Annotated in this window: 47 protein-coding genes and 1 pseudogene (2 of these 48 only partly in view); 29 read left to right on the top strand and 19 right to left on the bottom strand. The window is 62.3% G+C overall.

What is annotated here, in order from left to right; all coding sequences use genetic code 11:
* Positions 1-47, top strand: partial view of a class I SAM-dependent RNA methyltransferase gene (locus BSP239C_RS04450; RefSeq protein WP_226841493.1) — the 3' end only. The gene continues 1,267 nt to the left of window position 1, outside the view; only the last 47 of its 1,314 coding nucleotides appear in the window; its start codon lies beyond the left edge, outside the window; the stop codon is at positions 45-47.
* A gap of 77 nt (positions 48-124) precedes the next feature.
* On the opposite strand, the gene BSP239C_RS04445 is transcribed toward BSP239C_RS04450, so the two are convergent.
* Positions 125-316 carry a hypothetical protein gene (locus BSP239C_RS04445; protein WP_101570413.1) on the bottom strand — a complete coding sequence of 64 codons (192 nt, stop codon included), beginning with the start codon at positions 314-316 and terminating at the stop codon, positions 125-127.
* 275 nt (positions 317-591) lie between these two features.
* Between BSP239C_RS04445 and acnA the strand changes: the two genes are divergently transcribed.
* Both acnA and dxs read left to right on the top strand, forming a co-directional pair.
* Positions 592-3,276, top strand: coding sequence for an aconitate hydratase AcnA (gene acnA, locus BSP239C_RS04440; RefSeq protein WP_101570412.1), 2,685 nt, complete (start codon positions 592-594; stop codon positions 3,274-3,276).
* A gap of 613 nt (positions 3,277-3,889) precedes the next feature.
* On the top strand, positions 3,890-5,830 hold the full coding sequence (dxs, locus tag BSP239C_RS04435; protein WP_101570411.1) for a 1-deoxy-D-xylulose-5-phosphate synthase: 1,941 nt from the start codon (positions 3,890-3,892) through the stop codon (positions 5,828-5,830).
* A 29-nt stretch (positions 5,831-5,859) separates the two neighbouring features.
* On the opposite strand, the gene BSP239C_RS04430 is transcribed toward dxs, so the two are convergent.
* Positions 5,860-7,035, bottom strand: coding sequence for an HRDC domain-containing protein (locus BSP239C_RS04430; RefSeq protein WP_180958920.1), 1,176 nt, complete (start codon positions 7,033-7,035; stop codon positions 5,860-5,862).
* The gene (locus BSP239C_RS04425; RefSeq protein ID WP_101570410.1) at positions 7,032-7,646 is read right to left on the bottom strand and encodes a DUF3000 domain-containing protein; all 615 of its coding nucleotides are present in this window, start codon (positions 7,644-7,646) and stop codon (positions 7,032-7,034) included. Before BSP239C_RS04425 ends, BSP239C_RS04430 begins: the two co-directional genes overlap by 4 nt.
* 150 nt (positions 7,647-7,796) lie before the next feature.
* On the opposite strand from BSP239C_RS04425, the gene hemE reads away from it, so the two are divergent.
* The 4 genes from hemE (at position 7,797) to BSP239C_RS04405 (ending at position 11,980) form a co-directional block, all read left to right on the top strand.
* A complete protein-coding gene (gene hemE / locus BSP239C_RS04420) occupies positions 7,797-8,843 on the top strand; it encodes a uroporphyrinogen decarboxylase (RefSeq protein ID WP_101570409.1) in 1,047 nt (348 codons plus the stop codon).
* 4 nt (positions 8,844-8,847) lie between these two features.
* Entirely contained in the window at positions 8,848-10,251 is a 1,404-nt protein-coding gene (gene hemG / locus BSP239C_RS04415; RefSeq protein ID WP_101570408.1) for a protoporphyrinogen oxidase, read from the top strand.
* Between the two features lie 88 nt (positions 10,252-10,339).
* Positions 10,340-11,050 carry a hydrogen peroxide-dependent heme synthase gene (gene hemQ, locus BSP239C_RS04410; RefSeq protein WP_101570407.1) on the top strand — a complete coding sequence of 237 codons (711 nt, stop codon included), beginning with the start codon at positions 10,340-10,342 and terminating at the stop codon, positions 11,048-11,050.
* 159 nt (positions 11,051-11,209) lie between these two features.
* Positions 11,210-11,980 (top strand): class I SAM-dependent methyltransferase, encoded by a 771-nt coding sequence (locus BSP239C_RS04405; protein ID WP_101570406.1) that lies wholly within the window; start codon positions 11,210-11,212, stop codon positions 11,978-11,980.
* Between the two features lie 15 nt (positions 11,981-11,995).
* Here BSP239C_RS04405 and BSP239C_RS04400 read toward each other — a convergent pair whose 3' ends face one another.
* Positions 11,996-12,208 carry a hypothetical protein gene (locus BSP239C_RS04400; RefSeq protein WP_226830486.1) on the bottom strand — a complete coding sequence of 71 codons (213 nt, stop codon included), beginning with the start codon at positions 12,206-12,208 and terminating at the stop codon, positions 11,996-11,998.
* Positions 12,209-12,358: 150 nt separating this feature from the next.
* Here BSP239C_RS04400 and BSP239C_RS04395 point away from each other — a divergent pair, with 150 nt between their 5' ends.
* Complete coding sequence (locus BSP239C_RS04395) at positions 12,359-12,856, top strand: MarR family winged helix-turn-helix transcriptional regulator (RefSeq protein WP_101570404.1); 498 nt, start codon at positions 12,359-12,361, stop codon at positions 12,854-12,856.
* On the opposite strand, the gene BSP239C_RS04390 is transcribed toward BSP239C_RS04395, so the two are convergent.
* Positions 12,836-13,354, bottom strand: coding sequence for a GNAT family N-acetyltransferase (locus tag BSP239C_RS04390; RefSeq protein ID WP_101570403.1), 519 nt, complete (start codon positions 13,352-13,354; stop codon positions 12,836-12,838). The genes BSP239C_RS04395 and BSP239C_RS04390 overlap by 21 nt on opposite strands.
* On the bottom strand, positions 13,351-13,776 hold the full coding sequence (msrB, locus tag BSP239C_RS04385; RefSeq protein WP_101570402.1) for a peptide-methionine (R)-S-oxide reductase MsrB: 426 nt from the start codon (positions 13,774-13,776) through the stop codon (positions 13,351-13,353). The genes BSP239C_RS04390 and msrB overlap by 4 nt, the downstream gene beginning before the upstream one ends.
* 137 nt (positions 13,777-13,913) lie before the next feature.
* On the opposite strand from msrB, the gene BSP239C_RS04380 reads away from it, so the two are divergent.
* On the top strand, positions 13,914-15,113 hold the full coding sequence (locus BSP239C_RS04380) for an alpha/beta hydrolase (protein ID WP_101570401.1): 1,200 nt from the start codon (positions 13,914-13,916) through the stop codon (positions 15,111-15,113).
* A 14-nt stretch (positions 15,114-15,127) separates the two neighbouring features.
* On the opposite strand, the gene BSP239C_RS04375 is transcribed toward BSP239C_RS04380, so the two are convergent.
* Together BSP239C_RS04375 and BSP239C_RS04370 are read right to left on the bottom strand one after the other, a co-directional pair.
* Positions 15,128-17,818, bottom strand: coding sequence for a penicillin acylase family protein (locus BSP239C_RS04375; protein WP_101570400.1), 2,691 nt, complete (start codon positions 17,816-17,818; stop codon positions 15,128-15,130).
* A gap of 26 nt (positions 17,819-17,844) precedes the next feature.
* Positions 17,845-18,558: pseudogene (locus tag BSP239C_RS04370) on the bottom strand (DUF817 family protein).
* Positions 18,559-18,623: 65 nt separating this feature from the next.
* Between BSP239C_RS04370 and BSP239C_RS04365 the strand changes: the two are divergent.
* Positions 18,624-19,271 carry a hypothetical protein gene (locus BSP239C_RS04365; protein WP_101570399.1) on the top strand — a complete coding sequence of 216 codons (648 nt, stop codon included), beginning with the start codon at positions 18,624-18,626 and terminating at the stop codon, positions 19,269-19,271.
* Positions 19,272-19,305: 34 nt separating this feature from the next.
* Here BSP239C_RS04365 and BSP239C_RS04360 read toward each other — a convergent pair whose 3' ends face one another.
* Together BSP239C_RS04360 and BSP239C_RS04355 are read right to left on the bottom strand one after the other, a co-directional pair.
* A complete protein-coding gene (locus BSP239C_RS04360; RefSeq protein WP_101570398.1) occupies positions 19,306-19,854 on the bottom strand; it encodes a hypothetical protein in 549 nt (182 codons plus the stop codon).
* A 10-nt stretch (positions 19,855-19,864) separates the two neighbouring features.
* Positions 19,865-20,680: a L,D-transpeptidase family protein gene (locus BSP239C_RS04355; RefSeq protein WP_101570397.1), complete on the bottom strand. Its 816-nt coding sequence runs from the start codon at positions 20,678-20,680 to the stop codon at positions 19,865-19,867.
* A 60-nt stretch (positions 20,681-20,740) separates the two neighbouring features.
* Here BSP239C_RS04355 and BSP239C_RS04350 point away from each other — a divergent pair, with 60 nt between their 5' ends.
* The 4 genes from BSP239C_RS04350 to BSP239C_RS04335 all read left to right on the top strand — a co-directional run bounded on the left by BSP239C_RS04350 (position 20,741) and on the right by BSP239C_RS04335 (position 25,564).
* Complete coding sequence (locus BSP239C_RS04350; protein WP_101570396.1) at positions 20,741-22,003, top strand: DUF6636 domain-containing protein; 1,263 nt, start codon at positions 20,741-20,743, stop codon at positions 22,001-22,003.
* Between the two features lie 181 nt (positions 22,004-22,184).
* On the top strand, positions 22,185-23,951 hold the full coding sequence (gene leuA / locus BSP239C_RS04345; protein WP_101570395.1) for a 2-isopropylmalate synthase: 1,767 nt from the start codon (positions 22,185-22,187) through the stop codon (positions 23,949-23,951).
* 111 nt (positions 23,952-24,062) lie between these two features.
* Positions 24,063-24,791 (top strand): DNA repair protein RecO, encoded by a 729-nt coding sequence (gene recO / locus BSP239C_RS04340; protein WP_101570394.1) that lies wholly within the window; start codon positions 24,063-24,065, stop codon positions 24,789-24,791.
* The gene (locus BSP239C_RS04335; protein WP_101570393.1) at positions 24,788-25,564 is read left to right on the top strand and encodes an isoprenyl transferase; all 777 of its coding nucleotides are present in this window, start codon (positions 24,788-24,790) and stop codon (positions 25,562-25,564) included. The genes recO and BSP239C_RS04335 overlap by 4 nt, the downstream gene beginning before the upstream one ends.
* Positions 25,565-25,748: 184 nt before the next feature.
* Here the strand turns inward: BSP239C_RS04335 and BSP239C_RS04330 are convergent, their stop codons facing one another.
* The gene (locus tag BSP239C_RS04330) at positions 25,749-27,569 is read right to left on the bottom strand and encodes a DEAD/DEAH box helicase (RefSeq protein ID WP_101570392.1); all 1,821 of its coding nucleotides are present in this window, start codon (positions 27,567-27,569) and stop codon (positions 25,749-25,751) included.
* Positions 27,570-27,906: 337 nt separating this feature from the next.
* On the opposite strand from BSP239C_RS04330, the gene BSP239C_RS04325 reads away from it, so the two are divergent.
* Positions 27,907-29,289, top strand: a complete 1,383-nt coding sequence (locus BSP239C_RS04325) for a glycine--tRNA ligase (protein ID WP_101570391.1) — start codon at positions 27,907-27,909, stop codon at positions 29,287-29,289.
* 185 nt (positions 29,290-29,474) lie between these two features.
* Positions 29,475-30,737 carry a YibE/F family protein gene (locus BSP239C_RS04320; RefSeq protein ID WP_101570390.1) on the top strand — a complete coding sequence of 421 codons (1,263 nt, stop codon included), beginning with the start codon at positions 29,475-29,477 and terminating at the stop codon, positions 30,735-30,737.
* Between the two features lie 243 nt (positions 30,738-30,980).
* Here the strand turns inward: BSP239C_RS04320 and BSP239C_RS04315 are convergent, their stop codons facing one another.
* Both BSP239C_RS04315 and BSP239C_RS04310 read right to left on the bottom strand, forming a co-directional pair.
* Positions 30,981-32,372, bottom strand: a complete 1,392-nt coding sequence (locus BSP239C_RS04315) for an aspartate aminotransferase family protein (protein ID WP_101570389.1) — start codon at positions 32,370-32,372, stop codon at positions 30,981-30,983.
* Complete coding sequence (locus BSP239C_RS04310; RefSeq protein ID WP_101570388.1) at positions 32,369-32,854, bottom strand: Lrp/AsnC family transcriptional regulator; 486 nt, start codon at positions 32,852-32,854, stop codon at positions 32,369-32,371. Before BSP239C_RS04310 ends, BSP239C_RS04315 begins: the two co-directional genes overlap by 4 nt.
* A gap of 225 nt (positions 32,855-33,079) precedes the next feature.
* Between BSP239C_RS04310 and BSP239C_RS04305 the strand changes: the two genes are divergently transcribed.
* Positions 33,080-34,408 (top strand): M24 family metallopeptidase, encoded by a 1,329-nt coding sequence (locus BSP239C_RS04305; protein ID WP_180958917.1) that lies wholly within the window; start codon positions 33,080-33,082, stop codon positions 34,406-34,408.
* Between the two features lie 53 nt (positions 34,409-34,461).
* On the opposite strand, the gene BSP239C_RS04300 is transcribed toward BSP239C_RS04305, so the two are convergent.
* Complete coding sequence (locus tag BSP239C_RS04300) at positions 34,462-35,850, bottom strand: L-lactate permease (protein WP_101570387.1); 1,389 nt, start codon at positions 35,848-35,850, stop codon at positions 34,462-34,464.
* A 78-nt stretch (positions 35,851-35,928) separates the two neighbouring features.
* Here BSP239C_RS04300 and BSP239C_RS04295 point away from each other — a divergent pair, with 78 nt between their 5' ends.
* The 9 genes from BSP239C_RS04295 to BSP239C_RS04255 all read left to right on the top strand — a co-directional run bounded on the left by BSP239C_RS04295 (position 35,929) and on the right by BSP239C_RS04255 (position 46,989).
* Positions 35,929-36,477: an XRE family transcriptional regulator gene (locus BSP239C_RS04295; protein ID WP_101570386.1), complete on the top strand. Its 549-nt coding sequence runs from the start codon at positions 35,929-35,931 to the stop codon at positions 36,475-36,477.
* A 200-nt stretch (positions 36,478-36,677) separates the two neighbouring features.
* Entirely contained in the window at positions 36,678-38,348 is a 1,671-nt protein-coding gene (locus BSP239C_RS04290) for an ATP-binding cassette domain-containing protein (RefSeq protein ID WP_101570385.1), read from the top strand.
* A 57-nt stretch (positions 38,349-38,405) separates the two neighbouring features.
* Positions 38,406-39,596: a tRNA dihydrouridine synthase DusB gene (dusB, locus tag BSP239C_RS04285; RefSeq protein WP_101570384.1), complete on the top strand. Its 1,191-nt coding sequence runs from the start codon at positions 38,406-38,408 to the stop codon at positions 39,594-39,596.
* Between the two features lie 2 nt (positions 39,597-39,598).
* Positions 39,599-40,906 carry a deoxyguanosinetriphosphate triphosphohydrolase gene (locus BSP239C_RS04280; protein WP_101570383.1) on the top strand — a complete coding sequence of 436 codons (1,308 nt, stop codon included), beginning with the start codon at positions 39,599-39,601 and terminating at the stop codon, positions 40,904-40,906.
* A 3-nt stretch (positions 40,907-40,909) separates the two neighbouring features.
* The gene (gene dnaG, locus BSP239C_RS04275; RefSeq protein ID WP_101570382.1) at positions 40,910-42,973 is read left to right on the top strand and encodes a DNA primase; all 2,064 of its coding nucleotides are present in this window, start codon (positions 40,910-40,912) and stop codon (positions 42,971-42,973) included.
* A gap of 90 nt (positions 42,974-43,063) precedes the next feature.
* Complete coding sequence (locus tag BSP239C_RS04270) at positions 43,064-43,702, top strand: TetR/AcrR family transcriptional regulator (protein WP_180958916.1); 639 nt, start codon at positions 43,064-43,066, stop codon at positions 43,700-43,702.
* 44 nt (positions 43,703-43,746) lie between these two features.
* Positions 43,747-45,480 (top strand): DHA2 family efflux MFS transporter permease subunit, encoded by a 1,734-nt coding sequence (locus tag BSP239C_RS04265; protein WP_101570381.1) that lies wholly within the window; start codon positions 43,747-43,749, stop codon positions 45,478-45,480.
* Complete coding sequence (locus BSP239C_RS04260; protein WP_101570380.1) at positions 45,422-46,387, top strand: D-2-hydroxyacid dehydrogenase; 966 nt, start codon at positions 45,422-45,424, stop codon at positions 46,385-46,387. The genes BSP239C_RS04265 and BSP239C_RS04260 overlap by 59 nt, the downstream gene beginning before the upstream one ends.
* Positions 46,384-46,989 carry a hypothetical protein gene (locus tag BSP239C_RS04255; protein WP_101570379.1) on the top strand — a complete coding sequence of 202 codons (606 nt, stop codon included), beginning with the start codon at positions 46,384-46,386 and terminating at the stop codon, positions 46,987-46,989. The genes BSP239C_RS04260 and BSP239C_RS04255 overlap by 4 nt, the downstream gene beginning before the upstream one ends.
* Positions 46,990-47,133: 144 nt before the next feature.
* On the opposite strand, the gene BSP239C_RS04250 is transcribed toward BSP239C_RS04255, so the two are convergent.
* Positions 47,134-48,561, bottom strand: a complete 1,428-nt coding sequence (locus BSP239C_RS04250) for a glyceraldehyde-3-phosphate dehydrogenase (RefSeq protein WP_101570378.1) — start codon at positions 48,559-48,561, stop codon at positions 47,134-47,136.
* Positions 48,562-48,602: 41 nt separating this feature from the next.
* Complete coding sequence (locus BSP239C_RS04245) at positions 48,603-49,655, bottom strand: YhjD/YihY/BrkB family envelope integrity protein (protein WP_101570377.1); 1,053 nt, start codon at positions 49,653-49,655, stop codon at positions 48,603-48,605.
* Between the two features lie 102 nt (positions 49,656-49,757).
* Here BSP239C_RS04245 and BSP239C_RS04240 point away from each other — a divergent pair, with 102 nt between their 5' ends.
* Positions 49,758-50,504 carry a DedA family protein gene (locus BSP239C_RS04240; protein ID WP_101570376.1) on the top strand — a complete coding sequence of 249 codons (747 nt, stop codon included), beginning with the start codon at positions 49,758-49,760 and terminating at the stop codon, positions 50,502-50,504.
* A gap of 95 nt (positions 50,505-50,599) precedes the next feature.
* Here the strand turns inward: BSP239C_RS04240 and BSP239C_RS04235 are convergent, their stop codons facing one another.
* Positions 50,600-51,637, bottom strand: coding sequence for a glutathione S-transferase family protein (locus BSP239C_RS04235; RefSeq protein ID WP_101570375.1), 1,038 nt, complete (start codon positions 51,635-51,637; stop codon positions 50,600-50,602).
* 72 nt (positions 51,638-51,709) lie between these two features.
* Positions 51,710-53,518, bottom strand: a complete 1,809-nt coding sequence (locus BSP239C_RS04230; RefSeq protein ID WP_180958915.1) for a long-chain fatty acid--CoA ligase — start codon at positions 53,516-53,518, stop codon at positions 51,710-51,712.
* 190 nt (positions 53,519-53,708) lie between these two features.
* Here BSP239C_RS04230 and leuS point away from each other — a divergent pair, with 190 nt between their 5' ends.
* A complete protein-coding gene (gene leuS, locus BSP239C_RS04225) occupies positions 53,709-56,633 on the top strand; it encodes a leucine--tRNA ligase (RefSeq protein ID WP_101570374.1) in 2,925 nt (974 codons plus the stop codon).
* A gap of 39 nt (positions 56,634-56,672) precedes the next feature.
* The gene (gene nadE, locus BSP239C_RS04220) at positions 56,673-57,500 is read left to right on the top strand and encodes an ammonia-dependent NAD(+) synthetase (protein WP_308298055.1); all 828 of its coding nucleotides are present in this window, start codon (positions 56,673-56,675) and stop codon (positions 57,498-57,500) included.
* A 96-nt stretch (positions 57,501-57,596) separates the two neighbouring features.
* Here the strand turns inward: nadE and BSP239C_RS04215 are convergent, their stop codons facing one another.
* On the bottom strand, positions 57,597-57,671 hold the final stretch of the coding sequence (locus BSP239C_RS04215) for a hypothetical protein (RefSeq protein WP_257930071.1). 621 nt of this gene lie beyond the right edge of the window; the window shows 75 of its 696 coding nt (coding positions 622-696); the start codon falls outside the window, past its right edge; the stop codon is at positions 57,597-57,599.

Raw genomic sequence — 57,671 nt, 5'->3', positions numbered from 1 at the left:
TTCCGCTCACCGCACACGTGGAAACGGTCACCGTCCTCAGACGATGACCGTATCCGGCCGTCGGCCCACCTCGGCGACCTGGGGCGCCATCGGGACCTGAACCCATCTCGGCGAGGGTGGGTTGTCAGACTCGGGACTTCTGGGGGAGGAGAACGAGGACGATGAGCGCGATGAAGGTGGTCAGGAAGCCCCATAGGCCCCACCATCCTGAGGAGCGACCCTTTTCACTGGCCAATGTTCGACAGATGACAGCGAAGATGATGCCCACGAGGAGTGCACCGAATCCGAATCCGGCTCCGAGGGTGAACGGGTCCATGAATGCTCCTAGTCCGCAGCGGCTGATATGACTCCAGATTAGGGACTTGCGGCACCTCTTCGCGCGGGAGTTGTCCGGACTGTGACTTGGGGAAAACCCGATTCTCAGTTCACCGACAGGCCACTGTCCGAAGGTGGTCAAGGGCGACCAAATGAGATAGAATTTATCTTGACGTCAAGATACTTTTGGAAACATTTGTGTCGCGTAAATCGGTGCGCGGCTCACGGGCTTGCCCGGTTTCTTGGATGAGTGTCGGATGAAACAGGAGAATCACGATGAGCAACGTCGATACGTTCAAATCGAAGAGCACCCTGACCGTAGGCGAAACGGATTATGAGATCTATCGCCTGGATCAGGTCCCAGGGTCAGAGAAGCTTCCCTTCAGCCTCAAGGTGCTGATGGAGAATCTGCTGCGCACTGAAGACGGTGCGAATATCACTTCGGAGCATATCGAAGCCCTCGGCAACTGGGATCCCAGTGCCGAACCGGCTACGGAAATTCAGTTCACCCCCGCCCGTGTGGTCATGCAGGACTTCACCGGCGTGCCCTGCATCGTCGACCTCGCGACAATGCGCGAGAAGGTCGTCGAGCTCGGCGGAAAGCCGGAGCAGGTCAACCCGCTGGCTCCGGCCGAGCTGGTCATCGACCACTCGGTTCAGATCGATAACTTCGGCACCGCCGAAGCGATCGAGCTGAACATGGACATGGAATACAAACGCAATGGTGAGCGCTACCAGTTCCTGCGCTGGGGCCAGACGGCCTTTGACGACTTCAAGGTCGTTCCTCCAGGCATGGGCATCGTCCACCAGGTCAACATCGAGCACCTCGCACGCGTCGTCATGCCGCGTGAGGTCGACGGTGTTCTCCGCGCCTACCCAGATACCCTGGTCGGCACCGACTCCCACACCACCATGGTCAACGGCCTCGGTGTCCTCGGTTGGGGCGTCGGCGGCATCGAGGCTGAGGCAGCCATGCTCGGCCAGCCCGTCTCAATGCTCATCCCTCGCGTCGTCGGCTTCAAGCTGACCGGCGAGATCCCTGCCGGTGTGACCGCAACGGACGTCGTGCTCACGATCACCGATATGCTGCGCCAGCACGGAGCCGTCGGAAAGTTCGTCGAGTTCTACGGTGAGGGTGTCTCCGCTGTGCCGCTGGCCAACCGCGCCACGATCGGCAACATGAGCCCCGAGTTCGGTTCGACCGCCGCGATCTTCCCGATCGACGAAGTGACCATCGACTACATGAAGCTCACCGGTCGTTCGCCCGAGCAGATCCAACTGGTTGAGGACTACGCCAAGGCCCAGGGCCTGTGGCATGACCCCAGCAACGAAGTTGAGTACTCGGAGTACATTGAACTCGATCTCTCCAGCGTCGTGCCTTCGATCTCAGGACCGAAGCGCCCGCAGGACCGCATCGAACTTTCCGACGCGAAGAACCAGTTCGCTAAGGACATCCACAACTACGCAAAGCCCGGCGAAGAGAACAACTCGGCTCCGGTCACCACCGGCGATGGATCCAGCTTCGAACTGGCCAACGGTGCTGTGGCGATCGCTTCGATCACCTCGTGCACCAACACCTCGAACCCCTCGGTGATGATGGCTGCAGGCCTCCTGGCCCGCAACGCCCGCAAGCGCGGACTCAACTCCAAGCCATGGGTCAAGACCTCCATTGCACCGGGGTCGAAGGTCGTCACCGAGTACTACAAGAAGGCCAACCTCATTGAGGACCTCGAAGCACTCAACTTCTTCGTCGTCGGCTACGGCTGCACCACCTGCATCGGAAACTCCGGACCGCTGGATTCCGACATCTCGCAGAGCATCCAGGACAACGACCTGGCAGTCTCTGCAGTCCTCTCGGGCAACCGTAACTTCGAGGGCCGCATCAGCCCCGATGTGAAGATGAACTACCTGGCTTCGCCTCCTCTGGTCATCGCCTATGCTCTGGCGGGAACCATGGACTTCGACTTCGAGAACCAGCCTCTGGGCCAGGACTCGGAGGGCGTGGACGTCTACCTCAAGGATCTGTGGCCATCGCCAGAAGAGGTCGAGTCGGTCATTGCCTCCTCAATCTCGACAGATATGTTCGACGAGGAATACGGCCGCATCTTCGAAGGCGACGACCGCTGGAAGGCGCTGCAGACACCTGAAGGTGCGATCTTCGAGTGGGACGACGAGTCGACCTACGTGCGCAAACCAACCTTCTTCGACGGAATGGGCCTGGAAGCAGAACCCGTTTCCGACATCAAGGGCGCCCGCGTGCTTGCGAAGCTCGGCGACTCGGTCACCACCGACCACATCTCGCCTGCAGGTTCCTTCAAGGCCGACACGCCGGCCGGCAAGTACCTCATCGATCACGGTGTCGAGCGCAAGGACTTCAACTCCTTCGGCTCACGTCGTGGCAACCACGAGGTGATGATCCGCGGCACGTTCGCGAACATCCGCCTGCAGAACCAGCTCCTCGACGGAGTTCAGGGTGGCTTCACCCGTGACTTCACACAGGAGGGCGGTCCACAGACCACGATCTTCGATGCTTCTGTGAACTACGCGAAGAACGACACCCCACTGGTCATCCTCGGTGGCAAGGAATACGGTTCGGGATCCTCGCGTGACTGGGCAGCCAAGGGCACGAAGCTGCTCGGCGTCGAGGCCGTCATCACCGAGAGCTTTGAGCGCATCCACCGCTCGAACCTCATCGGCATGGGCGTTGTTCCGCTGCAGTTCCCCGTCGGTGAGTCCGCTGACTCGCTGGGACTCGATGGCACGGAGACCTTCTCGATCTCCGGTATCACCGAGCTCAACGAAGGCACCACACCCAAGACTGTCAAGGTCTCGGCAGAGAAGGAAGACGGCACCACCGTCGACTTCGACGCAGTGGTCCGCATCGACACCCCGGGTGAAGCCGATTACTACCGTAACGGCGGCATCCTGCAGTACGTGCTTCGTCAGCTCGCGACTGCTTGATCTGAAACCGTCGTCTCTGTGGCGACGACTCGGTCTGACTGTTAACAGGTCTGACTGAGTTCAGGTCTGACCGACGAAGGCCGGTGGGATCATCCCACCGGCCTTCGTTATACCCGCACGTGCTCAGCGCTTGTGTCTATTCGGCCAGGTCGCAACGGCCTCCGCCGGTTGCACAGGTCGTTGCGCCAAACGTCACAACCTCCCGCGAGCTGCACGTTCTACCCTCGCCGCCTATCTTCATCATTGCTGCCAACTCCTACCACCAGCTGCACAATGTTCGCCATCAGCACCTAAGACAACCTCTGCTGGGGCTGTTATTGCAAGTAATGGTGTTTGGGTGCTGGGGGAGTGCTCACGGCTGAGATCGGAAATGCAGACCCTCTGCTGCCTGCCAAGTTGACGCCCGGATGCCTACGACGCGGAAACCCAGGTGCCTCCGACCCGGAAACCCTGGCACCTGGAGAACAAAAAGTCCCCGGTGCCTGTGGAACCAGACACACTCGACATCTGCCGAACCCGGGGATGAACCAACTCTGGTCCGTGAAGCGTTAAGATGATCCGAGCGGAAATTGCAGTATCAGACCATCTATTGTGCATTCAGGAGCGAGGTCGAATGACATTCCTCGAGTCGATGAACTCGCCATCACAGCTGCGTGAACTCGACGACGCCGAGTGCGAAGTTCTGGCGAAGGAGATCAGGGACTATCTGGTCACCACGGTTGCCGGCACAGGTGGTCACCTGGGGCCCAACCTCGGCGTGGTCGAACTCACCGTTGGCCTGCATCGCGTGTTCGAGTCCCCTCACGACACGATCCTCTTCGATGTCGGCCACCAGACGTACGTGCACAAACTCCTCACCGGTCGCATGGGGGACTTCTCTAGTCTGCGCCAGCGCGACGGACTCTCGGGATACCCCAGTCGGGCCGAGAGCGTACACGATGTCATCGAGAACTCGCATGCTTCGGCATCGCTGTCCTGGGCCGACGGAATCGCCAAGGCTCATCAGCTCCAGGGCGAAAGCGACCGCCACGTCGTCGCCGTCATCGGTGACGGCGCACTGACCGGTGGCATGGCCTGGGAAGCTCTCAACACCATCGCCGCCGACAAATCGACGCCACCGCGCAAGCTCATCATCGTCGTCAACGACAACGGCCGCTCCTATGCACCGACGGTCGGCGGGTTCGCAGAACACCTCGACGAACTGCGCACCACCACCGGATACGAGAAGCTCCTGTCCTGGGGCAAATCGACGCTTCGGCAGTCGGGCGCACCCGGACGAGCCGCGTACAGTGCCATCCACGGGGTCAAACGAGGACTCAAGGACATGGTCTCCGCGGATCAGGCCGGAATGTTCGACGAGCTCGGCATCAAGTACCTCGGGCCAGTCGACGGTCATGACCTGCCGATGGTCGAGAAGGCGCTGCAGCGGGCCAAACAGTACGATGGCGGTCCCGTCATCGTGCATATGATCACCCAGAAGGGCCAGGGCTACGACCCAGCGATCAACGACGATGCCGATCAGTTCCACTCCGTGGGCGTCATCGACCCTACGACCGGTCAGTCGTCTCCGTCGAAGCAGACCTCATGGACCTCGGTCTTCGGTCAGGAGGTCCTCCAGATCGCACAGTCCCGGGATGACATCGTCGCCGTCACCGCGGCAATGCTCCTGCCCGTGGGCCTTGCGAAGTTCGCCGAGGTGTACCCGGAGCGGGTCTTCGACGTCGGCATCGCCGAACAGCATGCAGTCACCTCCGCGGCCGGACTTTCCTACGGCGGACTGCACCCCATCGTGTGCATCTACGCGACGTTCCTCAACCGCGCTTTCGACCAGATGCTCATGGACGTGGCCCTGCACGGTCAGGGAGTCACTTTCGTCCTCGACCGGGCCGGAATCACCGGTCCCGACGGTGCCAGCCATCACGGGATCTGGGATATGGCGATGCTGCGCATCGTGCCTGGTCTCAAACTCGCGGCGCCTCGTGATGCCGCTCGTCTGACGGAAGAACTGGGCGAAGCTGTCGCCATCGAGGACGCACCCACCGTGATCCGATTCCCGCGCGGAAGTGTGGGAACGGACATTCCGGCGCTGCGTCGCCTTGATGATGGTGTCGACGTTCTGCGCGAGGTGCCGACAGGCACCGCCAAGGATGTGCTCATCGTTTCCGTCGGTCCGTTCGCCGGGCGAGCCCAGGAAGTCGCCGAAGAGTTGGCCGACCAGGGCATCGCGTCGACGATCGTCGACCCGCGTTGGGTACTGCCTGTGCCGGGCAGCGTCATCGACATGGCTGTTGAGCACAGTCTCGTTGCGGTGATCGAAGACGGTGTCAAGGTCGGCGGAATCGGTTCACAGGTCCGTAGCGATCTGCGTGCCGCCGACTCTCGCGTCGGAGTCCTCGAACTCGGAGCACCCGATGAGTTCCTGCCGCAGGGCACTCGCGACGAGATCCTCGAATACGCGGGACTTGACGTGGACACCATCGTTTCCGAGATCGTTCATATCCTGCCCGCAGATGTCAGGAACCGCGCTCAGCAGGGATCCCGCAGAGCAGTCTGACTGCGTGTCTGGGCCCTAGGTCGGCAGGTTCAGGCTGCGGGTAGTGTCTCGATGGTGCCTTTGAGCACCGGTGCGCTCAGCTCGACCTGCCACTTCCTGGCTCCACGCTCGAAGAGGAACTCTTCGACGTCGACTCGCGGCTGTGCGCCGAGTGCCTTGACGATGGCCGGCTGCAACAGCACGTCGTGGGGAATTGCGTGTTCTTCGGCCAGCTCTGCCATCGCAGATTTAAGAGCCGCCACTCGTTCCTTGATGTCTGTGTGACTGAACGGCGTCCGTGTCTGAACTGCGTTGGCTTCCCTTCTGCCAGGCAACTCGTCAACCGTCAGCCGAGTCGCCTTGCGGTAGGCCCGGAAGAGTCGTCCGGCGTCTGCGCGCGAGAGCCTGGGCCACGTCGCCATGATGTCGTCGCTGGACTGGACCCGTGACTGAGCCAAGGCGATCAGATCCCGATCGCGCAGGATACGCGAGGGAGCATTGTCAGTTTCCGAGGCCATCTCGTCACGGGCCGTCCACAGCTCCCGCACTTTGGCGATATCCTTGCGAGACTTGAGCTTGGTCAATCCGTGAGTCCGGCGCCAGGGCTCGGCGAAGTGCTTGGGCTCGAAATCGAGAAGATGCTCGAACTCCTGCCGTGCGAACTCCCACTTATCGGCTTCGACGAGAGCATCGTGGAGAATGTCGCGAATAGGCAGCAGAACCTCGACGTCGAGGGCGGCATAATTGAGCCATTCCTGGGGCAGTGGGCGCTTCGACCAGTCGGCCGCCGAATGCTCCTTGGCCAGGCGAACACCGAGAGTCTTCTCGGCCACGGCCGCCAGACCGAATTTGTCCCACCCGAGCATCCGAGCAGCGAGCTCGGTGTCGAAGAGCACTTCCGGTCGCATCCCGCGTTCTTGCAGGCAGGGCAGATCCTGAGTCACAGAGTGTATGACCCATTCGTCTCCACCGAATGCAGAGTTGAGGGGGCTGAGGTCCTCAAGCACTTCGGAGTCGAGGAGGAAGGTGCCAGCATTCTCGCGTCGCAGCTGAACCAGGAAGGCGCGCTGACCGTATCTGATGCCTGATGCACGCTCGGCATCGATGGCGATGGGGCCGGATCCATGTGCGAGCTCGTCGCAGGCCCTAGAGAATTCGGCTGAGGAGTCGACGAGCGGCGGAACGCCATGAGCGGGTGTGGCCAAGAGCGGTAGTTCGGTTGTCATCGACGTCGCCCGGGCAGGGCTGAAACTCCTTCAGGAAGCGGTGGCAGTCCGGCAACTGTGCACAGCAGATCGATCCAGGCTTCGAAGTGATCGCCGATCAGTTCCGGCTCCGCGATCACGGGGGTCCATGAAGCGCGCAACTCCAAGTCTATCGTGGACGACCGATCGGCAAGAGTGCCGAAGCTCTCAGAGAGGACGCGGGTTGTCGTGCCACCGGCGGCGACGACCTCACAGTCATTCGACTCGAGGGCCTCTTCGAGCCAGGTCCAGGCGACCGGACCGAGCATCGTCTCATTGCCGAGCTCGTGCTCGAGTTCGGCACGAATATAGGAAACGACTCGGAACTGACCCTCCCACTCCTCAGGAGAGCTGGGATCATAGAGGACCACGATACGGCCGGTAGCCAACTCTTCGATCGCCTCACCGGTGGCATGCAGGAAAGTCTCATCGGCCCTGACTTCGGCACCCAGAGCATAGGAATACGGCGCCAAACGGGCCGGCGCAGGTATTTCGGAAATCGAGACGTTGCTCGTGTTCCGAGCTTCGCGCAGAACCGAGGTCGCGGCGGAGAACTCCGACGGAATGCGATTGAGAGGTGAGGTGTTGACCACACTTGCCACGATAGATCAGGCCAGGGTAGAGGTGAATCGTCCACGCCGTGGCGGGACCAAGAGTTTTCGCCCGCACCTGCGATCAAGACACGGCGTCTTGAAACCGAAACCCGGTGGGCATTGATCTGCTTGTGATGGGAGGATGGGGACATGACTTCAACCTTGTTGCCCGCCCTGCGCGGAGAGCAGATTGCGCACACTCCGGTCTGGTTCATGCGGCAGGCCGGCCGTTCACTTCCCGAATATCGCGAGCTACGTGCAGGCACCGCGATGCTCGATGCCTGCCGAACCCCGGAATTGGTCTCAGAGATCACTCTGCAGCCGGTGCGACGACACGGTGTGGACGCCGCCATCTTCTTCTCCGACATCGTGGTTCCGTTGCAGGCAGCCGGTGTCGATGTCGAGATCGTCCCCGGTACCGGACCCGTGATCGCGAACCCGATCCGCAGCCGCGCCGACATCGAAGCACTGGCCGAGCTCGAACCCGACCAGATCCCCGACATCGCGGAATCGATCGGTCGGATCATCGAAGAACTCGGCCAGGAAACCCCGCTCATCGGCTTCGCCGGTGCTCCCTTCACGCTGGCCAGCTACCTCATCGAAGGCGGGCCGAGCAAGAACCATGAGAAGACGAAGTCCCTCATGGCCGCAGAGCCGGAGACCTTCTCCCTGCTGCTGAGCAAGCTCGCTCGGATCTCATCGACGTTCCTCGACGTTCAGCTCAACGCTGGCGCCTCCGCATTCCAGCTCTTCGACTCATGGGCCGGATACCTGTCCCGGCGCGATTACGAAGCCCACGTGTTCGAGCACTCCAGCGCGGTCTTCGAATCGTTGCGCCATCACGAGGTGCCCAGCATCCACTTCGGCGTCCAGACAGGGGAGCTCCTGACCTCCATGTCGCGGGCCGGCTCCACCGCCGTCGGCGTCGACTTCCGCGTCGACCTGGCCGATGCCTCGACACGAGTCCAGCCGGAGCAGCCCCTGCAGGGCAACCTGGATCCGGCTCTGCTCTTTGCCCCCTGGGAAGCTCTGGCACCGCGCATCGAAGAGATCGTGCGGCAGGGCCTGGACCATGAGGCCGGTTTCGTCTTCAACCTCGGTCACGGAGTCCTCCCCGACACCGATCCCGAAGTGCCCGGACGGATCGTCGCCGAAGTCCACCGCATCTCCGCAGAGATTCTGGCCGCACGGGGCTGAGCCGATGAGTCACATCACGATCGTCGGGGGAGGCATCTCCGGTCTTGTCACCGCCTATCGCCTTGCCCCCGACCATCAGGTCACTCTCCTCGAAGCAGATGCGCGCCTCGGTGGGTGTCTGCACTCGACGAACCTGGGTGGAACTGTGCCCGTGGGACTCGACACCGGTGCCGAAGCCAGTCTCTACCGTCGCCCGGAGACGAAGGACCTCGTCGCTGAACTCGGTCTGGACACCGAATTCCCCTCGACTGTGCACAGTTCGCGAGTTCTGTCGAAGGGGCAACTCCACGCGATTCCCAAACGCACAGTCATGGGAGTGCCCGGCAATGCTGCCGAGGTCAGGGACCTCCTCGGCGCCTCCGCCACGGACCGGGTCGCCCATGAGGTCATCACCGCTCCGATCGCCGGGCAGGACGTCTCCTTGGGAGAGTTCCTGGCAGACCGCCTCGGCGCCGACCTCGTTGATACGCTCATCGACCCGCTGCTCGGGGGAGTGTATGCCGGACGGTGCCGTGACCTGTCACTTGCATCGACCGTGCCCGCCCTGCTGCCGGCTGCACTCGAGGGAACCTCGGTGCTCGAACTTGTTTCCAGCCTGCTCGCCGCACGTGACGCACAATCCGCGGCACTTGCACGGGGAGAGAACCCACAACCTGTGTTCATGTCTCTCATCGGAGGGATCAACCGCCTCGTCCCGGCCCTTGAAGAACGCATCCGTGCCCACGGCGGTACGATCCACACCGGCACACACGTGAAATCCGTGCAGACCGAGAACGGACAATGGACGGTGGCCACTGTGGACGACAGCCTGGAATCCGATGCGGTCGTCCTGGCCACTCCCGCACATGTGACGAAGCATCTGCTCGCCGAGGCGGCCCCTCAATCCGCTTCATTGCTGGCATCCGTGCCCTACGCTTCGACCGCACTGATCCCGGCCCTCGTCGAGGTTGGGGATCGGGGGCTCGAAGGATCTGGATTCCTCGTCCCACCGACGGAGAAGTCATTCATCAAGGCCTCGACGTTCGTCTCGAACAAATGGCCGTGGCTGGGCGAGCGCATTCCTGAGGGCACAGCCCTGATCCGGATGAGCATCGGGCGATACGGTGACGGGCCGGGAGGCTGGCAAGAGTGGGAGGACGACGAGGTCATCGCCCGTGCCTTTGAGGATTGGCAGGCCATCGCCGAGCGCGGATGGGATCGGCTCATCGCAGCAGAGGCACACCGGTGGGAACTCGCGCTGCCCCAGTACCTGCCGGGCCACGCCGAGACGGTGGAGAGAATCGATGCGGACATCGCCGACATCGCCGGTCTCGAACTGGCAGGTTCGGCCTACTTCGGCGTCGGCATCCCCGCTTGCATCGATCGTGCCGAAACGGTGGCCCAGAGAATCACATCCGCCCAGACGTGAACTTCACTTAAAGCTCTAGCATTTCACCGAAAACCGACCGACGAAACACCGTACTCAAGCACCGACACACAGAGAAGAAGGAGCAGGAATGAGCGAATACTCCAACCCCACCGACGAGCAGATCGAACAGGCGAACAACGACACGCGGTATATCGCATACTCGGTCTTCGCCTCGGCCGGCGAACTCGGCGATGCCGACCGAGCCGAACTCGCGAACGAGGTTCACGAAGCACTCGCTCCGCTGAAGGAGCAGGGCCTCGTCGTCCGCGGAATCTACGATGTTTCCGCACTGCGGGCAGATGCCGATGTGATGTTCTGGTGGCATGCGCCGACGATTGAACTGGTTCAGGCCGCCTACTCGGCAGTGCGTCGCAGCATGCTCGGCGGAATCCTCGAGCCGGTCTGGTCTGTCGTGGGTCTGCACCGTCCAGCCGAATTCAACAAGGCACACCTGCCGGCACTGCTGACCGATGACGAGCCGGGCAAGTACATCTGCGTGTACCCCTTCGTTCGGTCCTACGACTGGTACCTTCTCGATCCCGCTGAGCGCTCCACGATGCTGCGAGATCACGGCATGGCCGCAGCAGGATACAAGGACATCAAGGCCAATACGATCGCTTCGTTCGCCCTGGGCGACTATGAATGGCTGTTGGCCTTCGAAGCTCCAGAGCTGCACCGCATCGTCGACCTCATGCGCGATCTTCGCAATACGAAAGCTCGTCTGCATGTGCGCGAAGAGGTCCCGTTCTACACCGGACCTCTCCGCGAGCTCGTCGATATCATCAGCGACTGGCGCTGATCTTCACCGACTGACCAGAAGCGAGTGATCCGCAGCGACTGATCTCTGCAGTGACTGATCCGCATCACCTTTTCGGGGCCCCGGCAGGGCACAACGCCTTGCCGGGGCACCGAAGCGTCCGGCGGCAATGACGGAGCAAGCAGCGGGTAGCCTGTGAGCATGACTGCTGCAGATGGCTTCGCCGGCGACGCGGACTACGGCAAGATCGGTGCCGGCTACCGTCAGTACAGGCGCCCGGAACCAGAGTTTGCGCAAGCGATCCTGCACGCTCTCGGCGATGTTCGACAGGTGATCAACGTTGGTGCCGGAGCCGGATCCTACGAACCCAGCCAATGTGGCGTCACAGCGGTGGAACCATCGGCTGCGATGCGGGCACAGCGGGCGAAGGGTCAGGCATCGGTCGTCGACGCCCGTGCAGAGGCACTGCCGTTTGCCGACGATTCCTTCGACGCCGCGTTGTCGACATTCTCAGTCCATCAATGGCAGAGCCTCGACGCGGGTCTATCTGAGATGCGGCGAGTCGCTTCCGGCCCGGTGGTCATCATGACCTGTGATCCGACTCGGGTGGAGCGATTCTGGCTCCGTGACTTCGCGCCCCAAGTGTTCGAGACTGAGGCACGCCGATATCCGAGCCTCGAACGAATCTCAGAATGTCTTGGCGGCACGGTCGAGGTCACTCATCTGCCGATCCCCTTCGGCTGCGTAGACGGTTTCTCCGAGGCCTATTTCGGTCGGCCGGAGATGTTTCTCGATCCGGGAGCCAGGGAAGCGAACTCCGCGTGGAGCTTCGTCGCCGAGGACTCGGCTCTGCGATCGGTCGAAAACCTGCGCCGCAGCCTGAACGATGGAAGTTGGGATGACGCACACGGGTCGCTGCGGACTGCATCGCACTTCGATGGGTCCCTGGTCCTCATCAAAGCAGAACCGTGATCAGGGCAGAACTGATCACTCTGGCTGTTTCTTCTCCACCACATACGAGTGGCCATTGGCGTCGGTGCGCATCTCCAAGCCCATCGCGTCGAGTCGTTCGTGACGCAGATGCTCATTCTCGTAGTAGCCACCGGGGCGGGAGTTATCGACTTGTGCAGGGCCGACGATCTTGCGGAAGAAGCGGTTGAGCCATGCAACGCGTCGCTGGGAGTCGTGCGAGTCTGACATGCGAGTCCATTCGGTGGTGTCGAGCTGGTGAGGTTGGTGCTCGGCTGAGGCGATCACAATATAATCAGTGTACGCTAAACATTAGTGCACTAACTAATCAATCAGCCTGGTTGACGAACAGATCAGACTCGTCGGAAGGACACGGAATCGATGTCGACCTCGTACGATCCGCTGGCTCTGGAGAGCCAGATCTGCTTTGCTCTGACTGTCGCCTCCCGCGGAGTGATCTCTGCCTACCGTTCGGTGCTCGAGCCCCTCCACCTCACCCACCCGCAGTATCTGGTCATGCTGGCTCTGTGGCAGCACGAAACGCTGCCGGTGAGGAAGATCGCCGAGCTGCTGCGTCTTGAAGCTGCAACGGTGTCGCCACTGATCAAACGCCTCGAAGCCCTTGACTATGTGGAGAAGGCACGCAGCAACTACGACGAGAGAGTCGTGGAGGTCTCGCTGACCGAGACCGGGATCCAGCTGCGGAGGACTGCCGAGGCGATACCGGGGCAGATGATGGCCAAACTCGATATGGGCGAGGCAGATCTGCGAGAGTTGCACGCTACGATGACGCGGCTCATCGACGCCGTCGACGCTTCACACACAATTGACACAGCCAGCCCAGCCGACGCAGTGTCCTCAGACGCCGCCTCGGCGTGACATCGGGGTGTGCTCGATCCCGTCCTCAAGGAACCGGGGACCATTCGGGCTGAACCCGAAGCTCGCGTAGAAGCCCTCGAGATGAGTCTGGGCGTTCAGCGTCAGAAGACGATCCCCATGCTCGGCCACGATGTCGCCGATGAGCCTGCGGCCCCAGCCTTGGCCGCGCGCCTGCGGATTCGTGACGACGCGGCTGATGCTGCGGGCTCCCGGCTCGAAGGCAGGACCGTCGGGCAGATCGGGCGGCAGGATACGGGCATAGGCTTTGGGAGCAAGACTGCGGCCAACCTCGGTGCCATGACTGTCCTGGATTGTCCGCACCTCATCAGGGTAGAAGGCGTGCAAAGTCTGCGGGAGCGTGTCGACACCATCCTGATCGAGGAAGAGACAGTCCTGCTCGACGACGAAGACCTGAGACCGCAGCTGCATGATCCCGTAGAGCTCCGTCCCGCTCAGCTCCTCGAAGGTCTTGACGACAAGCGTTGATCCTTCGCTCATTCCTGGCCGTCGATGAGCCGCAGGGAGATCGAGTTCAGGCAGTATCGCTGGTCTGTGGGGGTGTCGTAGCCTTCGCCCTCGAAGAGGTGCCCCATGTGCGAATCGCAGTTCGCGCACCGAACCTCGACGCGCTCCATGCCCATCGAGGAATCGCGGAGGTAGCGGACCCGGTCCTCGGCCAGGGGAGCGTAGAACGAGGGCCAACCGCAGTGCGAGGAGAACTTGGTATCGGAGGGGAACAAGTCTGCTCCACAGGCACGGCACTGGTACATTCCGACGCTGTTCGTGTCGACGTATTCGCCGGTGAACGGACGCTCCGTGCCGCCTTCGCGCAGCACCGCGAATTCATCAGGAGTGAGTACGTCCTGCCAGCGGATCTCCTCGGGATTGTCTTCTGTGTTGACGTTTGGCGACTGACTCATCGCGACCTCCGGTGTTTGTCGATATCTGTTGGAGTCCATTGTCCCACTGCACTCGGGCTCTGGAGAGCCCTCTGACCTGCACAACAGCGTTTGGAGACTGCTCATTCCTTGGGTGACAATGAAGTCAGGAGGTTTTCATGGTTCGCGACACTAAATTCCCGACTCGCCTGCTTCTGGCTTCGGTGGGTGTCGGTGCTGGGATCGGCACCGTGATCTCGGTGGCGTCTTCGGGACTGGCCGCTTATTTTGCACGCAGAATCCTCGTTCCCGAGAACGCGCCGGAAGAACTCGAGATTCTCCACATCGACGGATTCCCGCCGAACATGCGCATTCACCTGCCTGCTGATGAAGAGACCACGGTGCGCGGCACCTACGGGCTTTATTTCAACCAGGGCGCCGGTCATGCCGTGATCGGCGATATCGTCGAATACGATCCGCGATCGCGAACCGTTTCCCGAGAGATCCTCTCGGTGACCCGTGGAGACATCAAACGCGCCTCGCACGGCCGGTGGACGGGCATCGTGTACCCGGAACCGTTGGCGGCAGGAGTCAACGCCGAGGACATCGAGATCGAATCCGACGCCGGACGGCTGCCTGCCTGGCTGCTGCCCACCGACCACCCCGAACCTCAGGACACGTGGGCGATCCTCGTCCACGGCCGTGCCAGTACCCGGGCCGAGGGGCTGCGTGCTGCCCCGATCCTCAATACCTTGGGTGTCCCGGCCATAGCCATGTCCTACCGCAACGACGCCGAGGTCAGGGTCGAGACTACATCTCGCTACGGCCTCGGCGACACAGAGTGGATCGACGTGGACGCGGCCATCGACTTCGCGATCTCACGCGGAGCCCGCGAGGTCGTCCTCTTCGGCTGGTCGATGGGCGGAGCCATCGCGCTGCAGGCCGCCTCCCGTGGCCGGAACCGCCGTTACGTGAAGGCCCTCGTCCTCGACGGGCCCGTCGTCGACTGGGTGAATGTCCTTGACGGCCAGGCCCGGCGCAACATGCTTCCCACACCGATCGCCAAACTCACTCTTGAGATGATCACCCAGCCGTGGGCGCGACCGATCACCGGCCTGCAGACGCCATTGGACTTGGGCAGGCTGGACTGGGTGACACGCGCGGCGGAGCTCGACGTCCCGGTGCTGCTCATCCACTCCGACGATGACGAATTCGTGCCATCCTCGCCGTCCCACGCGCTGGCGTCCGTTCGCCGCGACCTCGTGACGATGCCTGTCTATGACCAGGCGCGCCACACCAAGGAATGGAACATCGACCCCGTCCGCTGGGAAGACGATGTGGCGAACTTCCTCGAGGCGAAGATTCTGCCCAAGCCCTGAACTCGGGGCTGAGTTCAGGGCCGCAGCACCAGAGAATCTTCGGTGTGCCTACCCAGTGCATCGGGCGTGTACGGCCAGGGTCGGGTCCTGTTGGCGGCCCAGTCCTCGGTCTGGTCGGCATAGTGTGGGTGGAAGGCGTGCCCCGAGGCGCCGGTGAGGTTGATCCACTGCGAGTGGTTGAAGTCCTTGAGGTCCACAATCTGCCGCATCGAGGGCACCCAGTTCGTCTCGAAGCCGACCGAGGCGTCCCAGCCTGTGGCGTTGACCTCTCCCGACCCGCCGGCAACCTCATAGGGGCCCCGATTGAATAGCCGCTCAATGGGTTTGATCCCTGATTCGCCGAGGCTGGCGTTGCGGATGGTCAGCCTGTGCAGAATGCCCCACCGCCAGGTCACAGGCTCGGAGCCGAGCAGGTCCTCGGTCGTCTCCCACGCCGAGTCCATGGCCCGAGCCAGCGCTTCGTCCCGGTTGTCGACCTTATCGTCGGCCCACCATTGCGAATCGGGTTTCTGCAGCTGGTTCTTGATGATGAGGTACCAGCGGGATCCGCCTGCAGGGGGCACCGCATCGGGCAGCTTCGGAGCGAAGACTTCATCGAGGATCGTCTTCGAGAGCACATTGAAATAGGCTGCTGCAGCACTGTTGGCATCATCGCGGCCATCCCAGTCTGCGAGCAGCTTCTGAGCCTTTGCTATGTCGGTGTCCTTGCCCGCATCGATGTCTTCCAGCAGCGGGATCAGGGTCAGCGCAAGCGGGTTGAGGTCATCACCCTGGATGCGCGACATGTCGGCGGTTGTGACGGGACCCTTCGCCATCGTGTCCCGGAGCAGCTTCGTGATCCGCCGCGCTCGGTCTCCATAGTCGAAGTCGTCGCTCAACTGCACGGACTCTCCTGGGGGCGTGACCGGGTTGTTGGCCGTCACGATCCATCCCCGATCGGGGTTGTACAGGCTCGGCAGATCCTTGAAGTCGATGTATCCCTGCCAGTCCTCATCGGTCTTCCAACCGTGGCGTGGCAGCATACCGTCGCCCTTGCCGCGCTTGGGGATCTTCCCCGGGGCCTGGTAGCCGATATTGCCGGCAGTGTCCGCGTAGATGAGGTTCTGGGAGGGCACGTCGAAGCGCGAAGCGGCCTGTCGGAATTCCTTCCAGTTCGTCGCCGCATTGAGCCCGAAGATCGCGGAGGCGGTGTTGCCCGGTTCCAACGCCGTCCATTGCAACGCCAGTTGGTAGTGTTCGTCGGCTGGACCCGACTTCGTGTCCGCGGTGTTCGCCCCGGTTGAAGCATCGAGCACACTGCGGTAAGGACCATTGAGGTCGGAGATGAGAGGGCCGTTGCGTGTTGAACGGATCGTGATTTCGCGCGGTTCCTCTTTCGCGATCTTCACGGTCTCTTTGCGCGTGGTCACGGCTTCATCCCCGGAGTCACGAATCACCTCGCCGTCGCGGACCTTCTCCACTACGAGATCGGCGACATCGGGCCCCAGGTTCGTCAGCCCCCAGGCGATGGACTGGTTGTGTCCGATGACGACGCCGGGCAGGCCCGAGAACGAGAAACCGGACACGTCGAAGGGACATTCGGGTGTGATCTCGGTGCAGCGCAGACCGATCTGATGCCATACGGACGGCATGGCGGGAGCCAGGTGTGGATCATTGGCCAGCAGCGGGGCACCGGTGGCCGTGTGCTCACCGGAGACCACCCACGAGTTCGACCCGATGTCATGACTGTTGACCCCCAGAAGCGCGGGCAGTGACCTCAGGTGCTGTTTGAGTTCGCCGAGGTTGGACGGAGTCTTGGTCACCTCTCCGCCGGCATGCGCTTCGTCGCCGGTCTCGTCTTCAGCGGCTTTGCTCTTCCTGGCTTTGCTATCATCGGCTTTGCCTTTGTCTGACTTGCTGTCTCCGTTGCCCTTGCTGCCGGCGGCGCGTGATTTGGCGCCGGCATTGCCGCCGATGATCGTCGGGCGGGTGTCATAGGGATAGTCGGGGTAGATATCGGCCATCTGCTCATCGTCGAGCGTGGACTGGCTGATGGCTCGGTCGATTTCGTCTTCGACGTTCGAACGCAGGTCCCAGGCCATGGCCTTGAGCCAGGATACGCTGTCGACGGGAGTCCATTCCTCGATCTCAACCCCACCGTTTTGGAGCCCGATGACTCCGTACTCGAGGGACACCTCGGTGGGGGACTTGTCGTGGAGGTAGGCGTTGACGCCTTCGGCGTAGGCCTCATAGTACGCAAGCGTCTTGTCATCAAGGGCCGCGACTTCCTTCTCGGCGACCTTCCTCCAACCCAGCGTGCGGATGAACGAGTCTGTGCTGAACTGTGATTCTCCGAAGAGTTCCGAGAGTCGGCCCGAGGTGACATGCCTGCGGAAGTCCATCTCCCAGAACCGATCCTGGGCATGGACGAAACCCTGGGCCATGAAGAGGTCGTGGGAGTTACTCGCCTCGACGGTCGGGACTCCTGAGTCATCGCGGGTGACGCTGACCTCGCCGTTGAGGCCCGGCAGCGAGATGTCACCGTCGGTGGTGGGAAAGGAGCGACGGACGAGGAAGACGCCGAGCAGGGTGAGGATGAGCACCAAGACGAGGACTGCTGCGAGGATGCGGATGAGGACTTTCGCGCTCACAAAGCGATGCGCACCTGACGGCGGACGGACGGCTGCCACCAGAGCATTGGAATCCTCTGAATCCGCGTCTGTCATGTGTCTCCTTCGACCGAGTCTGAGTTTCAGCTCAGATTATCAGGTGACCTGGCCTCATCAGGAGGTTTGGGCGGGTAGATGAAGGTGACGAGGACGACGGAGATCATCATCAGGAGGAACCATGCCACGAGTTTGGTCGCCGGAACCATCTCCCAGCCGTCGATCTGGGACGGATAGAGCCATGCGCCGGTGACTGTTCCGATGTCTTCAGCGATCCAGATGAAGAACGCCACCAGCACGAATGTGAGGAGGACCGGCATGCGCAGAGTCAGCTTGTGCACACGGAAGTGCATGCGACATCGACCCCGACAGCAAGGACGAGGAACACCCGCACGTCGACCACATAGTGGTGGGTGAAGAAATTGAGATAGATCGCTGCGGCGATGACCGCGGTGCTCCACCTCGGCGGGTAATGGCTGAACCGCAGGTCGAAGAGACGATAGACGCGCACGATGTAGGAGCCGACCGCGGCGTACATGAACCCAGAAGCAGCATCGCCGTCTGGATCAGGACTGCCAGGATGACGAGGAGATCATTGCGGGCCAGGATCGCCCCGTCCGGGTACCACCAGGCGGTGAGGATGATCGTCAGCAGCATGAGGGCCCCAAACAGACAGGCCAGGCCTGCTTGATCCCGAAGACGAGGAACTCACGCACCCCTGCCGGCACCCGAGTGAGATGACGATTGGCAAGACTGTCGAGGAACCGTTCGAGCCGTGTGAGTTCATGCTGATCGGCCATAAGATCCTTCGGCTGTGGGGAAGCGGTCGCGACAGAACCCTATCGCGGGCTAATAGACTCGGGGCATGCACATCGTCATCTTCGGAGCCTCAGGCCATGTCGGAACGGGCCTGGCCAAGCAGCTGTCGCCTGAGCACCACATCACCGGCATCGTCCGTTCGCAGCCGGAGGACGAAACCGCCTACCGGCCGGTCGTCGTCCCCGATTGGGTGGATCGACCGCAGGCAGTCATCGAAGCACTTAAGAAGGTGGACGCACCCCCGGTCGATGCGGTCATCGCCACGGTCGGCGGGTGGTACGTGGACATCTCGATGATCGACCGCGGAATCGACTCCTTCGACGCGGACTACTCCTCATACCTGCGGGGCCATTTCGCCGCCTGCGCGGTATCGGAGGCGCTCGCCGAGGAGGGGCGAAGTGACCGTGTCCGGCACCTCGCCCTCAACGGTGTGGCCAGCGTCGAAGCCTGCGTCGGGTCCGGTGCGATCAGCGTTTTCGGCGCGGCCCAGGAGATGCTCCTCCGGGTCGCTGCGGCAGAGACGGACTCCGTGTACTACCGCGAGCTCAAGGTCATGGCGCCCATCGGCGGTGATGACCGCAACGATCTCAGCGGGGGAGTGGAGACGATCAGCCTGCCGGCAGTCGCCGAGGCTGTCAGCTCGGTCCTGTCCCGAACGGGCGAGCACGAGATCAGCACCCAGCTGGGCGTCTAGGCCGACACAACAAGCTCGAGCCTGGTCGCGTGCCTCAAGCTTTGCGGTAGCGGATGAAGACCTGGTCATCGACGGTGCGCACATCGATGAGTCGCAGGTTGAGGGTGGCCTCGAGCTGGGAGAAGTGGCTGCCTGAGTTTCGGGAGTAGAGCGGGCTGAGGCTCAGGTGCAGTTCGGCACCCGGAACGGCATCGAGGAGGCGGTAGGCCAGATTGGGTCCGGACTCGCACACCAGAGTCTCACTCGTGGACTCGATGCTGTTGAGCACCTGTGCGGCAGTTTCGGGAGTGAAGCCCTGTGCTCGATAGTCCAGGCCAGCCTCGGCGAGGTGCCTGCTCAATTTCTCCGGATCTGACTCGGTGAGCACATGCACGGGTGTGTGCTCGAGGGCTTTGCCCGGTGCGTTGATGACCGGCAGTGCGGGATTGAGCGCGGTCCTGCGATCGATGATGATGGCACCTGCCCGCTTACGCAGGGAGGTGAAATAGGCGAAGTCGGCCTTCGTGGACACACCCGTCGACCAACCGTCTTGGGCATACGAGGCGTTGATCGTCTGCACCAGGGAGATGATGAGCTTTCGCATCGAGGTGCCTCTACTTCTGCAGCTGGGACTCAGGTCCCATGGCGATACGTGGATGGGCATCGGGGTCGATGGTCTCGAGGATCCAGGTGAGGTCCTTCTCCTTCAGCGTCACGCACCCGCTCGTCCCGGAATCATGATCGATGTGCAGCCAGATCCCACCGCCCTTGTCCCACCCCAGCGGACGAGTCTTGTCGGTGGGCGGTGTGCCCGGCACGCGGTTGTAGTCGATCGCGATGATGTAGTCGAAGACCCTGTCATATTCGGGTCCGTAGGCCACGGTGGCTGACGAGGGCAGTCGGTCGTCCTGAGTGTAGGGAAGTTCGGTTCCCGGGTCCTGTTTGTAGCCGCCCGCATCGGAGAGGGTGAAGACACCGACCGGTGTTGTCTTGTCGCCCTCCCGACGATCGGCCAGCCACCCGTTCTCCCCATTGTGGACGTCGAAGGTCTTGCGCTTCTTCCACGCCCCATCAGCGAAGGTGTAGAAACTCAGCTGACCGGAATCCGAGGACGCGTCCCGGCCACTGGCGACGAGGACCTGAGAGGTCTCGGCCGGAATCTGAGCTGCTGTCTCCGGGCCCAGCCCAGGGACCGGAACAGAATGGGCAGGTCCTGTTGGCTCTGCGGTTGCGGCTCCGGGCGGAGTCATCTGTGCGGGAGCTGCGAAATCGCCGAGGTCGTTCTGCTGTGCAGGTGCCGCGACCTCCCCGGACGGGGCGGTCACGCCGTCATCGTCGTCGCTGTCGGTCGGCGTTGCACATGACGAAAGCGTCAGGGCCAAAACGGCGACCGTCAGGCTGGTCCCGGTTCGGGCTCCACCACTGAACATGAGGTCATCTTCTCACGAACCTTGAGAACTCAGTGGAAGTGACTATGCGAAAATGACCCAATGAGCATTCCACCTGTGCCGAATCATCCTCCGCGCCCCGGGCGTCGGAGGCCGGCCGAGGAGTCTCCAGATTCGATCACGACGCAGTTGTTCATCGGACAGGACAAATCCCCGGCCGCTGATGGTTCGACCCAAGCACTCAGCTCCGAGGAGCTGGCCAGACTCCGGTCGATGGTGTCCTCCGACGGGGCCGACGCCACCGAGGTGCTCAGCCTCGAGGAGCTGCGCCAGCTGGCCGCAGCAGAGAACGACGAAACCGGACTCAGCGGTCCGATCCCGCGCAAGGTGAGGTCCGAAGACATCGCCGAGGCAGAAGCTGCCTCGGCACCGAAGCAGTGGAATCCGCAGGGCGTGTCGGCAGAGCAATCTCCGAACCCCGAACCCTGGGGCGGCGAATTCGGTGCGCCCGGACCACCTGCCCCGCAGCCCCCTCCTGAACCCCATCCCACCGAACACCCCGGAAACGAGTCGCACGTGCCCAACGGCGCATCAGCCTACGCCCCACGGACAGCAGTCGCCTACGCAGGACACGGTGGCCACGGACCCGCCGGTGGTGCCTATGGCCCCGGCGGCAGTGCTGCAGGACCCGCTGGCTCCAACGGTGGTTACGGTTCCAGCGGCGGCGGATACGGCCCCGGAAGCGGCGGATACGGCCCCGGAGGACCGGGCGGATACGGACCGGGTGGACCGGCCGGTCCCGGCGGACCCTACCGACATGACAACGAGACGAAGAAGGTCCCAGGCTGGCTCTGGGCATTGGCCGCGGTCGCCCTGGTGCTTGCTCTCGGCATCGTCGGATACATCGCCTGGGATGCGACGCAGGGCCAGGACGATTCTGCGTCCGGCACGTCCTCCGAGGGGCCCTCCGAGGGTGCAGGCTCTGCAACCGATGAACCATCGACCTCGGCGCCGCCGGTCGCTGCCGAATCGTTCAAGTCTCCGTCCGGCAACATCTCCTGCACGATCGATTCAGACCGCACCCGATGCGTCATCTCATCCTTCGACTACACCAGCCCCGAGAAGCCCGACGACTGTCAAATGGAGAACTGGGGAGCTGTCGTCGTGGCCAACAATGAAGGTGCCGGCTTCTCCTGCCGTGAGGCGCCGGAGAGCTCCGGTCCCGCTCGAGTGCTCGGCTACGGCGAATCGATCACGGCCGAGGGGATGACCTGCACCTCCACCCGTGAGGGCATGACGTGCAAGTCCGACGAGACCGGAGTCGGCTTCAACATGCGGCGTGCAGCGGTCGACTTCCTCGACTAGACGGATAGCGATCTTAGGATTTGGACAGGTTTGGAACCGGCGGAGTAACCAGGGCTAAGTTGTGTGTGTGGCTTACAGGTTGCTCCTCCTTCCTTGCCGCGACGAGTCCTGAACATAACAGCACCCTCGTCGCGGAGTTTCTCCTATGCTGAAGAAGCACACGAACAATGATTGAGGAACCATGAAACTGCAGAAGCCGACCCCCATGCCATTCAGCAAATACAAGTCTTTCCAGGACCGGATCGCCCTCGATATGCGCGACCGCACCTGGCCCGACCAGCTGATCCGGAAGGCTCCGCGCTGGCTGAGCACAGATCTGCGTGATGGCAACCAGGCTCTCATCGATCCGATGACGCCGGATCGCAAACGCAAGATGTTCGATCTCCTCGTCAAACTCGGCTTCAAGGAGATCGAGGTCGGGTTCCCCGCAGCCAGCCAGGTCGACTTCGACTTCGTCCGCGAGATCATCGAACAGGATGCCATCCCCGACGACGTTCGCATCTCGGTGCTCACCCAGGCCCGTGAGGACCTCATCGAGCGCACAGTGGAATCCCTCGTCGGCGCGCAGAAGCCGACAGTTCACCTCTACAATGCGACGGCACCGGTCTTCCGCAAGGTCGTGTTCGGCTTCGACGGTGAGGGCTTCGACCAGACTCGCGACATCGCCACCCGCGGCACCCAGGCGGTCATGAAGCACGCCGAGTCACTCCTCGGCGACGTCGACTTCGGCTACCAGTACTCGCCGGAGATCTTCGTCGACACCGAACCCGAGTTCGCTCTCGACATCGTCGGCAGCGTCCTCGATATGTGGCAGCCGGCTTCCGGCCGTGAGACGGTCGTCAACCTGCCCGCCACGGTTGAACGCGGCACCCCCAACACCTACGCCGACCAGATCGAATGGTTCTGCCGGAACATGCCATACCGCGACGAGGTGGCCGTGTCTCTGCACCCCCACAACGACCGCGGAACCGGTGTCGCAGCCGCGGAGATGGGCATCATGGCCGGTGCCGACAGGATCGAAGGCTGCCTCTTCGGCAACGGCGAACGGACCGGAAACCTCGACCTGGTCACCGTGGCGCTGAACCTCTACACGCAGGGCGTCGACCCCGAACTGGACTTCTCCGACATCGACGAAGTCATCCACACCGTCACCGAATGCAACCAGATCGGCGTCCACGAACGTCACCCCTACGGCGGTGACCTCGTCTTCACCTCGTTCTCCGGTTCGCACCAGGATGCCATCAACAAGGCGTTCGCCGACCGTGAGAAGAGAGCCAGTGAGCAGGGTGTTCCCGTGGACCTGATGGAATGGGACATGCCCTACCTGCCGGTCGACCCGAAAGATCTGGGTCGCTCCTACGAGGCGATCATCCGCGTGAACTCGCAGTCCGGCAAGGGCGGAGTCACCTACCTGCTCAAGAGCGAGTACGGCCTGGATCTGCCTCGCCGCATGCAGGTCGAGTTCTCCCGCGCCGTCCAGGTGCACACTGAAGGTGGGGGAGAGGTCTCCGCCGAGGAGATCCGTCGCATCTTCAACTACGAGTACCTTCCCAGCGATGATCAGGACAAGGCTTGGGGCCGCTTCCAGATCGTGGGTCTGCGCACCGACTCCGGCACGGTTGACGACTCGGGCACCTCGGAACGCGTCGAAGTCGACCTCATCGTCGACGGTCAGGAGCGCACCTATGAAGGTCACGGCAAAGGACCCATCGATGCGCTGGTGAAGATCCTGATCGAAAATTTCGACGTCGATGTCCGTCTCCAGGACTACACCGAGCACGCCATCGGCTCGGGCGCTGACACGATGGCCGCAGCCTACGTCGAGCTCGCTGTCGAAGACCGTGTGGTCTGGGGTGCCGGACTGCACCCCAACATCACGAAGGCTTCACTCAAGGCCGTCGTCTCGGCGGTCAACCGGGCCGCCCGCGATCGCGACGGAGAGCGCTGATCCTTCGGGGCTGAGCATCCCGGGCAGGCAGCCTGCCCGGGGAGCAATCTCACAACTGATGCATGAGTGCGGCGGGGATGATTCCCCGCCGCACTCTGCGATAATGGGCGGGTGCACAACTATCGTGATGAAGGCATCGTGCTCCAGGGGCACAAACTCGGCGAAGCCGACCGCATCGTCACTGTTCTCACCCGCAGCCACGGGCTGATCCGAGCAGTTGCGAAGGGCATCCGCCGCACCAAGTCACGTTTCGGTTCCCGACTCGAACCCTTCATGCTCGTAGACCTGCAGTGTCACGTCGGCCGCAGCCTCGACATCGTCACCCAGGTCGAACTCATCGAGCCCTTCGCCCGCGGCATCGGCGCAGATTATGACGCCTACTCCGCAGCCAGTGTGATGGCTGAGACTGCCGCCCGAATCACCGAGGTAGAACCCCAGTCGCGCACCCACTTCCTGCTTCTCGTCTCCGCCATCCGCTCCCTGTGCAACGGCGAGCACCCGCCGAGGTTGGCCCTCGACGCGTATCTTCTCCGGGCCATGTCCGTGGCCGGCTGGGCACCGAGTCTGCTCGACTGCGCACAGTGTGGCAGCCCTGGTCCCCACCGCGCGTTCTCAGCCTCCCTGGGCGGAGCCGTGTGCACCACGTGCCGCCCCAGCGGCGCGGCTCTGCCAGACACCGATGCGCTCGAGCACATGGCCGCTCTGCTCTCCGGAGACTGGCAGCGAGCGGAGTCCTCGGACCTTCACGACCAGATCGACGGTTCCAAACTCGTCTCCGACTGGGTGTCATGGCATTTGGAGCGCAATATCCGATCACTGAGAGTTCTGGAGGCCAGATGAGCTACCCCGCGCCGCCCCCGCACCCCAGCGGAGCCCGACCCCCCGGCATCGAGGCGAAGTTCGTCCCGAAGCACGTCGCCGTGGTCATGGACGGCAACGGCCGGTGGGCCAATGATCGTGGACTGCCGCGCACCGAAGGCCATAAGGCCGGAGAGGCCTCACTTCTCGAAGTCATCCACGGTGCCATCGAGATGGGTGTCGACTATCTCTCCGCCTACGCATTCTCCACCGAGAACTGGAAACGGTCCCCGGATGAGGTTCGCTTCCTCATGGGCTTCAACCGTGATGTCATCCGCCGTCGCCGCGATGAACTCAATGAGCTCGGTGTGCGCATCGTGTGGGCCGGGCGTCGTGGTCGCCTGTGGCGCTCGGTCATCGACGAACTCGAATCCGCGGCGGAGATGACCAAGGACAACACCGGCCTGGTCCTCCAGTTCTGCGTCAACTACGGAGGCAGATCGGAGATCGTCGACGCGGTCAACCAGATCACCGCCGAGGTGGCCGCCGGGAAGCTCAAACCTGGAAAGGTCAGCGAGAAGACCGTTCGCTCCCGTCTCTACGCCCCGCAGGTGCCGGACGTCGACTTGTTCCTCAGGTCGTCGGGGGAGCAGCGGACCTCGAACTTCCTGCTGTGGCAGTCCGCCTATGCCGAGATGGTCTTCCAGGACGTCCTCTGGCCCGACGTCGATCGCCGCACCCTCTGGTCCGCGATCGAAGAGTATGCCCGTCGTGACCGTCGCTTCGGCGGTGCCGTGGACCGATCGAGCTCCTGAGCTTTCGGCGCCAAACGCAAGCCATGACACCCGCAGCCCTCGAAACCTGCAAACAACAAGAAGAGGTCCCGCAGCGAAAACGTTGCGGGACCTCTTCTCTATGAGCTTCGTGCCGAACCCTGCTCAGCTCTTCAGCTGCGCCGGAACTTCAGCAGCGGGCAGTACCTGCGCACTGCCCAGAACCTCAGTAACGATCGCCTGAGCGTTCGCCGCCGAAGCGGTCGTTGCTGAACTTCTTCTGGCCTCCACGACGGTCGCCGCGGAAGTTGCGGCTGTCGCCGGGCTGTTTGTCGAAGTTGCGCTTCTTGAACGGGCGAGACGGACGTCCCGAATCCGGACGAATGTCGATCGGACGACCCTGGATCTCGGTGTTCGAGAGCTTGCGCATGACCGAGGAATCGAGATCCTTGGGCAGGTCGACCAGGGTGTGGTTCGACCGGATATCGATGTGGCCGATCTCCTTCGAGGTCAGGCCGCCCTCGTTGGCGATGGCACCGACAACCGCGCCTGGCTGCAGGCGTTCGTTGCGGCCAAGGGCCAGACGGTAGGTAGTCATGTTCTCATCACGCGGACGAGACGAGCGTTCACGACCGGGCTTTCCGTCGCGTCCGCCGCCGTCACGGTCACGTCCTGGCTTGCCGCGGCTCGGCTCAGGCATGGGGTCTGCCGTGAGAGAGTTCGACTCGAGGACCATGGAGGCCAGAGCGGCTGCGATGTCCGTCGCCGGAACATTGCGGGAGAGCTCGTACTGTTCGATGACGGTCGCGAGCTCGGTCAGTTCGGTCGTGGCCAGCACATCGTCGATGCGCTTCGTGAACTTCTCCACACGAGTATTCGTCAGCTGTTCCACGCTGGGCATCGACAGCGGTTCGACCTTCTGCTTCGTTGCGCGCTCGATGGAGCCGAGCAGACGCTGTTCACGCGGGGTGACGAAGAGGATGGCCTCGCCGGAACGTCCTGCACGGCCGGTGCGGCCGATGCGGTGGACGTAGGACTCGGTGTCATGGGGGATGTCGAAGTTGACGACGAGGGTGATGCGTTCGACGTCGAGGCCGCGGGCTGCGACATCGGTGGCGACGAGGATGTCGACCTTGCCGCTGCGCAGCATATCGATCGTGCGCTCACGAGCCTGCTGCGGAATGTCACCGTTGATCGCCGAGGCCTTGAAGCCACGTGCACGCAGTTTCTCAGCGAGCTCCTCCGTGGCCTGCTTGGTGCGGACGAACATGATGATGCCCTCGTACTCCTCGACCTCGAGGATCCGGGTCAGGGCGTCGAGCTTATGGGAGTGCTGGACCATGTGGTAGCGCTGACGGATATTCGATCCGGTCTGCGATTTCGAAGCGACCCGCACCTCTTTGGGGTTGTTGAGGTACTTGCCGGTGAGGCGGTGGATCGATGTCGGCATCGTGGCGGAGAACAGAGCCACCTGACGCGAGTCACCGGATTGACTGAAGATCTCTTCGATGTCTTCGGCGAAGCCCATCTTGAGCATCTCGTCGGCCTCATCGAGGATGAGGTGACGCAGGCTTGCGAGCTTGAGGGAGCCCTTTTTGAGGTGGTCGATGACTCGACCGGGGGTTCCCACGACGACCTGCGCACCGCGTTTGAGGCCCGACAGCTGAGGGCCGTAGGCCTGGCCGCCGTAGATCGGGAGGACAGAGAAGTCATTGAGATTCGTGGCATACGAGGTGAACGCCTCGGCGACCTGGATCGCAAGCTCACGGGTGGGGGTCAGAACGAGAGCGAAGGGGCCATCGTTGGCACGGCCAGCCTCGGCGAGGTCGGACAGTGCGGGCAGAGCGAAAGCGGCGGTCTTGCCGGTACCGGTCTGGGCCAGGCCGATGACATCGCGGCCCTCAACCAGTGCTGGAATCGTCTCAGCCTGGATCGGAGTCGGGGTCTCATAACCCTGAGCCTCGACCGCCTGGAGGACGAGCGGGTGGAGACCCAGCTCGGCGAACTTCGGTGTTGTCGGATTGTCGGATGTTGACACATCTGTCATGAGTTTTCTCTCTCACGTCGGCACACGCTTGATCGCAGATGACTTTGGTGGCGATCTACCCTGCGGCCGCTTGTGCATTCATCGTGAGCAATCCGGGCCGAAACCGTAAGAGTTCCAAGGCTTGCTTGGACAGACTTGAAAATCGTCGTTACGGAGAAAGGTTTGGGTGTACCTCAATCGTACATGCCCCACGCCCGCCGAGGTTGTCCCAGGCCCCGGAATAAGTGTGAGTTCCGTCGCCCAAGAGGGGAGACCTACTGACCGGTGGTGAACAGATAGGCTGTACCTGCGAGCCACGGCAGCCGGCCGTCGGCGAACTACCTCAAGGAGAAATAACGTGGCACAGTCCAAGTTGGATGCCGTCATCGCCCTGGCCAAACGCAGAGGATTCGTCTTCCAAGCCGGAGAGATCTATGGCGGGTCCCGGTCGGCCTGGGACTACGGGCCATTGGGTGTTGAGCTCAAGGACAACATCAAAGCTCAGTGGTGGCAGACCTTCGTCCGCGGTCGCGAAGACGTCGTCGGACTCGACTCCTCCATCATCCTGCCCAAGCGGGTATGGGAGGCCTCCGGGCACGTGGAGACCTTCGTCGATCCACTCGTCGAATGCCTCAACTGCCACAAGCGCCACCGCGAGGACCACCTCGTCGAAGCCTACGAGGCCAAGCACTCCAAGGCGCCCGAGAACGGCATGGCCGACGTCGTCTGCCCCGACTGCGGAACTCGCGGACAGTGGACCGAGTCGCAGGAGTTCTCCGGTCTGGTCAAGACCTACTTGGGCCCCGTTGAATCGGAAGCGGGTCTGAACTATCTGCGTCCCGAGACCGCACAGGGAATCTTCGTCAACTTCAACAACGTCGTCACCGCTGCACGGAAGAAGCCGCCGTTCGGCATCGGCCAGATCGGCAAGGCCTTCCGCAACGAGATCACACCCGGCAACTTCATCTTCCGCACCCGTGAGTTCGAGCAGATGGAGCTCGAGTACTTCGTTTGTCCCGAAGAGGCCGACGACTACTACCGCGAATGGGTCGAGGCCTGCTGGAACTGGTTCATCGAACTCGGCATCTCCGGAGACAACGTGCGTCGCCTCGACGTCCCCGAAGACGACCGGGCGCACTACTCGTCCGGCACCATCGACATTGAGTACCGGTTCGGGTTCCAAGGCTCGGAATGGGGCGAGCTGATGGGCGTGGCCAACCGCACCGACTATGACCTCGGAACCCACACAGAGGCATCGGGCGCAAAGCTGCAGTACTTCGACCAGGCCAGCGGTGAACGTTTCACCCCCTACGTGATCGAACCTTCCTTCGGTCTGACCCGTTCGATGATGGCCTTCCTCGTCGATGCCTACACCGAGGATGAGGCACCGAACACCAAGGGCGGAACGGACAAGCGCATCGTGCTCAAGCTCGACCCGCGTCTGGCGCCGATCAAGGCGGCCGTGCTGCCGCTGAGCCGCAATGAGAAACTGTCTCCACAGGCCAAGGAACTCGCGGCTCGTCTGCGTAAGCGCTGGAACATCGACTTCGACGACGCCGGTGCGATCGGCCGGCGCTACCGCCGTCAGGACGAGATCGGCACCCCGCTGTGCATCACGTTCGATTTCGACTCGCTCGATGACCAAGCGGTGACGATCCGCAAGCGTGACGATATGAGCCAGGAGCGTGTGAGCCTCGATCAGGTGGAGAACTACCTGGCCGAGGCGCTCGGCGGAGCCTGAGCACGTCGGCAGAGCCTTGAACGGCGGGTCCGGTCGATCGGAACGGCGGTCGGCCGGACCTGACTCGTTCGGCAGCGCTCCTTCGAGCGCAAACGGCGCGCGTGATGCACCTCGCGCATTGGGAGCCGCGCATCGCGAGTGCACACACCTGCAGTGAGTTCGCATCACCCATATGAAGGTTCGACATGCATATGCCAGCCCATCGGGGACCCAAGGCCTCGCCGAGAGTCCGTCTGATCATGACCGTTTGTCTCGTCCCACTCGTCCTCCTCACGATCGGGGGACTGCTGCTGCTGTGGCCGGACGCTCCCGAACAGGAGTTGCCGGGCGGCGGCCCGATGACAAACTCCGCCGAGGGCGTCGCCGACGCCGAGGCAAAGATCGTTGCCGTCGACGCCTCCGACTGTGCGTCGGGCGATGAGGAGGACTCGACGCTCGCAGTGGACTGTATGACGTTCACGGCCGAAGTCGACGGGCAAGAGGGGAGTCTCTATGTGACTCCCGATGCGATCAAGTCCGGAATCGGCGTCGGAGACACGGTCAAGGTCCTCGACTTCACCGATTCCCCGGACAGCGCGGAGATCGGCTCAGACTATGTCTTCATCGACTACGACAGGAATGTTCCGATTCTCGCACTGGCGATCATCTACGGGCTCGTCGTGCTCTTGGTCGCGGGCTTTCGCGGTCTGCGGGCGCTGGCCGGCCTCGGCTTCGCTGGTGTCGTGCTGATCGTCTTCATGCTGCCGGCCATTCTCGACAGTCAGCCGCCGATCCTGGTGGCCATGGTCGCCGCGAGTGCGATCATGCTCATCGCCTTGTATCTGGCACACGGAGTGTCTACGCGGACGACTACAGCTCTCTTCGGAACTGTACTCGGCATCATCATCACCGGCGTGCTCGGTGCCTGGATGACCTCTTGGGCGAATCTCGGCGTTGCCTACACCGAGGATGCGTTCCTGCTCGCGGACACCGCAGACGTGTCGATGGCCGACCTCATCGTCTGTGCAATTATCGTCACCGGCCTCGGCGTGCTCAACGACGTCACCATCACACAGGCCTCGGCGGTGTGGGAGCTGGCCAGCGTGGCACCGGATCTGAAGGCCGGGCAGCTCTTCACCCGAGCCATGCGAATCGGCCGCGACCACATTGCCTCGACCGTGTACACGATCACATTCGCCTATGTGGGGTCTGCGCTGTTGACGCTCATCATCGTCTCGGCGCATGACCAGTCGTTCTTCGAGACCCTGACTCTGGGAGAGATGTCGGTCGATGTCGTGAGTATCCTCGTGTGCTCGGTCGGTCTCGTCATCGCGATTCCTCTGACGACTGGGTTGGGTGTCCTCGTTGTCAGATCCGGCCTGCGTCCTGAACGTGACCGGAGTGGCGGTGAAGCTGCTGAAGGGCCAGGAGTGCCTGGCCGAGCTGCGAATTCTTCCGGCCCGTCATAGGGCGACGTCACCGATTCGAGGGCATGAGTTCGGGCGGTGCCGACGCTGATTCGACGACGTCAGTTGGGGTGGTCTCGACGCCCGTTCGAGGGCGCCCGTCGCGCTTCCGACACAGGAGCGAGAACGATTCGAGAGATTCTGACGGACGCGAATCGGCCCCGACTCCTCCATGAGGCATCGGGGCCGATTCGGCTGACAGCTCCAGGGTCGCCTCGACCCGGTGCGAACGAGTCTCAGCTGGGATCAGAGCTTCGTCCAGGCCTCCGAGAGGACGCCGCGGATGATCTGCTCCATCTCGTCGAACTCCTTCTGGCCCACGGTCAGCGGAGGCGAGAGCTGGATGACTGGATCTCCACGGTCATCGGCGCGGCAGTACAGGCCGTTTTCGTACATCTTCGCGGACACGAAGTTCTTGAGGATGCGTTCGGACTCCTCCTCGGTGAAGGACTCCTTGGTGTCACGGTCCTTGACGAGTTCGATGCCGTAGAAGAAGCCCTCACCGCGAACGTCTCCGACGATCGGCAGATCCTTGAGCTTCTCGAGGGTGAACTTGAACGCAGCGGCATTTTCATGGACGTGGTCGTTGAGCTTCTCCTTTTCGAACACGTCGAAGTTCGCCATCGCCGCGGCACAGGCGACGGGGTGACCGCCGAAGGTGTAGCCGTGGTAGAAGGTCTCGTCTCCACCGGGGCCGAAGGGCTCGAACAGGCGATCCGAGGCGATCATTGCGCCCAACGGTGCATAGCCGGAGGTGATGCCCTTGGCGCTCGTGATGATGTCGGGGACATATCCGAAGTCGTTGCAGGCGAACATGTCGCCGATGCGGCCATAGGCGCAGATGGTTTCGTCGGAGACCATGAGGACGTCGTACTCGTCGCAGATCTCGCGCACCCGATCGAAGTATCCGGGTGGCGGCGGGAAGCAGCCGCCGGAGTTCTGCACCGGTTCGAGGAAGACGGCCGCGACTGAATCGGCGCCCTCGAACTCGATGGCCTCGGCGATGCGGTCCGCTGCCCAGCGGCCGAAGGCCTTCTCATCGTGGGCGTAGGGCTGCGGCGAACGGTAGAAGTTCGTATTGGGCACCTTGATCGCACCGGGCACCAGGGGCGCGAACTGTTCGCGCAGATCGGGCAGCGAGGTCACGGACAGGGCGCCGTGTGGGGTGCCGTGGTAGGCGGTGGCACGCGAGATGATCTTGTGCTTGCCCGGCTTGCCCGTGATCTTGAAGTAGTTCTTCGCCAGCTTCATTGCGGACTCGACGGAATCGCCGCCGCCGGAGGTGAGGAAGACTCGGTTGAGGTCGCCGGGAGCGTAGCTGGCCAGGCGCTCAGAGACCTCGATGGCCTGCGGATGGGCGAAGGACCACAGCGGCATGAATGGCAGCTTCAGCGCCTGATCATACATCGCCTTCGCGATCTCTTCGCGACCGTGGCCCACCTGGACCGTGAACAGGCCGGCCAGACCGTCGATGTACTTGTTGCCCTTGTCATCGAAGATGTGGTGGCCTTCGCCACGGGTGATGATCGGTGCTTCACCGCCGTTGAACAGTGCCTGGTGTGGCGACATGTGCATCCACATGTTGTTGCGGATGGCATCCTGATAGCCGGTGCCGGTTCTGGTGACATTCTCTGTCATCGCGTCCCCCAATTGTATTTTTGCTTTTCGAGTGAGAGGTACATGAAGAGCTCCGTGTCTACGACTGCGTCGATCGAGCGGAGTTCTTGGTTGACGAATTCGATCAGGTGGCGATCCGATTCGCAGACGATCTCGACCAGGATGTCGAACGACCCTGCGGTCACGACGAGATAGTCGATCTCGTCGTATCCGTGAAGCCGGTCGGAGACCTTCGAGATATCGCCCCGTACCTTGACCCCCACCATGGCCTGTCGGGCGAAGCCCAGACTCAGCGGATCGGTTACGGCGACGATTTCCATCACGCCGGAATCGATGAGTCTGGAGACCCTCTGACGCACGGCTGCTTCGGACAGTCCGACGGACTTTCCGATGGCGGAATAGGACTTGCGTCCGTCGTGCTGCAGCTCGACGATGATCGCTTTCGATTTCTCGTCGAGATTGCCCAGGCGGTGATTGCTTCCGCTCGGCATCAAGTGGGTCATTCTTCACCTCCGTGATTTGGATCTCAATACAATCTACCATTGAATCAGTCGGAATGCGCATGTTCGTATGCGAATTCAGTCGAATCTGAAAAATAATGGTTCTGGATTCGTCAGGATTTCACTTTTCCACGCTTAGTGCCGCCCGTTAACACGCGTGGGCGTCACTCGGCAACACGCGTGTCGGAGTGATTGACACGGTGTGATGCGGCTCACCAGACTGTAATCATGAATGAGGGTGAGCTGTTCTACGCCGGAGAAGACAACCGGCCGGATGTGCAGGGAATGCGGCCCGGTGCCGAACAGGGCCGGGCAGGGCAGGAAGTCAGGGCTCGCCCCCAGCCGCGGCCGGGCGAGGTCGACACGATCGGCGCGAACGACCTGTCTTTCAGCCCTGATGAATACCTGGGGCGCATCGCCTCGGTGCGCAATCGCATGGTCGATCAGGGACTGTCGGCGCTCATCGTCACGGACCCCGCGAATGTCTATTATCTGACCGGCTACAACGCCTGGTCCTTCTATACTCCGCAGCTGCTGTTCGTGCCGGCCGCGGGTCCGCTCACGCTGTTCCTCAGGGACATGGACGCCAGGGGTGCCACGCACACGTCGTGGCTGCCGCCCGAGGACATCGTCGGCTATCCCGAACGCTACGTGCAGCGGCCCCATATTCACCCCTTCGACTGGGTATCCTTCGCGCTGCGGCAACGCTGGGAGGTCGCCCGGGCGTCCTCGTCACCGGTCGGTGTGGAGATGGACTCCCACTTCTTCTCGCCGCGGGCATTTCGATCCCTGGTCAATGGCGTCCCTGAGTGGCGCCTCGTCGACTCCTTCGAGCTGGTCAACTGGATCCGGGCGATCAAATCCCCAGCCGAGGTGGCGCTGATGCATACTGCCGCCGAGGTGACCACGGAGTCGATGGATGCCGCACTGGGAACCATCGGGATCGGGGTTGCGCAGAACGAGGTGGCCGCGGAGATCGCCGCCGCGCAGGCCCGCGGACGCGGAAATGCCTGGGGAGACTACCCGGCCATCGTTCCGCTGCTGCCCACGGGGGAGAGCGCTGACACCCCGCACCTGAGCTGGACGAACCGCAAGTTCATCGACGATGAGTCTGTGAGCATTGAGCTGGCCGGCGTCCACCGCCGCTATCATGTGCCCTTGGCGCGCACCGCGGTGATGGGAAAGCCGAAGCAGGAGCTCATCCGGCTCGAGGGCGTCGTCGCCGAGGCGCTGGCTGCCGTACTCGATGTAGCCGCGCCCGAGGTGCCCACCGCCGAACTCGCGCGGACGTGGAATCGAGTGCTGGCGCTGGCGGGGCTGGAGAAGCCGAGCCGACTGGGCTACTCCATCGGGATCGGCTATCCGCCGGATTGGGGCGAGCGCACGATTTCGATCAGGACCGAGGACGATCAGTTCCTCGAAGCGGGAATGACCTTTCACCTCATCTGCGGCATGTGGATGAACGGATACGGCTACGAACTGTCCGAGTCCATACTTATCACCGACACCGGCTGTGACACGTTCACCGCGTTCCCGCGCGAACTCATCCGGGTCTGACCGCAGCTTCGGGTCTGACTTGAGGTTCGGGTCTGGGGCGAGCCTCGGCGATATCAGACCATGAACTGGATCCAGAGCCCGAGGCAGAGCGCGTTGACTCCGGCCACGGCCAGTACCCGGCCTTGGACCCAGCCGATGTCATTCGCCGAGGCGGGGCCGGAGGGGTCGGCCATCTGCACCGACATTGCGACACGGGGAGGAGCTGCGAGGGCAGCGAGCGAGCCCGCTGCGTTTCCTGCAGCCACGACGGGCAGGGAGGAGACGTGGGAGGCCGTGGCGGCAGCGTCGATGGTGCCGGTGAACATGGAGTTGGCGCCGGTGTTCGAGCCGGTGACCACGGCTCCGGTGGCGGTCAGCCAAGGCGTGAGCAGAATGAGACCGGCAGGCACCAGCGAGCCGATCGCAGCGCTCATGCCGGTCGTCGTCATGATCCAGCCCATCAGCATGAAGGCCGCTGTCCCCGCTCCGATGGGTGCCCAGGAGCGCACGGCGGAACGGGTGACGATGCGCCGTGATGTCACCGTCAGCGCTGCGATCAGGCAGGCGGCGGCCAGCCAGACCGGGGGAGAGGCGAGGATCTGGGTCAGCAGCGAGGGGAGAGCGGAGTAGAGTGCGCGGGCCAGCAGCAGGCCGAGTGTCAGTGTTGCGTAAGGCAGCACCGCGATCCCCAGTCTCCGGGTGAAGCCGGTGCTGCGACGTCGGAGTATGAAGATGCCTCCCATCACGGTGATGACGAGGAGCGAACCGATGATGCCTGCCGGGGCCATGCCGATGGCAATGCTCGCGGTCAGGATGCCTGCCCACATGAGTGCCGCGGCCGCCGCGATTCCGAGGCAGGAGACGAGGCCGGGGCGCATGATGAGGATCACCGAGACGGCGACGATGATGACGGGGATCGCATTGATCCACGCCGTCGCCACGCCGAGCTCGTCGACATCGAGGCCGGCCAGTGCCGCCGCGACCGTCGTCCCCGGACCCAGGGCGCCCCAAGGCACAGCAATGAGCCCCAGGAGTCCGAGGATCGCCGATTGGCGCAGCGAGCAGCCAAGGAGTCGAAGCACGGGGACACCGATGGTCACACCGATGCCGAAGCCGGTGACGGACTCGGCGAAGGGGACTAGACCGAAGACGACGAGAGCCACACCCAAAGGGCGACTGGGTGCCGCCGCTTCGACCCACGCGGAGATCTCACCCATTGAGCCTGCGGCTTCGAGCAGTCGGGCCAGAACCATGCCGAAGAGGAGGATAAGGGCGACCTCGAGGATGAGAGGGAAATAAGCCGCGCCGGACTCGAGCAGAACCGACATCGGCGTGGGGAAGAAGAAGATCACCGCCAGAACGGCGGCAATCACCCCGGCCGTGGCGGAGATCCACGAACTCTGCTTGAGGATGAGCAGGGCGATGGCGAGCATAATGGGGGCAAGCGCCAGCAGCGGAGTCATATGAACAGATCCATCATGTGAAGAAGTTTACCTTGGTAGAATTGACTCTATTATTCAAGAATAAACTATGATGTCACAATGGCGACCACAGAGGACCTCGGGGCTCGAGTATTTGGCGCGCGCATCAGAGCCCGCCGCAAATACAACGACTTGACGCTCAATGAGCTCGCAGTCCGTGCCGGGATCTCCCGGGCGGCCTTGTCGAAGATCGAACGCGGCGAACAGGACACCTCCGTCTCCAACGCCATGGGCCTCTCCCGAGCCCTCGGCGTCGATGTGGGAGAACTCCTCGCTCCGCCGGAGGTGATCATCACCCCCAGCCGCTCCATCCCCTCCCACAGCGCTTATGGCAGGGGCACAGTGCGACGGGATCTCCCCGCGCCGCGGGAGAACATGGAAGTCGTGCACTACAAACTCGATCCGCACTGCGAGACCGCCTCGTTCGCAGCTCACCGCAGCGGCTCACGGGAGACCTTCTTCGTCCTTGCCGGCAGCATCGAAATCGTCACCATCGATCGCCGAACCACACTGCGAGTCGGTGACTGTGCCCAGGCACCGGGCGATGTTCCCCATCAGCTGTCCAACCCGGGCGACGAGCCAGCAGAGCTGATGCTCATCATCGTCTGAAGCACCCCTCGGCCAGGTAGCTTCAGTTGCAGAAAGCCTCGGCTGCAGATGGCTCTTGACGCGGTCATCCGACCTCCGGCATCCTTGTATTGACACATTCCCGGCGAAAGACAGTCACTTCGTGAAGTAATTCCTCATTTCCGCATCAAGCGGGTGCTACGGACCCGCGCCGCACTTCTGTGCACGAAATGAGGACACATATGACTGCTGCCATATCCATCTCCAATCTCGGATACCGCCTCGGCGACGACACCGAGATCTTCACATCACTGACCGCCTCAATCCCGGCCGCCATCGTCGGGCTGGTCGGCGAGAACGGGATCGGCAAATCCACCCTCGCCAGGATCATCGCCGGTCAGATCAGACCCAGTGCCGGCCATATCACCGGTGCCGAAGGTGCCGTCTACATCGATCAGCTGCTGCCGCACACCGAGGACTCCGTCGCCACGGCGCTTGGAATCTCCGACATCAGGTCGGCGCTGTCGACCGCCCTGGCCGGTGACGCACAGCCAGGTGACTTCGACGTCATCGGGGATGACTGGGACATCGAAGAAAGGGCCCTGAGTGCTCTGGCCGATCTCGGCTTGACACTCGACGCCGATGCCCTGGACCGCCGACTGTCCACCTTTTCGGGAGGCCAGGCCATGCGCATCGGTCTGGCCCGGGCTGCGTTGGCGGGCGATCGCTGGCTGATCCTGGACGAACCAAGCAACAACCTCGACGAGGCGGGGCGTGCCCGCTTGGCCACGCTGCTGCGGGACAGGACGGGCCCGACCTTGGTGATCTCCCATGACCGCGGCCTGTTGACGAGCGTGACGACGATCGTTGAGATGACCGACCAGCTGCGGGTGTACGGAGGTGACTTCGACAACTATGAAGCCATGGTCGCGGCCGAAGAGGAGGCGAAACTGGCAGACCTCGTCGACGCCAAGAAGTCCCTGGCGATCGAAAAGCGCCAGCGCATTGAACTCGAAACGAAGCTGGCCCGGGCCGATCGGAAGGCGGCCAAAGACAAAGAGAATAAGCGCCGACCGAAGATAGTCATGAATGGACTGACGGATTTCGCCCAGAAGAGTGCGGCGAAGAGACGCGGAGACAAGGCAGCCGACGAGGCGGAGGCACGGTCGACGGTGAACACGGCCAAAGACGCACTGCGCAGAGACTCGAGCATTCGCTTGGATCTGCCGGAGACTGTGATCCATTCCGGCAAACGAGTCCTCGACATCACCGGGCGAGCACTGGCCCAGCCACGCACAGTGGTCGGTCCCGAGCGCATCCGACTGACCGGCGCCAACGGCTCTGGGAAATCGACGATGATGGCAGCAATCGCCGGCCGTCACGACACAGGTGCTCCGATCGACGAGCTGTTCCCGAACCTGGCGGTCACGGTTCCGGTCTCGATCGGCATCCTCGACCAGCAGTACAGGCTGCCGCCGACGCTCACCGTCATGGAAGCGGTGAGGGAGAACAACCATAGTCTGGGGCCGCACCGCGTCCATGAGGTCTTGGCGGCGATGGGACTGAGGGCAGGTCGGACCGATCAGCTCTGCTCGACCTTGTCCGGAGGAGAACGGTTCCGTGTGGCCTTGGCGAAGAGCCTGCTCCAGGACCCTGCGCCGCAGCTGCTCGTCCTCGATGAACCCGGCAACAACCTCGACCTGTCATCGCTGAGGGCTTTGGTCACAGCTTTGGACGGTTTCGGTGGTGCGATGATCGTCATCACCCACGATGATCGCCTCGCACAAGAACTGCGACTCGACGTCGAATGGGACATTCGGGAATTTCTGGCTCCGGTTCGGGTTGATGTGGACAGGGAAGTTGATGAGGACAGAGTCGAGATCCCGAAGGAGGGCACCTATGCGCGATCGTGAGACTGAGGCTTCTGCCTGTGCAGGTGTCTCATCATTTGACGACTCGGGGATAATAGCATGGTGAGTGTCATCAGCCCTGCCCCAGAGTCCGTATCCCCAGTGACCGTCGAGCCTCTGCGCATCGGCCCCATCGAGCTGTCCTCGCCAGTGGTGCTCGCACCGATGGCGGGAATCACCAACACAGCCTTTCGGCGCCTGTGCCGCGAGTACGGTGCCGGTCTCTACGTGACGGAGATGGTGACGTCCAGAGCCCTGGTCGAACGCAGCCCCAAGAGCATGCGCATCATCCAACACGAGCCCTTCGAGACCCCGCGATCGGTTCAGCTCTACGGCGTCGACCCGGAGACGATCGGGCAGGCCGTGCGGATGATCGTTGAAGAGGACCGCGCCGACCACATCGACCTCAACTTCGGCTGCCCTGTACCCAAGGTCACTCGTAAGGGTGGCGGCTCGGCCCTGCCGTGGAAGAAGGACCTCTTCGAGGCCATCGTCACCACGGCTGTGACCGAAGCAGACCGTGGCGGCATCCCGCTGACGGTGAAGATGCGCAAGGGCATCGACAAGGACCACCAGACCTTCCTCGATGCCGGTGAGACAGCCCGCAACGCAGGTGTCGCAGCGGTCGCACTTCACGGCCGGTCCGCGGCGGACCTGTACTCGGGCCAGGCAGACTGGGACGCGATCGCACGACTCAAGGACCACCTCGGCGACACCGTTCCTGTGCTGGGCAACGGTGACATCTTCGCTGCCGAGGATGCCCTGGAAATGATGGCCAGGACCGGTTGCGATGGTGTCGTCATCGGCCGTGGATGCCAGGGACGGCCATGGCTGTTCGGCGACCTCGCCAATGCTCTGGGTGGCAGTGATGAACGCTTCCGACCGGGCCTCGCCGAGGTGGCACGTGCGGTCTACAAGCACGGTGAATACCTGGTCGAATACTATGCGGACGAGTTCTACGGTGTTCGTGACCTGCGCAAACATATTGCCTGGTATTTCAAGGGCTATCCGGTCGGGGGAGATCTGCGTCGTCAGCTGGCGATGGTCTCCTCGCTGGAGGAACTCGAGGGGCTGCTGGCTCAGCTCGATCACGAGGCACCGTATCCTGGTACCGATGCGGAAGGCTCCCGGGGGCGGACCACCCGCCCGAAGAAGCCGCATCTGCCCGAAGGGTGGCTCGACTCCCGCATCTTCGATGTCAGCGGGAAGTCACTGCTCTCCGAGGCGGAACTCGACATCTCGGGAGGATGACAATGCCATTCGAATCTCACCCACGCACATCGGTGCGCTCGGGGACCGTGGCGGTCTACACGCCGTGGGACGAAGATCGGTGGGTGAGCGAACCGGCGAAGAATCCGCGCCGATCGGCTTTTCAGCGTGACCGTGCCCGGGTGCTGCACTCCGCAGGCCTGCGCCGACTCGGCGCGAAGACCCAGGTCGTCTCGCCGGGGACAGACGATTTCGTCCGCACCCGACTCACCCACTCCCTCGAGGTCGCCCAGGTCGGACGCGAACTCGCCCGCTACCTCGGCTGCGACCCCGATATCGTCGACACCGCCTGCCTGAGCCATGACCTCGGACACCCGCCGTTCGGCCACCACGGCGAAACCATCCTCGACGCACTGTGCATCGACGTCGGCGGCTTCGAAGGCAATGCGCAGACGCTGCGACTGGTCACGCGGATCGAACCGAAGGTGATCGCTGATGACGGGCGCCCAGCCGGGCTCAACCTGACCCGAGCCAGCCTCGACGCGCTGACCAAGTACCCCTGGTCGCGGAGTGAGGCATCGGTGGGTCGACGCGATTCCGGTGTACGAAAATTCGGCGTCTATGACGATGACAGAGGAGTCTTCGACTTCTACCGTGACGGCATCGAGACAGGGAAGCGGTGCCTTGAGGCCCAGGTGATGGACCTCGCCGATGACATCTCCTACTCCGTCCATGACGTCGAAGACGCGATCGCCGGCGGACATCTGCACCTGGGAGATTTCGCTGCCGAGATCCGGCGCGGAGAGCTCTTCGAAATCACCCGCAAGTGGTATCTGCCGACCACGAGTGACGAGGAGATGGACAAGGCGCTGTCACGACTGCAGGCGGCAGCCTACTGGCCATCGGAGACCTATGACGGATCCAGGCGTGCCCAAGCAACCCTCAAACACATGACCAGCCAGCTCATCGGTCGGTTCGTCGGTGCAGCGGAAGCAGCAACTCGTGAGGAATTCGGCTGGGAGCCTCTTGCTCGCTACGCGGCCTCACTGGTCGTGCCCGAACCCACGGGCGTCGAGATCGCGATCCTCAAAGGAATGGCGACGCTGACGGTGATGGTCGCCGAAGATCGTCTGCGCCTCCATGACATCCAGTCCGCGGTCATCACCGAGCTGGCCCAGTGGTATTCCGAAGCACCGATCAATCTTGATCCGATGTTCAGAGCTGACTACTTCGAGGCGAACGATGACGCTGCTCGGCTGCGTGTCGTCGTCGACCAGATCGCATCTCTGACCGACCATTCCGCCTGGGCCCTGTACCACCAGCTCAAAGCAGGGGCGGGGGATCGTCTCTAGACCATGGCCGGACTGATCAGACGCGAGGACATCGACGAGCTTCGCAATCGCACTCGCATCGACGAGGTGGTGGGTGAGTTCGTCACGCTCAAGACCGCGGGGATCGGCTCGCTCAAGGGCCTGTGCCCCTTTCACGATGAGAAGACGCCCTCGTTCACCGTCCGACCCCAGGTCGGGATGTATCACTGCTTCGGCTGCGGGGAGTCCGGCGATGTCTTCGCGTTCCTGCAGAAGGTCGAACAGCTCAGCTTCGTCGAAACCGTCGAGTCGCTGGCCGGCAGGATCGGCATGCATCTGCGCTACGAAGACGGCAAAGGACCCGACCGCGAACAGGCCAGCCGGCGGCAACGGCTGCTGGAGATGCACGAGGTCGCGCAGCGCTTCTTCACCCAGTCTCTCGAAGGCGAGCAGGGGCAGATCGGTCGGGAGTTCCTCGAAGGCCGTGGCTTCCCTCTCAGCTCGAGCAAGGAGTTCGGTCTCGGCTTCGCACCCAAATCATGGGATTCGCTGACCAAGCAGCTCAAACGGGCTGGGTTCAGCGAAGAGGAGATCCTCGCCGGTGGCTTGGCCAGCGAGGGCGGCCGCGGCATCTACGACCGTTTCCGCGGCAGGGTTGTCTGGCCCATCAAGGACATGACATCGAGGACTATCGGCTTCGGCGCCAGGCGTCTGTTCGACGACGACCAGGGGCCGAAGTATCTCAATACTCCGGAGACTGCTCTCTATCACAAGAACCAGGTGCTCTACGGGCTGGACCTGGCGAAGAAGGACATTGCGAAGACCAAACGCGTGGTCATCGTCGAAGGCTATACCGATGTCATGGCCGCCCATCTCGCAGGAGTCACACAGGCGGTCGCCACCTGTGGAACGGCCTTCGGGCCCGAACACGTGAAGATCGTGCGGCGCCTGCTCGGCGACGATCCGACTGGCCAGGTGATCTTCACCTTCGACGGAGACGCAGCCGGACAGAAAGCGGCCCTGCGAGCCTTCGAATTCGAAAGTGAGTTCACTGCCCAGACCTTCGTCGCCGTCGAACCCGGTGGACTCGACCCCTGCGACTTGCGGATGCAGAAGGGCGATGGTGCTCTGCGCGAACTCATCGACGGTCGCAAACCGCTTTTCGAATTCGTCATCACCACCGCGATCTCGCGTTACGACCTCGACTCGGTCGAGGGCAGGATCGCTGCAGTCAAGGCCAGCGCCGAGGTCCTGGCAGATATCCGTGATCGCAACAGCCTCAGCCACTACTATCGCTTCGTCGCCGGTCGTATCGGCGTCGACATCGACGAAGTCGAATCCGCCGTCAGGGATGCCCGGAAGCGCCCGAAGAAGACGCAGCCGAGCCAGGCTCGTCAGCCTCTGGCCGGAGGTCCACCGGCCCCACCTCAGGCTCCTTCGCAGTCCCCTCCTGGGTCAGCGCAGCCTTCGCCCGGTGCACCGCAGAACCCGGCCGGTGGGCAGCCAGCGCAGATGAACAGGCCGCAGGCGCCCGGAGTTGGGGGAGTCCCGGGCCGAGACGACACCGCCATCGAATATGTCTATGACGAGCGCCCCGATGTATCGAACCTGTCGGCACCGATCAGCCCCGCTCGCCTCAAAACGGAGAAGGGCGCCCTGATGGTGGCGCTGCAGCATCCAGAGTTCGTCAATGCCAAGCTCTTCGATTCCCTGTCCGCACGAGCTTTCGAACACCCCGGCTATCGCCGAATCCAGGCTGCCATCAAGGCTGCCGGAGGTTTGAAATCAGCAGGCGGTTCGACATCGCCTGGAACGGCCGACGCCGCTCGGTGGGCAGATGCCGTCCTCGCCGCCAGTGACGAGGACCTCAAACCCTATGTCACACAGCTGCTGGTGACTCCTTTGCCGGTGGCCGACGGTGTCAGCGCGGAGGGGTTTGCCAGGGGCATCGTGGCCCGACTCTTCGACTACGACCTCGAACGGATCGCTAAGGAACTGCACTCACGTCTGCAGCGACAGGACACCACGGACACCGCTGCGCAGACGACGCTTTTGGGGCAGCTGCAGGTCCTCGAGCAGCACAGGGCCCGTCTGAAGACACTCATGTGAGAACTGCGGTTCTCGGCTGAGAACGTGAAATAGTGCACAATTGCAATTTTGCAGTTGGTGAAAAGTTGCATGAGATGCAAAAATATTCTCATGACCGAAACCGAATCCCTCCGCTCCAGAAAAGCGCGTCTGACACGACACGCGCTGCATGAGGCTGCGATCACGAGGGTCCTCGCCGACGGTCTCGAGTGTGCAACTGTCGCGAGCATCGCTGCAGACGTGGGCGTGTCAACACGCACCTTCTTCAATTACTACGCGACGAAGGAAGACGCGATCGTCGGACTCGATGAGTCCAATATCGATGAACACGTCGTCGATGCCTACGTCCACTCCGAAACCGGAATCGAAGACCTAGCTGCAGACACGTCCCGATTCGTGCGCGAAGCGCTGCTGATGGGGTCCGTCGACCCCGCTATGCCCGCGCGGCGGAGAACGCTGTTTGCTCGATACCCGGAGCTGGTCAGCAAACGGTTCGACCGTGCCGAGGCACTCGAAGAGCTGGTGGCAGAGCATGTGCTCGCCCGCCTGCGCTTCCTGGGCCAGGAGTTCTCCTCGGAGGAATCGGCCTGGCGCAGTGCCAGGATGCTCACCCAACTATGCAGAGTGCCGCTGAACCACGCGGGCCAGAGGCTCAAACGATCGCCTGAGCTCGTGGACGAAAAGGGTGGCACCAAAGAAATCTACGAAGAATCACTGGGGCTCTTCCTCAAGGTTCTGAACCGACTATGACAAAGGCTGTGATGAGAAGTAACCAAGGACCGAGGACTGGGGAAATGACCCAAACCGTGCAAGACCACGACGATACCGAGCCGATGAAGACATCTGCGATCATCCTGCTCTTCGTGGGTCTGATGATCGCCATGTTCATGTTCTCCCTCAACCAGACCGTGCTGGCAACCGCTCTGCCGACGATCGTGGGCGAACTCGACGGCGTCGACCAGATGCTGTGGGTGTCCACAGCGTTCATGCTCGCGTCGACGATCATGATGCCTATCTACGGCAAGGTGGGAGACCTGTTCGGTCGCAAGCCCCTCTTCATGTTCGCGATCTGCTGCTTCCTGCTGGGGTCGGTCTTCGCGCTAATCGCGGGCGACATGTCGATGCTCATCTTCGGTCGTGTTCTCCAGGGCATCGGAGGTGGCGGCATGATGATCCTCTCCCAGTCGATCATCGCCTCTGTGGTCCCGGCTCGTGAGCGCGGAAAGTACATGGGCATCATGGGTTCCGCCTTCGCCGTGTCCTCCGTTGCCGGTCCGCTCATCGGCGGCTGGCTGACCGAAGGACCCGGCTGGCGCTGGGCCTTCGCCATCAACTTTCCCCTTGGCATCATTGCTCTCATCGCTGCCGCGATCTTCCTCAAAGTGCCCAAGCACACCAGCGGACACCGCCCGAAGGTCGACTTTGTGGGGATGGCTCTGATCTCGATCGTCACCTCCTGCATAGTCCTCGTTTCCGCCTGGGGCGGCCACGACTACGAATGGGGCTCATGGCAGATCAACGGACTCATCGTCGTCGGAGTCCTCGCCATTGCCGGATTCATCTTCGTCGAACTCAAGGTCAGTGAGCCGGTCATTCCGATGTTCCTGTTCAAGAACCGCGACTTCCTGCTGTGCACCATTGCCGGCCTCTTCATCGGTGTCGGAATGTTCGGTGTCCTGTCCTATATGCCCACCTATCTCCAGATGGTCCACGGTATCGACGCCACAGTCGCAGGCCTGATGATGGTTCCGATGATGGGTACGATGCTCATCTCCTCCACCCTCATCGGCTTCGTCGTCTCCCGCACAGGCAAATACAAGAAGTACCCGCTGATGGGCGTGCTCATCATGGCGGCATCGCTGGTTCTGCTCTCGCAGCTCAAGGCCGACAGCGCGGCCTGGGAGACGATGGGGTGCCTGGCGCTGCTGGGGCTCGGCCTGGGCCTGAGTATGCAGACCCTCGTCCTCGTCGTCCAGAACGCATTCCCCGTTGCTATGGTCGGAACAGCGACAGCATCGAACAACTATTTCCGGCAGGTCGGAGCGACGCTGGGCATGGCCTTCATCGGGTCTGTGTTCACACAGCGCCTCATGGACAACATCAAGGACGGGATGGGCGAGCTGGCCAAAGCCGCACCCTCGCAGCCGCTGCCCAAGGTCTCCTCGACCGGGCTGACGCCCGAGATCGTGTCCAATCTGCCCGAGCCGCTGCACTCCCTCATCATCACCTCATATAACGATGCTCTGGTGCCGCTGTTCCTGTGGGTCGCGCCTCTGGCGGTCCTCGGATTCATCTTCCTGTGCTTCCTGCCCAACACTCCGCTGGCGCAGACGCTCAAGGCTGACCCTGCGATACGCGAACTCGTCACAGTCGGGGCAGAAACGTCTGAGAGTCTCAACGATGCTTCCGCTGCTGACACCGACTCATCCGATAGTCTGGCTGAGAAGGCTAGGCTGAAGGAGTCGACTCATGACGGTACTGACAATACTCAACGCCCCCGGGACAGAGATTCCCGACCAGCTCACTGACCTCGGTCGGAGGGAGGGCATCGAGCTTCGGATCGTCGAGGCCCAGGATCTGGGCTCCTCGCTGCCCGGCACCGATGTCCTCCTTCTCTGGGATTTCTTCTCAAAGGCGCTGCGCAGCGAATTCGCACGCGCCGACATGCTGAAATGGATCCACGCGGCCGCAGCAGGTGTTGACTCGCTGCTGTTCGATGAACTCTCCGCCTCGGACGTTGTGGTCACGAATGCACGGGGAATCTTCGATCGGCCGATCGCGGAATTCGTGCTCAACTACATTCTCATCCATGCGAAGAACTCTCTGGGGTCGCTTGCGGACCAGCGCGAGTCCGTGTGGAACCGGCGCTCGACGAAGAATCTTGCCGGATCACAGGCCATGATCGTCGGCACCGGTTCGATCGGCCGGGAGATCGCCAGAGTCCTCAGGGCCCTCGACGTCAACGTCACCGGGGCAGGCAGTCACGCACGGAGCGGAGACGCGGACTTCGGGACCGTCATCGACTCGGCACAGCTGAGTTCTCATCTGTCCGGTGTGGACTGGGTGATCAACATTGCACCGCTGACGGATAAGACGAAGAACCTCATCGACGCCGAGGTGTTCGCCGCCATGGATCCGAACGCTTACTTCGTCAATGTCGGCCGAGGTGAGGGTGTCGTCACCTCCGACCTCGTGAATGCACTCGAAACCGGCGAAATCTCCGGGGCCGGCCTCGACGTCTTCGACGAAGAGCCGCTGCCTGCTGAGCACCCCTTGTGGCAGATGGACAACGTCATCGTCACCCCGCACATGAGCGGGGACACCGATGGGTGGCGCATGCGTTTGGCCAAGCAATTCGTCGACCTGTTCGAGAAGTACACGGCAGGTGAGACGTTCCCACACACGGTTGACAAGGCGGCGGGCTACGTCCGATGACCGAAAAGTCAGACGATGTTGCCCAGCGGGCGTTCCTGGCTCAGGTTGTCAGCGAACTCATCGCGGTGCGCAGGGCGCGACTGCTGAGCATGCTCGTGCTGGCTCTCGCCATGCTCGTGGCCGGACTCGGTGCGGCGATGCAGGCGCAGGGGACTCGAGTGGACACGGTTCTGCTGTTCTCCGCGTTCAGCCTCATCATGATCGGAATCGTGTGTGCACTCGGCGCGATCATCGCATGGACGAGGATCAATCGTGATGTCTTGGATTCGGTTGCCTCCGCCAGGCCGGCCCGGGCCCGCGCCCCGAGAACCCGCAATGCGGGAATGGCCGTTGCCATCGCCTTCGCCGTACTCGGTCTTCTGTTCGGATGGATGCTGTACTCGATGACGCCGATCCTGGCAGTCGCAGTCGTCCTGGCATGTGCCATTCTCGCCTGCCTGGGACCCATTTGGGCCAACGAACTCTCAAGTGCCGACGATCGTTTCGCTGTGATGCTCGACAGCGACGACGATCTGGCCAACCGGTTCCGCACCTACACCCCGATTTGGCTCCACGACGCGGTCGAGGGCGATGGGGCAGGCCACGGCAGAAACCGAGCCTGAACAGGTTCACCGACCAACTGGCGTAGGCACAACCTACTGTCTGTGCGGAGACAACGAAGCGCCCGCAGCCGAATGAGGCTGCGGGCGCTTGTGTATTCGATCGGAGGATCGACGCGGTCAGATCAGAGGATCGAACCGATCAGGTCAGGGAAAGGCGGGGACGTCGACCCCAGCCATCTTCGCCACACAGCGAATGACCTGGCAGCTGTATCCGAACTCGTTGTCATACCAGACATAGACGACGACACGATCCTCGTCGACGATTGTGGCTAGGCCATCGACGACTCCGGCGCGCTTCGAACCGACCAGGTCACTGGAGACCAGCTCGGGGGAGGAGACGTAGTCGATCTGGTTGCGCAGCTCCGAATTCATCGAAGTGTCGCGGAGGAACGCGTTGAGTTCATCGACGCTCGTAGACTTCTCAAGGTTGAGGTTGAGAATCGCCATCGACACGTTCGGCGTGGGAACGCGGATCGCGTTGCCAGATAGCTTGCCCTTGAGCTCAGGTAGAGCCTTCGCCACAGCCTTGGCAGCACCGGTTTCCGTCAGGACCATGTTGAGGCCGGCAGCGCGACCACGACGGGAACCCTTGTGGAAGTTGTCGATGAGGTTCTGGTCGTTGGTGAACGAGTGCACCGTCTCGACGTGACCGTTGCGGACCCCGTACTTGTCATGCAGGGCCTTGAGTACCGGTGTGATCGCGTTCGTGGTGCACGAAGCCGCTGACATGATCGTGTCCTCGTCGAGGATGGCCGCGTCGTTGACTCCGTAGACGATGTTCTTGACCTCGCCCTTGCCCGGGGCAGTGAGAAGGACCTTCGATGCGCCGGGGCAGGCCAAGTGCTTGGACAGGCTCTCCTCGTCACGCCAGATGCCGGTGTTGTCGACGATGACGGCATCGTTGATTCCGTATTCGGTGTAGTCGACCTGTGAAGGATCGTTGGAGTAGATGACCTGGATCAGGGTGCCATTGGCCTGGATCGTATTGGCCTCTTCATCGACGACGATGCTGCCGTCGAAGTTGCCGTGCACCGAGTCACGTCGCAGGAGCGAAGCGCGCTTGACGATGTCATCATCGCTGCCCTTGCGGACAACGATCGCACGCAGACGCATTCCGGTGCCGCCGGCGCGATCGATGAGGATGCGGGCCAGCAGGCGACCGATGCGTCCGAAGCCGTAGAGAACGACGTCGCGTACGGCGCCTTCTTCGCCATTGCCGCCGGCAACTGATGCGAGTTCCGTGGAGAGGAAGCTCTCAATGGAGTCCGACTGTTGCTGCTGCTTCTGGATGAGGCGGCCCAGGTCGATGCGGGTGGGCCCGAGATCAAGCTCGGACAGTGCTCGAACGATCTCCAGCGTCACCTCGATGTCGAGATCCTCGCCGAGGAAGTGGCGGGCATATCGGTGTGCCTTGATCATCCCGGTCACTGACTTATTCAGCAGTGACCGGCCGAACAGCGTCAGGAGGACGTCGTTCTCTCGGTACAGACGTCCGGTCAGTGGAATGAGTTCTTCGGCGGCAGTCTGCTTGTTCGCCCATTCGTTCAGGCGAGCCGTCGTTGCATCAGTCAAAGGTCGTGTCTCCTCGGTCAGTTAGCGAATTCTCGCCTAGTCTAACGGGTTGTCTGCTCGCGATTCGTCTGGTGTTCATCGAGTCGACGGAATCCGAGCAGCGTGAGCGCGATGATGCCGGCTCCGGCCAACAGCGCACCGAGGCTCTGGATCTGAACCTGGGGTTCGACCAAGCGGTATTCGGGGGAGTCCTCCTTCCGTGGCCGAGGCGGACTCGCGGTTCCGATCCAGGCCGCAACGAAGAGGATGATACGAGCAAAGATATTCATTGTCAGCATGATCGCGATGATCGATCCGAACACGCCGGCGGCTTTGTTGCCGGAGAAGACGTCGACGAGGACTGTCGCGAGGTTGATGAGGACGGTGAAAGCCACGGCGCCGATGAGTGAGCCCCTGATCTTGGCTCTCTTGCCCACCGGGTGATCGGGCAACATGGTGAAGAGAAACATGAAGATCAGCCACGCGGCGCCCAACGTGATGATGAACGGCACCACGCGCAGTACCACCGAAGCGAATCCGCCGAGGTGAAGTGCCTCGCTGATGGCCGATCCCAATCCGGTGCCGATGACTGTCAGGGCCACTGTGAGCAGCAGGCCGATGATGAGTCCCAGGAGTGTCACAACATTGTTGAGGATCTTCTTGACGAAGGACTGGTTGGGAACGACATCGTCGAAATCTGCATGCAGCTGTGCTCTCACAGCGGCACCGAGGTTGCCGATGAATCCCTGCCCGGTATAGAGAGCGGCGAGGATGGCGATGATTCCGACCGACTGCCAGCTGGTGAGGAAGCTCTCAAGCTGTTCCGTCAGAGACGAATTTCCGCCGACCTGCTTTTCGATCTGCTCAACGACGACGGGGAGGAGCTCCGGTTTGGCGACGTCGAGGACGAAGCCGAGACTTGCGAAGGTGAACATCGCGATCGGCATGACCGCGAGAACCAGGAAGTAAGTGATGGCCGCGCCGAATTGGTTGCCCAGGCGTTCGCCGAAACGTTTGACGGCACGCATCAGGTGGGCGGGTCCCGGCTGGGTGATGGCATTGTGGCCGACTTCGGCGACCGTATTGCGTGAGGCCAGTACTTTGGCTGGTGCCACTTCATGCTCCTTCGATCTTGACCCGCAGGTGTCTGTTTCAACACTAGCCGCTGTGAGCGCCCTGAAAGGGGTGGGCCGCGCCTGTAATCTAGACTTTCGATCATGCCGACACTATTTTCGACAGTCCAGTGCGCTGATCTGAGGTTGTCCGCAGGTTCCTCAGCAGCGGACAACCTCAGCGGGTTCTCCGGTTGGGCCGTGACGCTCATGGAGACGCTGGGACCGATCGGTGTCGGCTTCTTGGTCTTCTTGGACAACATCTTCCCGCCGATTCCCAGCGAGCTGGTGCTGCCGCTGGCGGGCTTCACCGCCAGTCAGGGCAGCATGAGCATTGTTCTGGCGATCGTCCTCGCCACCGTGGGATCGGTCGTCGGCGCGGTCATCTTGTGGGCGCTGGGCAAATGGATCGGCCTTGAGCGCATAGCCCGGATCGCCGTGAAGATGCCGCTGGTCGACGTCGACGATGTACACAAAACGGTTGGGTGGTTCGACAAGCACGGTGATAAGGCTGTGTTCTTCGGACGGATGGTCCCTATCTTCCGGTCCCTGATCTCCATTCCCGCCGGCATGCGGAACATGTCGATCGTCAAGTTCCTGGTTCTGACCACAGCCGGAAGCGCGATCTGGAATACCATCCTCATCGTCGCTGGCTTCTACCTCGGTGAGAACTGGTCGATTGTCGAAACCTACGCGGGCTACTTCCAGACGCTGGTCATCGTTGCTGTGCTCGTCTTCGTCGCAGTGTGGATCGTGTTCAAGATCCGCAAACGCAGGAAGGCCAAGGCTGCCGGGCGAACCGAATTCTCCCGCGATAGCACCGAAGGCCCAGCCGGTCTGTCAGGGGACTGAGCCTTCGGCTCGGATCAATGCAGGTCGCTGCTGAGCTCGAGTCGCTGCTGAGCCCGAGTAACTGCAGAGTCAGTGTCACCGCGCTGCCCGTGTCATCACAGCCAGGCTGCAGCAGTATGTTCTTTCGGAACTTCTTCGCCGGCGCGGACAGGCCCGGGGGCGGTGCCCTCCCCGAAGGGCGAACCGCCCAGCTCCTCTCGGCCATGAGGTGAGAGCCAGTCCGCGAGGTCCGGTCCTCGGGGAACGATCTGTGTCGGGTTCACATCGACATGGACGATGTAATAGTGCTGTTTGATCTGAGTGAAGTCGACAGTGTCGCCGAATCCCGGCGTCTGGTAGAGATCGCGGGCGTAGGCCCAGAGATTCTCGAAGTCGCGCAGCGTCTGGCGATTGCATTTGAAGTGTCCGAAGTAAACCGGGTCGAAGCGAACCAGAGTGGTGAACAGACGGACATCCGCCTCGGTGATGGAACCGCCCATGAGATATCGGGAGTGGCTCAGTCGTTCCTCAATGGTGTCCAGGGCAGTGAACAGCCGGTCGAAGGCAGCCTCGTAGGCTTCCTGCGAGCCGGCGAAGCCACAGCGATAGACGCCGTTGTTGATCTCAGTGTAAATCAGGCGCATGACCTTCTCCATCTCCTCCCGAGACTCCTCGGGCCAGAGATCTGGGGCACCATCTCTGTGATACTGCGTCCACTGAGTGGAGAAGTCCTCAGTGATCTGGGGGAAGTCGTTCGTCACGACCACTCCGCTGGCGATGTCGACAATGGCAGGGACGGTGATTCCACGCGGGTAGTCCGGGAACCGTGCGAAGAACGCCTGCTGCAAGCGTTCGATTCCCAGCACCGGGTCTACTCCGCCGGGGTCGAGGTCGAACGTCCAGGACCGTGCATCGTGCGTAGGTCCGGGCATTCCGATGGAGATGACGTCCTCGAGCCCCAGCAGCCTGCGGACGATGATGGTCCGGTTGGCCCATGGACAGGCGCGAGCAGCGATGAGCCTGTAGCGACCGGGCTCGACCGGCCAGTGCGAGTCAGGGTCGGCGAGGATCCGATCTTCGATGTAGTTCGTGTCCCGGTCGAAATCCTCGCACTTGGCCACGTAGCTGTTCATCTGGCTGGTGTCATCGGACATGGTCTGCTCCTTCGTGAAAGTGCCTCAGTTGTCACGTTGGGCCCCAGCCTACGTCTCGTCGCCGCGGCGTGATCAGTCGGTGTAGAGCCCGTCGATGTCGGCTGCGAAGTCCTTGCTGACGAGGTGACGCTTGACCGATTGCTTGGCCGATAGGTAGCCGTTGTCTTCGGTGAGCTCAACGGGCAGGATGGTGAACTTCTTGATGCCCTCCGCCCGTGACACGGTTCTGTTGACGTTCTCGACGGCCTTTTCGATGGTGGCCCGCACGGTTTCGTCTGCCGATGCCTGGCGCAGGTCCATCTGCGGCAGGTCATGGTTCTTCAGCCATGTCGGCAACATTTCCGAATCGAGGAAGATGAGCGCGGAGATGAACTTCCGGTTGTCACCGACGACGACGGGCTGGCCGATGAGCGGGTGGCGACGCAGGGCATCTTCGAGTGGTGCAGGGGCGATGTTCTTGCCGCTCGAAGTCACGATGAGCTCCTTCTTGCGACCATTGATCGTCAAGTAGCCGTCCTCATCGAGAGAGCCGAGATCACCGGTGGCGAACCATTCGCCGTGGAACTCCTTGTCGGTGGCCTTCGGGTTGTTCCAGTATTCGCGGAAGACAGGGACGCCCTTGGCCAGGATCTCGCCATCGGGGGCGATGGCTACGCTGACACCGGGCAGTGGAACGCCGACGGTGCCGATTTTGGCCTTCTCCGGCACATTCACGGTGATCGGGGCGGTTGTCTCCGTCAGGCCGTAACCTTCGAGGACGACGAGGCCGATTCCCCGGAAGAAGTGGCCGAGGTGAGCGCCGAGCGGGCCGCCACCGGAGACCGCGGCACGGACGTTGTTGCCCATGACCGTACGCAGCTTCGAGTACACGAGCTTGTCGAAGAGTGCATGCTGGAGTTTGAGTGAGGTTGGGATCTTCTCTGCATCCATGGCCCTGGAATAGGCGACAGCGACCTGCTCAGCGCGGCGGAAGATCTTCTCCTTGCCGCCGGATTGGGCCTGCGCCAGTGCAGAGTTGAAGACCTTCTCGAAGACGCGGGGGACTCCGAGGATGAACGATGGACGGAAGCTGCCGAGAGCGTCTGTGAGCTTCGTCAGGTCGGACTGGTGGGCCAGCACAGCGCCGGAGCTGATCGAAAGGACCTCGATGAAGCGAGCAAAGACATGTGCCTGTGGCAGGAACAGCAGCGCGCGCATGCCTCCGGTGAAGACCTCCGGGATCTGCTCCTGAGCAGCCTGGACGGTCTGGACGAAGTTCCCATGCGTAAGAACACAGCCCTTGGGTTTGCCTGTGGTGCCGGAGGTGTAGATGAGGGTGGCGGCTGTTTCGCTGGTGACCTGCGAGCGTGCGGCTTCGAGGGCGTCGTCGCTGATCTGTCGCCCGGTGGTTTCGAGTTCGGAGAACGCGCCCTGGTCCCAGACCCACAGCTGTGGTGTGGCGACTCCAGCGGCGGCCGCGGCGGCTTCGACCCGGTCGGCGTGCTCACGAGTGCTGACGAGGCCACGTTCGACGGCCGCGTCCTTGATCATCCAGGCGAGCTGATCTTCTGAGGATGTGTCGTAGAAGGGTACGGAGATTCCGCCCGCGAACCACACGGCGTAATCACTGAGAGTCCATTCGAAGGAGGTGGGTCCGAAGATTGCGATCCGGTCTCCGACCTCGACTCCGGATGCGATGAGCCCCTTGGCCGCTGTTCGGACCTGGGTGAGGAATTCACCGGCGGTGACTTCGTCCCAGCTGTTCTCAACTGGTTTGGCCACCAGCGGCAGATTCGGGTCCTCGGCGACCTTCGCAAGGAAGATATCGGTCGTAGATGATGCCGTGTCGACCTTGAAGTCGACAACCGGGGTTGTGGATTGAGGCATTGTCGCCTGGCTCATGAGCTCTCCTTCGTGGCATAAGTTACTGCCCGGTTATCTTACTGGTCCGGCGTTGTGAGGTGAAATCGCTCACGTTTGGAAGCTCAAACCCTCGTCACACCTCTGTCTCGCAGTCTAGCCAAGTCGAAGCAGGGAATGTTCAGAGTACGATGGTCAAAACCCGCTCACGCCCAGCCAGTGAAGGAAGGTAATGACGACGAATCCTGAGGAGACCGGTTTCCGCTACGATGCGGTGCTGGCCGAGAAAATCGAGAAGTCATGGCAGCACACATGGGAACAGGCGGGAACATTCCACGCCCCGAACCCAACCGGTGATCTGAGCCAGGCTGTTGGAGGTCTCGGTCAACAGGATTCGGACTCTGCATATGGTCCGCCAGAGGCCCTCGGCGAGCGTGAGTCCCTCTACATCATGGACATGTTCCCCTACCCGTCAGGGGCGGGGCTGCACGTCGGTCACCCTCTGGGCTACTTGGGCACGGACGTCTACGGCCGCTATCAGCGGATGCGCGGGCACAATGTCATGCACGCACTGTCCTATGACGCCTTCGGTCTGCCCGCCGACCTATACGCAGTCCAGACGGGCCAGCACCCACGCATCACGACGGATGCGAACATCAAGAACATGACACGACAGCTGCGTCGGCTGGGTCTGGCCCATGACGCTCGCCGCAGCTTCGCGACCACCGACGATGAGTTCGTGCGGTGGACCCAGTGGATCTTCCTGCAGATCTTCAACTCCTGGTATGACCCGGAGGCGAGCACCGAAGGCGAAGACTCTGTCGGCGCCGCTCGGCCGATCACCACGCTGATCGAGAAGTTCGAGCAGGGAGCCAAACAGACCCCTGACTCCCGTCCCTGGTCGGAGCTGAGTCCGTCCGAGCAGGAGGCCATCCTGCAGGACTACCGCTTGGCCTATGTCTCTGAGTCCCCGGTCAATTGGTGTCCGGGGCTGGGCACCGTGCTCGCCAACGAGGAAGTCACGGCCGAAGGCCTCTCCGAGCGGGGCAACTTCCCTGTCTACACCCGCCGCCTGCGGCAGTGGAACATGCGCATCACCGCCTATGCCGATCGCCTCATCGACGATCTGGACGGCCTTGACTGGCCCTCGGCAGTGCGCAGCATGCAGGTCAATTGGATCGGCCGCTCGAAGGGTGCCCTGCTGCGCCTGCCCGTGGCCGCCTCGGATGCGCAGCTCGAGGTCTACACGACTCGTCCCGACACCCTCTTCGGTGCCACCTACCTCGTGCTCAGCCCAGAGCATCCGCAGGTTGCCGCACTCACAGCCGCTGAGTGGGGCGAGCAGACTCCCGAGTCGTGGCGCGGCGGTCAGCCCACCCCCGTCGAGGCGATCGCCGCCTACCAGCGCGAAGCAGCGGCGAAGACCGATGCGGATCGTCAGCAGAGCAAAGACAAGACCGGAATCTTCACCGGGTCCTATGCGATCAATCCCGCGACCGGGAAGCAGATTCCTGTCTTCGTTGCCGACTATGTGCTGATGGGTTACGGAACCGGCGCGATCATGGCCGTTCCGGCCGAAGATACCCGCGACTGGGACTTCGCGAAATCATTCGGACTGCCGTATGTGCGCACCGTTACGCCCCCGGCCGATCACGATGAGGACAAGCCCTACACAGGGACCGGGGTGATGACCAACTCCGCCAACGACGAGATCGACATCAACGGTCTCGAAGTCGACGCGGCGAAGGCGACGATCACCGAATGGCTGGCCCAGAAGGGGCTGGCCACCGAGTCGACTCAGTACCGACTGCGCGACTGGCTGTTCTCCCGCCAGCGCTATTGGGGCGAACCGTTCCCAATCGTCTACAACGAGGCCGGAACGCCGATTGCCCTGCCCGACTCCATGTTGCCGGTAGGGCTGCCCGAGGTCGACGACTTCGCTCCGCGGACGTTTGCCGCCGATGATGCAGACAGCAATCCGGAGCCTGCTTTGGGGCGCAACCGCGACTGGGTCGAGGTCGAACTCGACCTGGGTGATGGTCCGCAGAAGTATTACCGCGAGACGAACACGATGCCCAACTGGGCCGGATCGTCCTGGTACCAGCTGCGCTACGCCGACCCGCACAACAGCGAACGTCTCGTGGACCCGGACAACGAGAAGTACTGGATGGGCCCACGCGAATCCAAGCCGCGCGGCGGTGCCGACCTCTACGTGGGCGGTGCCGAGCACTCGGTTCTGCACTTGCTCTACGCTCGCTTCTGGCACAAGATCCTGTTCGACCTCGGCCATGTCTCATCGTCGGAACCGTTCCACCGTCTGGTCAATCAGGGCTACATCCAGGCCTACGCCTACACCGACTCACGCGGCGTCTATGTCCCCGCCGCCGAGGTGGAGGAGAAGACAGATGGCAACGGTGAGTCGACCTTCTGGTACGAGGGTGCACAGGTCAACCGTGAATACGGCAAGATCGGCAAATCACTGAGGAACTCGGTCTCGCCCGATGAGATGTATGACGAGTACGGTGCTGACACGTTCCGTGTCTATGAGATGTCGATGGGACCGATCGAACAGGCTCGTCCCTGGGAGACGCGTGCCGTCGTCGGTGCGCAGCGGTTCCTGCAGCGTGTGTGGCGTCTGTTCGTGGACGAGACCACCGGCGAGTCGGCGATCAGGGACGGCATGGCCGAACCTGAGACGCTCAAGGTGCTCCACCAGGTCATCGACGGCGTCCGTGACGACATGGACCATCTGCGTTTCAACACCGCGATCTCGAAGCTGATCGTGCTCACGAACCACGCCACGAAGCAGGGCGGAGTCACGGCAGATGTGTTGGAGCCGCTGACCATCATGCTCTCGCCCTTCGCGCCGCACCTGGCCGAGGAGCTGTGGGCCAAACTGGGCCACACCTCAACTCTGACCTATGCGACGTTCCCGGCCGCCGACCCGCAGCATCTGGTCGCCGACCAGGTCACCTGTGTCGTCCAGGTCAAGGGCAAGGTGCGTGCACGACTCGAGGTCGACCCCGAGATCTCGGCCGAGGACCTGGAGGAGCTGGCACTGGAATCGCCGAATGCGCTCAAGGCACTCGACGGGGCCGGGGTGCGCAAGGTCATCGTGCGCGCGCCCAAACTGGTCAATATCGTCCCCGACGCCTGAGACACGGCGTCTGCCCGGAAGGGTTGAATACATATGTCAATGGAAGCCACACGGGACGAAATCCGGCACACCCTGGGTGTGAGGCCGACAATAGATCCGGCAACGGAAGTCGCTCGTCGTGTCGAATTCCTGGCCGAATACATCCTGACTACCGGAGTCAAGGGTCTGACCTTGGGCATCAGTGGTGGGCAGGACTCCACCTTGGCCGGACGACTGTGCCAGTTAGCGGTCGAGGAGCTGCGCAGGAGGGGAGCGAACGCCGAATTCTGGGCGATCCGCTTGCCTCATCATGTGCAGACCGATGAGGATGACGCTCAGAGTGCGCTGGAGTTCATCCGAGCCGACCATGAGGTCGTCATCAACATCGGTTCGGCCACCGACGCTGCGGCGGCCGAATATGCCAGCGCGACCGGAGACGCCATCACCGACTTCGGCAAGGGCAACGTCAAGGCACGGATGCGCATGATCGCGCAGTTCGAGCTGGCAGGGGAGAAGCGTCTCCTCGTCGCGGGCACCGATCATGCGGCAGAGGCCGTGACCGGCTTCTTCACCAAATTCGGTGACGGTGCCGCCGATGTTGTGCCGCTGGCAGGACTGAATAAGCGACAAGGACGAGCGCTGCTTGACCACCTCGGCGCTCCCGAGCACCTGGTTCGCAAAGTTCCCACAGCGGACCTGCTCGATGATGCACCGGGCCAGACCGACGAGTCGTCTTTGGGTCTCAGCTATGACCAGATCGATGACTTCCTCGAGGGCAAGGACATCGATAAGGCTGCTGCTTCGGCACTCGTTGAGAAATACCGTGCCTCCGAACACAAACGTCGCACACCGGTGACACCGACCGATTCGTGGTGGATTCGCCACTGACCCGGTAGCCGGCACTGACTCGGTAACGCTGCTGACACTGATGGCGACGGACTCGATACGAGTCCGTCGCCATCGTGGTTCTCAGTTCAATTCGCCTTAGGCGACGAGTCCGAGCTCCAGGGCTGTTTGGTTGAATTCCCACCGGGCGGAGACGAACTTGTCGCCCAGGCT

The sequence above is a fragment of the Brevibacterium sp. 239c genome, from assembly GCF_900169365.1.
Taxonomy (GTDB): Bacteria; Actinomycetota; Actinomycetes; order Actinomycetales; family Brevibacteriaceae; genus Brevibacterium.
The sequence above is the reverse complement of the archived record's forward strand: the minus strand, read 5'-3'. Positions and strand labels throughout refer to the sequence as shown.

Coding starts and splice junctions, on each gene's coding strand:
- BSP239C_RS04265 (WP_101570381.1), top strand. CDS start 43,747: ATGACCCAAACCGTGCAAGACCACGACGATACCGAGCCGATGAAGACA.
- BSP239C_RS04400 (WP_226830486.1), bottom strand. CDS start 12,208: ATGTCAGACTCGCACGACTCCCAGCGACGCGTTGCATGGCTCAACCGC.
- acnA (WP_101570412.1), top strand. CDS start 592: ATGAGCAACGTCGATACGTTCAAATCGAAGAGCACCCTGACCGTAGGC.
- BSP239C_RS04280 (WP_101570383.1), top strand. CDS start 39,599: ATGCCATTCGAATCTCACCCACGCACATCGGTGCGCTCGGGGACCGTG.
- BSP239C_RS04295 (WP_101570386.1), top strand. CDS start 35,929: ATGGCGACCACAGAGGACCTCGGGGCTCGAGTATTTGGCGCGCGCATC.
- BSP239C_RS04335 (WP_101570393.1), top strand. CDS start 24,788: ATGAGCTACCCCGCGCCGCCCCCGCACCCCAGCGGAGCCCGACCCCCC.
- BSP239C_RS04270 (WP_180958916.1), top strand. CDS start 43,064: ATGACCGAAACCGAATCCCTCCGCTCCAGAAAAGCGCGTCTGACACGA.
- BSP239C_RS04240 (WP_101570376.1), top strand. CDS start 49,758: ATGCCGACACTATTTTCGACAGTCCAGTGCGCTGATCTGAGGTTGTCC.
- BSP239C_RS04360 (WP_101570398.1), bottom strand. CDS start 19,854: ATGCGAAAGCTCATCATCTCCCTGGTGCAGACGATCAACGCCTCGTAT.
- leuA (WP_101570395.1), top strand. CDS start 22,185: ATGAAACTGCAGAAGCCGACCCCCATGCCATTCAGCAAATACAAGTCT.
- BSP239C_RS04230 (WP_180958915.1), bottom strand. CDS start 53,518: ATGAGCCAGGCGACAATGCCTCAATCCACAACCCCGGTTGTCGACTTC.
- hemE (WP_101570409.1), top strand. CDS start 7,797: ATGACTTCAACCTTGTTGCCCGCCCTGCGCGGAGAGCAGATTGCGCAC.
- BSP239C_RS04320 (WP_101570390.1), top strand. CDS start 29,475: ATGCATATGCCAGCCCATCGGGGACCCAAGGCCTCGCCGAGAGTCCGT.
- BSP239C_RS04365 (WP_101570399.1), top strand. CDS start 18,624: ATGCACATCGTCATCTTCGGAGCCTCAGGCCATGTCGGAACGGGCCTG.
- nadE (WP_308298055.1), top strand. CDS start 56,673: ATGGAAGCCACACGGGACGAAATCCGGCACACCCTGGGTGTGAGGCCG.
- dnaG (WP_101570382.1), top strand. CDS start 40,910: ATGGCCGGACTGATCAGACGCGAGGACATCGACGAGCTTCGCAATCGC.
- BSP239C_RS04350 (WP_101570396.1), top strand. CDS start 20,741: ATGAGCATTCCACCTGTGCCGAATCATCCTCCGCGCCCCGGGCGTCGG.
- hemQ (WP_101570407.1), top strand. CDS start 10,340: ATGAGCGAATACTCCAACCCCACCGACGAGCAGATCGAACAGGCGAAC.
- BSP239C_RS04330 (WP_101570392.1), bottom strand. CDS start 27,569: ATGACAGATGTGTCAACATCCGACAATCCGACAACACCGAAGTTCGCC.
- BSP239C_RS04445 (WP_101570413.1), bottom strand. CDS start 316: ATGGACCCGTTCACCCTCGGAGCCGGATTCGGATTCGGTGCACTCCTC.
- leuS (WP_101570374.1), top strand. CDS start 53,709: ATGACGACGAATCCTGAGGAGACCGGTTTCCGCTACGATGCGGTGCTG.
- BSP239C_RS04355 (WP_101570397.1), bottom strand. CDS start 20,680: ATGTTCAGTGGTGGAGCCCGAACCGGGACCAGCCTGACGGTCGCCGTT.
- BSP239C_RS04380 (WP_101570401.1), top strand. CDS start 13,914: ATGGTTCGCGACACTAAATTCCCGACTCGCCTGCTTCTGGCTTCGGTG.
- BSP239C_RS04315 (WP_101570389.1), bottom strand. CDS start 32,372: ATGACAGAGAATGTCACCAGAACCGGCACCGGCTATCAGGATGCCATC.
- BSP239C_RS04390 (WP_101570403.1), bottom strand. CDS start 13,354: ATGAGCGAAGGATCAACGCTTGTCGTCAAGACCTTCGAGGAGCTGAGC.
- BSP239C_RS04405 (WP_101570406.1), top strand. CDS start 11,210: ATGACTGCTGCAGATGGCTTCGCCGGCGACGCGGACTACGGCAAGATC.
- BSP239C_RS04395 (WP_101570404.1), top strand. CDS start 12,359: ATGTCGACCTCGTACGATCCGCTGGCTCTGGAGAGCCAGATCTGCTTT.
- BSP239C_RS04290 (WP_101570385.1), top strand. CDS start 36,678: ATGACTGCTGCCATATCCATCTCCAATCTCGGATACCGCCTCGGCGAC.
- dusB (WP_101570384.1), top strand. CDS start 38,406: ATGGTGAGTGTCATCAGCCCTGCCCCAGAGTCCGTATCCCCAGTGACC.
- BSP239C_RS04300 (WP_101570387.1), bottom strand. CDS start 35,850: ATGACTCCGCTGCTGGCGCTTGCCCCCATTATGCTCGCCATCGCCCTG.
- hemG (WP_101570408.1), top strand. CDS start 8,848: ATGAGTCACATCACGATCGTCGGGGGAGGCATCTCCGGTCTTGTCACC.
- BSP239C_RS04260 (WP_101570380.1), top strand. CDS start 45,422: ATGACGGTACTGACAATACTCAACGCCCCCGGGACAGAGATTCCCGAC.
- msrB (WP_101570402.1), bottom strand. CDS start 13,776: ATGAGTCAGTCGCCAAACGTCAACACAGAAGACAATCCCGAGGAGATC.
- BSP239C_RS04235 (WP_101570375.1), bottom strand. CDS start 51,637: ATGTCCGATGACACCAGCCAGATGAACAGCTACGTGGCCAAGTGCGAG.
- BSP239C_RS04255 (WP_101570379.1), top strand. CDS start 46,384: ATGACCGAAAAGTCAGACGATGTTGCCCAGCGGGCGTTCCTGGCTCAG.
- BSP239C_RS04430 (WP_180958920.1), bottom strand. CDS start 7,035: ATGACAACCGAACTACCGCTCTTGGCCACACCCGCTCATGGCGTTCCG.
- dxs (WP_101570411.1), top strand. CDS start 3,890: ATGACATTCCTCGAGTCGATGAACTCGCCATCACAGCTGCGTGAACTC.
- BSP239C_RS04310 (WP_101570388.1), bottom strand. CDS start 32,854: ATGACCCACTTGATGCCGAGCGGAAGCAATCACCGCCTGGGCAATCTC.
- BSP239C_RS04305 (WP_180958917.1), top strand. CDS start 33,080: ATGAATGAGGGTGAGCTGTTCTACGCCGGAGAAGACAACCGGCCGGAT.
- BSP239C_RS04375 (WP_101570400.1), bottom strand. CDS start 17,818: ATGACAGACGCGGATTCAGAGGATTCCAATGCTCTGGTGGCAGCCGTC.